Genomic DNA, 56,177 nt, shown 5'->3' with positions numbered 1-56,177 from the left:
TCAGTTGCAGGAACGACGCGGCGACACCGTGCAGTGACGAGGGGGAGAAGGCCAGGGTCACCACCCGCAGTGGCGGTTCGACGACACCGCTGGAGAGTCCGAAGGCGATCTGGATCGCGGCCAGGACGAAGAACAGTGTCCAGCCGTCCGAGAACGCGGTCGCTCCCGCGCTCGCCGCCAGACAGCCGGTGTGCACGACGAGACCGTAGGTGACCAGAGGCGGTCCGTGCGTCGCGAAGAGTCGCTGCCCCCAGCCCGACGCGACGATGCGCGCGAGGGCCGACGGGATGAGCGACAGCGCGATGGCGAGCGCGGGAATCTCGCACACCTGCATGAGATAGATGGTCTTGACGGTGTGGAAGGCCAGGCTGGACCCGAACCACAGCAGCGCCACCACATTGCCGGTGACGTAGCCGCGTGACCGCATCAGCGCCGGTGCGAACAACGGCAGGCGTCCGGTGCGAGCGTAGTGCCGTTCCCAGCACGCGAGCCCCACCGCCAGCCCGCCGCCGAGGACGCAGACGGCGACGATGGCGGCACCCGGCAGGCCGGGATCGATGATCGGCACCGTCACGAGGACCACGAGTAGTCCCAGCGCGGCGATACCGGGTAGATCGAGATCGGTCGCGCGACGCGCTCGGGGAACGCGCGGCAGTCCACGGACACCGAGCGCGATCGTCGCGAGGGTGAACGGGATCGGTAGCAGAAGCACCACGCGCCAGGCGAATTCGGCGGGGAGCAGCCACAGCGCGACACCGGCGAGCACCGGGCCCGCGATGGCCGCCGCCGCGCCCGCGGCGGAATACCGGGCCAAGGCGCGCAATCGGTCGGGTCCGGTGAAGACATCCTGGATGACCCCGAGTACCTGCGCGCTGATGACGCCCGCGCCGAAACCCTGGACGAGTCGTCCGAGGATCACCGACCAGGTGCCGACCGCTCCCGCCGACGCGACGCATCCGATCAGGAACAAGCCCAGCCCCGCGAGGAACAGCCCACGCCGTCCATAGGCGTCGCCGAGCCGTCCGGCGGGCGCGAGTCCGAGCCCGAACGTCAAGGAGAACGCGGAAAGGAACCACAGTGTCGCGGAATCGCCGAGGCCGAGCGACGACTGGACCGAGGGCGCGGTGAACGCGACGACGGCGCCGTCGAGCAAGGTCGCGAACCCCGCCCCGAGGCAGCACCACAAAGTGGCGCGCCGGTCGTAGACGACCGTCGCGGGCTGTCCCGTCGCGCGCGTTACGCCGAATGCCACGGGCCCACAACGCCGTTCGCGGCAGAATTCATGGGAGGATTCTGCGCGGCAAAGTCGGCGCGCACCAGATTTGCGCTCGCGGTGATCCCTCTCCAGTTTCAGTTAGACTGAAACTGGAGAGAGGTGGTGAATATCGTGACCGATGACCGGGGAGGAGTCCCGCCGCTGAGTCCGGCGTTCCTGCTCATCATGCTGGGGAGTCGGTTGCGCGGCGGTGTCGAAACCCGATTGGCGGCCGAGGGCATCGCGATCCGCCATCTCTCCGCGCTGGGGCATCTGTCCCGGGATCCGGGCCTGTCCTACAGCGAGTTGGCCCGCCGCGCCTCGGTGACCCCGCAGAGCATGCAGGCGACGCTGTCGAAACTCGAGGAATCGGGAGCGGTCGAGAAGGTGACCGGCGGCGGCCGCGGTCGCACGGCGAAGCTGGCGGTGACCGACGAGGGACGACGGCTGCTCGATGTCGGGAAACAGGCGTACGCCGACCTCGACGCTCTCCTGTCCGAGGCGATGGACCCGGTCGCGCTGCGCGAGATGCTGCCCGGCCTCTTTCGCGCCGTACAGGCTGCCGGTGACCGGCCCGGTCCGGAGCGACCGCGTGAATCCACCGGGCCGCACAGACATTCGCGAACGGGCAAGAACGACAGACCGACCACGTGAGGACCGACCCATGAGTATCCGCCACTACCTCCATCGCGCCCCCGCCGTTTCGGCGGCCGAGGCGATCGAAGCCGTCCGGGCGGGTGCCCTGATCATCGATGTGCGCCGCCGGTTCGAGTGGAACCGCACCCACATCCCCGGTGCGATCCACCTTCCGCTGGAACAGCTGACGACGGGATGCGAGGAATTGCCCGACGATCGACTCCTGATCACCTTCTGCACCGGCGGCCTGCGATCCTACGGCGCCGCCAACCTGCTCATCGACTACGGCTTCGACGCCAAGAACATGTCCGGTGGATTGATCGACTGGCGCGCCGCCGGTGGAGCGCTGGAGGTGGGGCCGCGCGGCGAAGGATGATCCGACAGGGCGCGAACCGCGTCGAGTGAGGCGCGTACACGAGCGGCACGGGGCATCACAGGTGGCCGCGCGGCGTTCAGCCGGGAGGTCGCAGGGCGAGGGTGAGCATCGTCGCCATGGCGAAATCCATCGTCGCGTGCGGGAATACCGCCGCGAACGTCGCCGGACGACTTCGGCCGAACCGCTCGGGCACGCGGAGCGCGGTCGCGACGAGAACCATCGCGTCGAGGACGAACAGTGCGACCAGTACCCACCCGATGGCCGGGATCGGCGGGCTCGACGCGTGCGCGGTGTGTCCGGCACGCGGACCGTGCGCGGTGAGCGTCGCGTAGACCATGGCCAGCGCGGCGATACCGTGATAGATCGCCGCGCCGGATTCCTCGCCGAACAGTTCCGAGTCGTTGCTCCCGCCGACGGATCGCCTGCTCGCGTCGCCCCGCCGGTCCGAGACGGCAGGTTCGCCCGAGCGTGTCGCGTCCGGTCGACCGGACGGTACGACATCGGCCTGCCCGACGGAATGGTCCACGCCGGGCGATGCACCGGGCGCCACGGCTCCGAACCGGCCACCTTTCCTCGCCGCACCGAACCTTCGACCTCCGACGACCAACCACACCGTCGATCCCACCGCTACCGCGCCGAAGACGATGCGCCAGAGGACGGTCGGGAGTTCCGCACCCGCTGCTGTCCACATCGCGGCCATGGCGACGAGCATGACGACGTGGACGAGTTCCCCACCGCGCCCGAACCGGCCGGGCTCGGGTCGGAACAGCCGTGCGCAGGCCACCGCCGCGGCGAGCAGGCACGCGACGAACAGCGCCCATGCCACCGCCGTGTTCGCGTGATCCACGCCGAGGTTCAGGCCGGGGTGAGGTGCACGTCGGTGCGCCCGCCGAGATCGACTTCGATGACGCATTCGCCGTTCGCGTCAGCGGTTGCCGTCGGCTCGGTCGCACCCGTGACGCGGTAACTCCGGTGCGGGACGAGGCGGTGCACGGCCAGCCGCACCCGTTGGGTGCCGCGCCCCGGGCGCAGCACCAGTTCGAGTCCGGCGCCGTCGGTCACCGCGCGCGCGACGAGCACGTCGGGGTAGGCGGCGTCGGCCAGAACGGGTCCGGCCCGCCACTGCGGCGGCACCGCGCCGAGCATCAGATCGCGCAGGCCGTCCGGCCGCAGGAATCGGGTCAGCGCGTGATGGGCGTTCGTGACGGTCGAGACGCCGGCGAAACGTCGTGCGCCGTCGCGTTCGACGAGGCGGTAGCTCTCGCCGAGGGAACGGGTCAGCGCGGCGGCGAGATCGGAGTCGCCCATCTCGGCCGCGGCGCTCGCCACGAAGACCTTGGTCATGCCCTCGCCGTTGACGACGTTGTAGTTGCCGAGGTCGACCCGGGCGCGCGCGCTGCCGCGCAGGCGCGCGTTCGTTCCGTCGTAGTCGACGAACCGATCGCGGATGGTGGTCCACGTGTCGCGCGCGAGGTCGGGCATCATCGCGTTCAGCCAGGCGACCATGCCCGCGTCGTAACCGAGTACCGGCTTGCTGATGGTGAGCGATGGGCCGAGCCTGCCCGGGATGAACCGCCCGTTGCGCCGTCGCCATCCGTCGTACAGGTAGCTGTGGCGTACCCGGTCGACCAGATCGCCGGTCAGTTCCGTGCCGTGCAGGCGATCGTGCATGACCAGCGTGTTGAACGCGAAGACATTGCAGATCGGGTAGATCAGATGCGGTTCGCACGCGTACTGCGGACAGTTCTCCCGCGCCAGCATGTTGCGGCGGATCGCGCGGGAGAGCCGGGCGAAATCGTAGTCGTGTGTCGTGCGCGGGCCCCAGGTCAGTTTCAACGATCCCGGACGGTCGAAAGTCGGGTCGGCGTTGAGGGATTCGTAGAGGCCGAGCATGACCCCGAAATAGCCGCTGTACATGACGTTCGCGTGCCGGATGGGATCGGTGTTGATTCTGGCGTAGCCGATCAGGCTTTCCACAGCCCAGTAACCCCACACGCGTTTGTCGCACATCTTGAGGATGGCGTTGCGCTGCGCCTCGGCGAGATAGCCGGTGAAGGCCGGAGTTCGGGTGTATTGCGCCATGGCGAGTGCGTAGCCGACGAAATTCAGCTGGTAGCGCAGCGCGCTGCCACCGATCTGTTCGATGCGGTCGAATCCGTCGAACCGATCGATCGGTTGCAGTGCCAGGTCGAGGACATAGCGCTGGAACGCGAGATCGTCGGGGTCGGATTCGGTGACCGAGGGCATGATTCGGGGGGCGGGCGTACTCATCAGGCGGCCTCGGTTCGCGCCGTGCGCGGGGCGGCGGCGGGGCCGGGACGGAGCGCGGTCGGCGCGAATTCCGCCGACGCGACCGTTCGGCCGCGCACGCGCCGCCAGAGTCGGTGCGCGCCGGCGGAGAGATATCCGGCAAGCAGGCAGCACGGCATCGGGTCTCGCTTCTCCAGGCCGCCACGTTGCGGCAATGACATGATTAGTTGCTAACTCTATCAAACTATCTTCCATGACGGGCGTTTTCGGCCGATAGTGGCCCGAATCATGTCCGGCGTGAATTATACAGTGCCGCAGTAGTTTTCGTGACCCAGCGGGTGGGTGTCGCCAGTTCGGCCGTGCGGTCGTGATTGAGATATTGATAAGTTCTGCGTCGCATCATCTCATCAATCATCTGAGCGGGAGAGAACATGAGCAGTGCACAGAACCGGCGGCGCACGATGACGGCGGTGGCGACCGGTGTCGTTCTCGGCACGGTGATGGCGGCCGGAGTGGCCGTCGCCGATCCGAATATCCAGATCCCCGGCACCGACGACGGCCTGCCGAACTGCGCGGTGCTGAACGTCAACGCGTTCGCGGGCTATATCGGCACCGGAGCGCCCACCCCCACCCGCGCGATGGACGAGAGTTTCGCCGCCGCGCCGGTCGGTGACTGGTGCAATACCAATGTCGGGTACTCGTCCACCGGTTACGGCGCCGACGGTGTCACCATGGTCAACCCCCGCACCGTCGACGGTCTGTTCCCCTACAACAACTCCGAGATCCTGGCCCGGCCCGTCTTCGAACCCGGGCAGACGATGACGATGGACATCGAGGGCGCGCCGGATATGACCGGCCACAACGGCACCGCCGGCTGGGGTGTGTCGAACCGGTCGATCGATCCGCTCGGCCTGGAGATCGCCTGGTTCATGTACAACGGCTCGCACGGTCTGGTCGGTGACGCGAGCGCTCTCACCCGCCCGATCTTCACCGTGCTCGGATCGGAACTACCGCGCGGCTTCTTCCTCATGGTCAAGCGCGGCGGCGAACTCGTTCCGCGGATCACCATGCTCGACCCCGGCCTGCTCGCGTCGGATCATGCCTACGCGGTCCGCCTCGACCACGAGCGAGTGGAATTCTTCATCGACGGCGGCTCGGTCGGCGCGTTCACGCACCCGCCGCACGGCGAGGGCGTGAACATCCTGGGTAAGCCGGTCCCGCTGCTCGGTCAGATGTGGCTCGACGGAAGTTACTGGTTCCCGCTGCCGATCCCCGAATACAACGCCGTCGAACAACGGCTGACGATGACGCGCTACCGCCAGGGGCCCAGCGCGACGACTCCGCTCACGTAACAACCTGGCCCGGCTCGCCGCGCGGCCGCGAAGAATTCGTGCTCGTGCCACCTGTGGTGGGTCTCGGCCGGTACTTCTACCACGGCGCGTTACCGGGCGCGGACGGACAGAAGGCCGGGTGATCGCCGCGCGCGCCGGGAGGCGACATCAGCGCGCGTGGTCCGCGCCGGGCGGATTCTGTTGTACCGCGGCGGGTTCGACGGATTTCCGCATTTCCCACCAGTAGCTCAACGTCACCGTCGTGTATGCCGCGAGCACCGCGACAGCCGGAAGTAGCGCGATCAGCACCACCACGGTCAGGGACATGACGCCCTCCCCTACGAATCGAACGTGTCACCAACAGCGCCGCGCGGCGCGTTCCTATTCCCACCGCGCGATATCCGCCGCGGCTCACGCCGGGCCGCGGGGGGCGAGCACATGATTGGGAACGCGTTCGGCGATGTAGCTCTGGACCCGGCGATAGTCGGGTTTGCCGCTGGGGGAGCGCGGCAGGGTCGGCGCCGACCAGATCAGACGGGGGACTTTCGACCAGGCGAGATGACGGCACAGATGTCGTTTGAGTGCCGCCGAGGACAAGGTCGTCCCGTCCGTCGAACAGACCAGCGCCGCGATCTGACTGCCCCGGCCGGGGTGGGGTAGGGCGATCGCCATCGCGTCGCCGATCGTGTCGAACGATTTGAGGACGTTCTCGATCTCTTCGACGAAAACCGTCACGCCCGCTATCTCGATCGAGGTGTCCCGACGGCCGATGAAAGTGATCGTGTTGTCCGATTCGACCCTGGCGACATCCTGGGAGATGGCCAGCGACTCCCGCGCGGTGGCCCGCAACAGGGAATCGGTACCGCGCTGGTCCTTGTAATAGCCGAGCGGCAGATTCCTGGTCGCCGCGAGATACCCTTCGGACCCGGTCTCGGTCGGCGCACCGTCGGCGTCGACGACGACGGTGCCCGGGGCGAGGTGGAAACGCGAGCGGCGGGCGAGATCGTCGTCCTTGCGGGCCACGCCCGCGCCGCGCAATCCGGTTTCCGACGATCCGATGGATTCGAAGACGTCGGTCCACGGGAATTGTTCGAGCAGTGCGTTCTTCACCGATTGTGACAGCGGGGCGGCGCAGGAGGCGATGGTCGTGAGCGAGGTGGCGTCGGTCGGACGTCGGCGATAGGCGTCGAGGAGCGGGCGTGCCATCGCGTCGCCCGCCGACACCAGGACCTGGGGACGTTTCTCCGCGACGATCCGCCAGATCTCGTCCGGATCGAATTGCGAGGTCAGCACCACCGTGTGACCGCACAGCAACGCGGTCAGCGTCGGCATGACGCCCGCGGCGTCGCCGAGCGGAACGAGGACGAGCCATTGGGGATGACCGGCGCCCCGGTGGGAGCCGCGTAATCTGCGCGCGCCGAGCCGGTCGAGGTGGAAATCCATACTGCCCGCGAGTACCCGCGCCAGATCCTGGTGTTGCCACATGATCGCTTTGGGCGGTCCCGTGGTGCCGAGTGTGTAGACGAGCATCAGATCCTCGCCGCCGCGTGCCGTGAGCGGGCGGAACGGCAGGCCGGCGCGAAGATCGGTTTCGGCGGACGCCGCGCTCGGCGCCTGCCTGCGCTCGGTGAACTCGTCGGCGACCGCGATGGTGTGGCGCAGATTCGGCAGGCTCTGGCGCGCCTCGGCGACCGCCGGTTGGTAGCGGCGGTGATGGACGAGGACTTCGAGATCGGCGTGATCGCACAGGTGCCGGATCTGGGCCCACCCGTGCCAGTAGCCGACGTTGACCAGGACCGCGCCGAGTTTGAAACAGGCGAGGATCGTCTCGACGGTCTCGATGCTGTTGTGCATCAGGTAACCGACGTGGGTGCCCACGCCCACCCCGCGCGCGGCGAGCGTGTGGGCTATTCGATTCGCGCGGACGTCGAGTTCGGCGAAGGTTGCGGTCCGGTCACCGTGGACCACCGCGGCACGGTGGGGTACGCGGTCGGCGGTCTGTTCGAAAAGGTCTGCGAAATTACTCGACATCACGATGCTCGATGGGTCGGGTGGTGGCGGCTGCGGATCCGGCACGGAGAATACTGAGACAGTACACTGGACAAGTGTCTGGAAGAATATCACGACGTGCTCCGCCCGGTCGAGACGAGCGGAGCCACCCGGCGACTCCGACGGTGTGATTCTGCTCGATTGAGCTCCCTCGTGTGGGGTATGCCGTGGGCGAGGCGACTCGAACGGTGAGGCGCTCGGCTCCAGAATGGGAGAACACGATGCTCGGTCTCGGAATCATCGGATGGATCATCATCGGCGGCCTGGCCGGATGGATCGCCAGCAAGATCATGAAAACCGATGCGCAACAGGGCATTCTGCTCAATATCGTGGTCGGTGTCATCGGCGGCCTGCTCGGCGGGTTCGTCCTGAAGCTCTTCGATGTCGACGTCGAGGGCGGCGGCCTGTGGTTCAGCTTCTTCACCTGCCTCGGCGGCGCGGTGATCCTGCTGTTCCTGGTCGGTCTGGTGACCGGGCGCAGTCGCTCGGTGCGCTGATCGCGCCGACCGAGAGCAGGTGCGGGAGCAATTGTTCCCGACACCTGCTCTGTCGGCGTGTCGAGCCCGTATGCCGAGGTCGGCATACGGGCTCACTCGCGTAACGGATCGGGTCGTTGCGACGTCGCGGCGTCGGCGGTCTGCTACGAATAGCGAGGTGGTGCACCGTCGACGCAGCCCGTTCGGCGATGTGCCCCTGCCGTTACGGCGGGCGTTCTCCGGGAGTGATCCTGCCTCGGACGTCGTCCCGCGTCCTGAGATACACACGCGTTCGTGGTCCGAACCGTCCTCGAGCGCGACAGGTGCGTTTCGAGTCGTGAGGAGACAGCGTGGCAGTGATCGTCGAGCGTCGTTCGAAGTGGTATTTCTCGGACTACGGTGTGTACGGCCCGGCGGTGACAACTCCGGTGACAGGTCGCGGTCGCGTGCCGTTGCGCACCCTGGTCTTCGAGGCGATGGCCCATTACCGGCCCGAGGTGTTCACCGATCCGGCGCGCGCGGGAATCCACTTCCACGGCGGGGGTCGTGAGGAACTGCTGCGGATCCGCGCCGATATCGAGGAGCCCGGTGACCTCTGCTACGCCCAGATGGACGATCGCGGCCTGACCATCGCGGGCACGCTCGGCCAAGCGGCCGCCATCGCCGCGCACCTACGCCGCCACATTCCCGCCGACACCCCGCTACGCATGGTCACCAGGGGCGCGGAATGCGATCTGATGCCCGGTGTCACCGTCGACACCATCACCGCGGCCCTCACGCCCGCCGACATCCTGGCCGACGCGGCCCGCTGAATTGCGCGACTCCCGTGCCCGCGCGAGGCGTGTCCCCGCGCGGGTGACGCGCGTCCGACCCCGGTTCTTGCGTGAGCGCGGGCGCGGATGAATCATGGACGGCGTTCGGCACACCATCTCGAGTTCGATCAAGTTCTCTGCTGTCCTCATCGGAGTGATCCTCGAAAGGTTCGTGAACATATGCAAACGAGTTCTTCTCAGATTCAACAGCTTCGGTTGGACGACGGCAGGATGATCGCCTGTACGAGTCCGGCCGAGGCGCGAATGCTGTGGGGCGAGATGTCGACGACCGGTTTCTACCGTCTGGCCGCCGCGGAATTGCGGCCCTCCGACGTCGCCATCGATATCGGGGCCAATATCGGCCTCAGCGCGATGATGTTCGCCGACACCTGCCCGGGGGTCAAGGTCGTCACCGCCGAACCGGCTCCGGCGACCTTCGACTGCCTGGAACGCAATGTGGCTTCCCATGTGCCCGGGGGCGTTCCGTTGCGCATCGCCGTCGGCGCGGAACGCGGAGTGCTGCCGTTCACCTGGTACCCGCGGGCCACGGCGAATTCGGGTTTCTACGCCGACCGCGCGGCCGACGACGAGGCGACCAAGGTCTATCTTCGCAACAGCGGCCTGCCCGACGAGGCGATCGACATGATCACCGCCGAACTCCACGAGGGCGAGCAGATCGATGTCGAGGTCACCACCGTGTCGGCGATCATCGACGAGCACGCGCCCGACAGCGAGATCGGCGTACTCAAGATCGATGTCGAGCGCGCCGAGATGGATGTCCTGCGCGGTGTCGCCGAGGGCGATTGGCCCCGCATCCGCGCCGTCGTCGCCGAGGTCCACGATATCGACGGCCGCCTCGCCGAGGTCTGCGATCTGCTGGGCAGACAGGGATTCACGGCGCGCACCAGACAGGACGCCGCGCTGATCGGCACCGAATTGCACGAGGTCTACGCGACCCGTCGTCGATGAGACCGCGGTGCGGGCGTGCCGGACACTGAGTGACGAACGGGCGTGCGGGCAGCCACCCGCGCGCCCGCTACTCGTACTGGCTTCGCAGGTATTCGGCCGACCGCGCCGCGACGGCGGCCACTTCGCGCACCTCAGGCGGCGCGGCGGGATCGCCCGCGAGGTGGTCGAGGACCTCGCGTAGTCGGCGTGCCAATCGCAGTGTCTGCGTGACACATTCGGTCAGGTCGGGGCCGATGGTGGTCAGCAGGGGATCGGAGAGTTGTTCGACGATCGCGTGTTGGTCGAGTCGATACTCGAGTCGACGATGGTCGCCGATGACCTCGATCAATTCGTAGCTGATGGCCTCGCATTCCTGTGCCACCGGCAGACATTCGTGCGGGCGGGGCACGTGATGCTCGTAGAGTGCCGTGCTGGACAGTCCCGCCGCGGCGAATCCGTGGAAGCATCGGGCGAGCATCACGATCGCGGGCTGTGGCGCGTACGGGACGTCGTCGAGCCGTCGAGCCGCCTCCGACAGCATCGCGACCAATCCGCCCGCGTCCGGTCGATATCCTGGCTGCTCCAGCGTTTCGGTCGCATCGAGTCCGCCGATCATGCCGGACAGAATAGGCGAATCCGGTCCGGCCGCCACCGCGCCACGCTCGCGTTTTCGGGTCGCCCGGTGGAACCGGTTCGCGGGCCGGGTGACTCGTGGTGCCGGGGTCGGTCCCGCGCGCGGCCTCCGGGAACCGACACGGTAGAACGGACGTCATCGGTCCCCGTCCAACGCTTGGGAGTTCGCAACGTGAGTGCGCCGGAAGTCGTCTACAACGTCGTGGTCGTGACACATCTGCTCGGTATGGCGGCGGTGGTCGGCGGATACGTCGCCGGGCAGCCGAAGGTCTCGGAACTGATGGTGTGGGGTGCGCGCGCCCAGATCATCACGGGACTGATCCTGGTCGGCATGGCCTCGGCGATCGATTCGATCGGCAAGGAACCCGACAACGCGAAAGTCGCGGTCAAGCTGGTAATCGCGATCCTCGTCGCGGCCTTCGCCGAGATGGGCCGCGCGGACGCGAAACGCGGCAACGACATCGCGTGGATGACCCATGCGGCGGGCGGACTCGCGATCGTGAACGTCCTCGTCGCGGTGCTCTGGACCTGATTCCGGCGCCGATATCGCGCACCGGGAGGCGGTGGCGCGCAGCCGGTTGCCTCCCTCCCTCGCGAGTGCTATAAATCAACCCTGCCAGTCATGCTAAGCACTCGTTCAGCATCAGGGAATTCGGAGTCCGGCGGAAGTTCGGCACAACCGGTACCTCGGGTTTTCCGAAGTCGACCGGACGAGCCGCCGTGCGACGGTGAGGTGAGCTATGGGGCCTTTCGAGGAAATCGAGGACTTCTTCGTCCTGCTCGACGCGGCGCAGCGGTACGCGCTGTGGCCGTGTTTCGCCGAGTCGCCGGGCGGGGCACAGGTCGTCTTCGGGCCGGCCTCGCGCAGCGCGTGTACCGAGTACCTGGCGATCGCGGCGGCCGGGACCGCCTCCTGATCGGCCGTCGGTCGCGGTCAGAGCACCACGGGTAACAGGTCGGGTCGTTTGGCGGACAGGCCGGTGCCGGAGGAGGTTCCGCGCATCCGCCTGCCGATCCACGGCAGCAGATGACGGATCGCCCACCCCGATTCCGCGGTGAGCGCGCTCGCGTGCGGAGCCGGCGGCAGCGGATCGCGCCAGGTGTCGTTGGCGCCGGGAAGCCTCAGGGCGTCGGCCACGGCGCGGGCGACGAGATCGTGCCCGAGCGGGCCGAGGTGGAGGCGATCGTCGCACCAGACCAGTGGATGCGTGGTCGCCTCGACGAGTTCGAAATCCAGGAGTACGACACCGTGTTCTTCGGCGAGTGTGCGCAGATCGTCGTTCAGCGCGTAGATGCGCGGTGAGAGCGGACGCGCCAGTGGGGCGATGCCGCCGATATCGGGATAGGTGAAGCCGACAACCGTCGCGCCGGTGTCGATGAGCGCGCCGAAGATGATGTCGAGATCGGTGAGCAGCGATTTGCGGTCGAAGCGCGGCCGGATCAGATCGTTCATACCCGCCATGACCGTGACGAGATCCGGATCGAGGGCGATCGCCTGCTCGAGTTGTTCGTCGCGGATCTGCCCGACCCGTCTGCCCCGGACCGCCAGATTCGCGTAATGCGCTCCCGGATACGCCGCGTCGAGCAATTCGGCGAACCTGTCGGCCCACCCGCGATAACCGCCCATCCCGTCGGGATCCCCGACGCCTTCGGTCTGGCTGTCTCCGATGGCGACATATCGGGAGTACGACATCCAGGATCCGGAGTACGGGTCCATATGCACCTCGCGGGTCGACGGCTACCTCGGCCCGGCGCGTGCTGCGTGCGGGGATCCGACTGCGCTCATCGACCGGCGTCGCGCGTTCCTCGCGACGCACGAACATCGTATGTGTCACCGCGCGTCGCGGCCATCGGTGGGCGGACGTCCGGTGGGGAAGTCGCGGGAGCGCGGTGCGGGGCGGTGGACCGAGGCCCACCGCCCCGACGACGGATCACGCGTTCGCGGCGGCCAATCCGGTGCGCAGATCGGCGAGGATGTCGTCGATTCCCTCGACGCCGACCGCGAGGCGGACCAGCCCCGGCGTGACGCCGGCGGCGAGCTGCTCCTCGGGGGTCAGCTGGGAATGCGTGGTCGAGGCCGGATGGATGACCAGCGACCGGACGTCACCGATATTGGCTACGTGACTGTGCAGGGTGAGCGCTTCGACGAAACGCTTGCCCGCGTCGACCCCGCCCGCGAGTTCGAATCCGATGATCGCGCCCGCGCCCTTCGGGGCCAGCGCCCGCGCGCGCTCGTACCACGGCGAGGACGGCAGCCCGGCGTAGGCGACCGAGGTGACGCCCTGCTGTTCGGTGAGGAATTCCGCGACGGCCTTCGCGTTGCTCACATGCCGTTCGATGCGCAGGCTCAGCGTTTCCAGGCCCTGGCTGATGAGGAAGGCGTTGAACGGCGACACCGCCGAACCGAGGTCGCGCAGCAACTGGACCCTGGCCTTGAGCGCGTACGCCGGAGCGCCGAGATCGGCGTAGACGACGCCGTGGTAGCTGGGGTCGGGTTCGGTGAAACCGGGGAAACGTCCACCGCGCCAGTCGAAACCGCCGCCGTCGACGATGACGCCCGCGATCGCGGTGCCGTGCCCGCCGAGATACTTGGTCGCCGAATGCACGACGATATCCGCGCCGTGCGCGAGCGGCTGGATCAGGTACGGAGTGGCCACCGTGTTGTCCACGATCAGTGGAACTCCCGCGGCGTGGGCGACTTCGGCGATACCGGGGATGTCGAGGATGTGGTTCTGCGGGTTGGAGATCGTCTCGCCGTAGACCGCCTTGGTATTCGGGCGGATCGCCGAACGCCACTGCTCCAGATCGTCGGGATCGTCGACGAAGGACACCTCGATACCGAGTTTCGGCAGCGTGTACCTGAACAGGTTGTAGGTGCCGCCGTACAGGCGCGGGCTCGACACGATATGGTCGCCCGCCCCGGCGATATTCAGGATCGCGAAGGTTTCGGCGGCCTGTCCCGAAGACAGCAGCAGCGCGGCCACGCCGCCCTCCAGCGCGGCGATGCGCTGCTCGACCGCGTCCTGGGTGGGATTCATGATCCGGGTGTAGATATTGCCCGGTTCGGCCAACCCGAACAGCGCCGCCGCGTGGTCGGTGTCGCGGAAGGTGTAGGAGGTGGTCTGGTAGATCGGCAGCGCGCGTGCGGAGGTGGTGCCGTCGGGAAGTTGTCCGACGTGGATCTGCTTGGTCTCGAAACTCCAGCTCGCGGTGGGATCCGCGGCCGTCGACGGGTCGGTCATGCGAGGGCTCCAGACGATGGGGGTGAGGTTCGGAACATCACGCGCGCGGCGGTCGCCGTGGCGTCGACGATCTCGATCGGCGGGTCGCGCGGATCCGTGGTCATGCCCCGAAAGGCTAGGAGCGCTCGGGGGTTTGCGCGACGTTTACATTCGGCTCGAGCGCAACGGTGGCCGAGGCGTGGGCACGTTGTCGCGCGGTGGCCGAGGCGGCGAACCCGCAGGTGCGCGGGCGTGATCGCGTGCGCGGCACCGGTAGGCGGAACGATTGCGGCGCGGGTTACCGGAGGGTGGCGCAGCGTCGCTCAGGCGGCGCCGCGCGCGTTGTAGACGGTGAATTCCCGGTCGGCCGCCATGCGTCCGTAGTCGGCGAAAACCTCGAGCGCGCGGTCGCGCTGGACGCCGATATCGACCCGGATGCCACGGCCGCGGAATTGTTCGGCCCAGTCCTCGCGCATCGGTCCTTCGTCGAATCCGGTCAGCTGCTCCAGTTCCGGTCCTTCGCCCGCGATGACCAGACGTTTCACCCCCGACCACAGCACCGCGCCGTAGCACTGGGCGCACGGCCGCCAATTGACGACGAGTTCGCGATCGGGCGCGTCCACCGCGCCGAGGTCCCAGTCGCCGACCCGCGTCTGCGCGAGCGACAGCGCGACCACCTCGGCGTGGGCGGACGAAAGCCCGCTGGCCAGTACCAGGTTCACCCCCGCCGCGACGATCGCGCCGGTGGCGCTGTCGATGACGAGTGCCGCGAACGGTCCGCCGGACCCTTCGCGCGGGTTGCGTGCCGCGAGCCGGTGGACCAGCGCCATGCGCTGGTCGTCGGAGTCGAGAACGGCGGGGGAGTGCTCGAGTTCGTCGAAGACCCAGTCGGGCATGGTCGCGCCGTAGGAGCGCGGCAGAGCGTCGGTGTTCACGGCGTGCCCTTCGTCGGGTGCGGTCATCGGTGTGGGCAAACGTAGAGCGCGGGCGTTGCGGAGTGATTTCCTGGGCGCGTCAGCGGGGTAAGGGTTGTACGATGCCGATATGAAGATATTGCTATCAACGCATGTGGTGGCCATTCGGTGGTGGCGCAGCGGGCGAAGGTGACGAACGAAATCGCAAGGAGGGCAGGAGGAGGCCTCGGTTTCGGCTGCTCGCGACGGTCGAATGCGGGCGATGGTTCGATTCGGCCGGTTCGGTGTGGGAAACGGGCATAGCCCAACCAACTGACCAGTACGCTCCGGAGGGCGTCGTATGTTTCGACGCCGTGGAGGAGGCGAGTATGGGAGCCGACGGTTCCGAACGAATCACGGTCACCGATCGGCCCGTGGTGGGTTCGGATATCTATGTCGACAACCAGCTGTTCCTCGGCCACGGCGAGGACGATATGCGCGGTGGTCTGGCCCGGGTGATCGCCGTGCACGAGGATCTCGACTATCCCGACGGCCCACTGATCGATGTCGCCGAACATCCCGACTGTAGCTACGACTGGACGCTGCTCAGCCGCGAACAGGAACGGTTACGCGCCGCGTTCGGCGAACGGCGCGCTTCCGCCGATCCTGATCTACGCCCCGAGTTCGATCTGTACTGACCGTCCCGGGTTCACGTATGCGATACGGGAATTCGCTGTGTCCACGCCATATGGACGGCGCTGCTGCCCACTCCGGCCAGGGCCAGATTCGCCGCGCCGAGCAGGACCAGTCCCGCCGCGGCGAGGAATCCCAGCGCGGTCGGCGATTGCGGGGGAAACAGCAGGACGAGAATGCCGACCAGCATGGTCGCGACGCCGGTCAGTTCGTGGCGCACGGGTTCGGCCAGCCGGTCGTCCCAGACCGAGACCGTGGCCTGACCGACACCGCTGATCGCCCAGCTCGCGCCGAGCCAGATCGACAGCAGCGGAATCGAGTTGCCGCCCACCACGTTGAACAGCGCCAGCGCCGCGGTCAGCATTCCGCACAGCGCCAGCACGGCGCGCAGCGGTGTCGCGAATCGGGCGGCGATCGCGAGGTAGATCTGTACTCCGGCGCTGAGGGCGATGCCCGCGCCGAGCAGCATTTCCAACGAGTGGACCGTCTTGTCGGGCCAGATCGCGACCAATAGTCCGAGTGCGGCCGAGCCGATCCCGAGGACGAGAACGGCCTCGTGGCCCCGGTGTACCCGAGGTGTGCTCGCCCGGACGCGTGACGCGCCGGACGCGGGACCGTCATGGGAACGCGAGAACAGCCGACCCGTCGTCGCGGGAAGTCGGGAGCGCAGTGTCACCATGGGGCAGCAATGCCCGCTTTCCGCGATCCGACACAGCTCGAACCGATAACTTCTGATGATCGGCGTCCATCCGTATCGACATCCGAGGAGTGCCACGTGCCGTATTACCGATCGGTGGGCTCGGTCCCCCCGAAGCGTCACACGCAGCACCGGAGCCCGGACGGCGCGTTGTACTACGAGGAGTTGATGGGGGAAGAGGGTTTCTCCTCGGATTCGTCGCTGCTCTATCACCGTCACATTCCCTCGGCGATCGTCGACGCCACCGAATGGGAGCTGCCGGATCAGACATCGGTGCCGAATCATCCGCTACGCCCGCGCCACCTGCGCCTGCGCACACTGTTCGACGACGACGTGATCGCCGGTGCCGACGTCGTCACCGGGCGACGGCTGATCCTCGGTAACGCCGATGTCCGTATCTCCTACGTGGTGGCGGGTGCGCCGTCTCCGCTGTACCGCAACGCGATCGGCGACGAGGTGGTCTACCTCGAATCGGGCGAGGCGTCGGTCGAAACCGTCTTCGGTGTGTTGAACGCGCGCCGGGGCGACTACGTCGTAATTCCCCGTGCGACGACGCACCGCTGGATTCCCCGCGGTGGCGAAGTGTTGCGGGCGTACGCGATCGAGGCGGGCAGCCATATCGTTCCGGCGAAGCGTTACCTGTCGCGCTTCGGTCAGTTGCTCGAATCCGCCCCGTACTGCGAGCGGGATCTGCACGGTCCGGGTGAACCCCTGCTCGCCACCGCCACGGGTGACGTCGAAGTACTGGTGAAACATCGGGGTTCCTCCGGTGTCGTTGGCACCAGGATGATGTATCCGACACACCCTTTCGATGTGGTCGGCTGGGACGGATGTCTCTACCCGTACACGTTCGACATCGCCGATTTCGAACCGTTGACCGGACGGGTGCACCAGCCCCCGCCCGCACACCAGGTGTTCGAGGGCGCGAATTTCGTCATCTGTAATTTCGTGCCGAGGAAGGTCGACTACCACCCGTTGGCGATCCCGGTTCCCTACTACCACTCCAACGTCGACTCCGACGAGGTCATGTTCTATTGCGGCGGTGACTACGAGGCGCGCAAGGGATCGGGGATCGGGGCGGGTTCGGTCTCGCTGCATCCGGGCGGTCACGCCCACGGGCCGCAGCCCGGTGCGTACGAGCGCAGCATCGGGGCCGAGTTCTTCGACGAACTGGCCGTCATGGTGGACACGTTCCGGCCGCTCGAACTCGGGGAAGGCGCTCTGGCCTGCGAGGATCCGGACTACGCGTGGACGTGGGCCGGTCGCGGTCCCGGTGACGCCCCCGGGGCAGTGGGTCCGGCGTGACGCGGCGGTGCGCGGTGCGCGCGGTGACGGACCGGTTCCCGTCGGCCGCGAGGCTGTCGGCGTGACCGGCGTGCTGATTCCCGACGATTCCGGGTTCGGGCCGGACAACCTCCCGTTCGGTATCTTCTCCACCCCGGAACTGACGCCGCGCGCGGGTGTGCGGATCGGTGACCACGTCCTCGATCTCCGGGCGGTGTTCGGCGACCCGGTCTTCGCGACGGGTTCGCTGAACGCGTTCATGTCGCGCGGCCCGTCGCACTGGGCGGCCGTACGTGAGCGGCTACAGGAGGTCGTCCGCGCGGGCGAGGTGCCCGACGGTGTCCTGCACGCCGTGACCGGGGTGCGGATGCACCTGCCGTTCGAGGTGGCCGACTACGTGGACTTCTACGCCTCCGAACACCACGCCGTCGCTCTCGGTCGTCTGTTCCGGCCGAATGCCGAACCGCTGCTGCCGAATTGGAAGCATCTCCCGGTGGGATACCACGGTCGAGCGGGCACCGTCGTCGTGTCGGGGACCGATATCGTGCGCCCCTCGGGACAGCGGAGAGCCCCCGGTGCCGACAACCCCGAATTCGGGCCGAGCACCCGCTTGGACATCGAGGCGGAACTCGGATTCGTCGTCGGCGTGCCGTCCACCGGACCGATCCGCGTCGATGATTTCGCCGAGCACGTGTTCGGGGCGGTGATCGTCAACGACTGGTCCGCCCGCGACATCCAGGTGTGGGAGTACGTTCCGCTCGGGCCCTTCCTCGGCAAGAGTTTCGCGACCTCGATCTCACCCTGGGTCGTCCCTCTCGCGGCGCTGAGCCACGCCCGCATCCATCCCCCGCCCCAGGACCCGTTGCCGCTGCCGTATCTGCGCGGGACACAACCGTGGGGGCTCGACGTCGATCTCGAGGTGCGCTGGAACGGTGAGCGCGTGAGCCGACCGCCCTACGGGCAGATGTACTGGACTCCCGCGCAGATGCTGGCCCATCTCACCGTCAACGGCGCGACGGCGCGGACCGGGGACCTGTTCGCCTCCGGAACGATCTCCGGCGCGGGGGAGGACCAACGCGGTTCGTTCATCGAATCGACCGGCGGCGGTGCGCGGCCGATCACCGTGCGGGGCGAGACCCGCACCTTCCTCGAGGACGGCGACGAGATCGTCATCTCGGCCGACGCGCCCGGCCCGGGTAACTCGCGCATCGGCTTCGGGGAGGTGCGCGGCAGGATCGTCACGCGAGCGTGAACAGCGCTCGGTGCCACCGGTCGGCTCAGCGGCGTCGTAGGGCCGATGCCAGGCCCGCTCCGAGGAGCAGAGCACCGATGAGGAGAAGTCCGCCGTCGGTCGCCCAGACACTCAGCGCGAGCCGGGTCTCGATCGGCAGCGCGGGTATGTCCCGGATCGCGCGCAGGGCGTTCCCGGGAAACAGCAGCGCGACAGCCCCCGGGATCAGTCCCAGACCCAGCCCGCCACCACCGTGCCGGTCGGCGCGTAGGCCGCCGGCGCGGCGACCAGGAGCAGCAGGATCGCGCCACCGACGATCTGGACATTCGGGCCGAGACGGTCCCCGCTGTCGGAGAACGTCTCCCAGCGGTCGGTGGAGCGACTCCCGTTGGCGAACAGTCCGATGCCGACGGGAGTGATCAGCAGGGCGACGATCATCGTGAGCGCCGTGCCGAGGACACCGGCGCCGCGCGCTCGCGGGGGCGGTGACCAGCGCGGCGGCTGGTCCTGCGGTGACCGATACGTCGACTGCGGCGGCGGGTACTGATACGACACGTTCATCTCCGATTCCCCGGTCCCCGAGCGCATTCGGACGCGCCCTCCCTCGCCTCGACGGTACCGCGTGCGCGCCCGGGGGTGCGGACGGTGCCGACCGGACTCCGACGGGCACGCGCCTGACCGAGAAACCTCGCCGACGTGCGGTGTCGACACCCGGCGCGGCGGCGCCGAGCGGTACCCCGGTCGCCTCGGTCGGTGCGCTCGGGCAGGCGTGATCAACCTGCCGTTACCCGTTATAGAAAGTTCTCCAGAATGCTCACCAGAATGAGCTACTGGAATACACTCGGTAGTCCACTCGTGCGAGTAACCGTCGTGCGTGAAGTCGAGACGAGGTAGTGCTATGACGAATCCGAGGTCGCGGTGGTGAACCATTCCTACGGTGGACGTTTCGCCGGTCGCACCGCACTGGTCACCGGCGGTGGATCCGGTATCGGGGCCGCGTTGACCGGAGCCCTGGCCGCCGCGGGCGCGGATGTGCGGTGCGCCGATATCGATGTCGCCGCCGCCGAACGTGTGGTCGGCGCGATCGACGGCCCGGGCAAGGCGGTGGCGGTCGCCCTCGATGTCACCGATGCCGAGGCGGTGCGGGCGGCCGTGGACGATATCGTCGCCGAATCGGGTTCGATCGACCTGATATTCAACAACGCGGGCATTTTCATCGGCGGCGAAACCCAATTGCTGACGCTGGAGCAGTGGAACCGCATCATCGATATCAACCTGCGCGGGGTCGTGCACGGTGTCCACGCCGCGTATCCGCATATGATCGCCGCTCGCGGCGGACATATCGTCAATACCGCCTCCGCGGCGGGTCTGATGGCCTCGGGGCTGCTCACCAGTTACTGCGCCACCAAATTCGCCGTCGTCGGGCTGTCCGACGCGTTGCGGTCGGAAGCCGTGGGGCACGGCATCGGGGTCACGGTCGTATGTCCGTCGGCCGTGGAGACGCCGATCCTGGACTCGGGCAAGGTCGGGTCGTTCCCCGGGCGAAGTTTCCTGCTCGGGGCGGAGAAGTCCACGCGCGCGTACCCGCCCGATCGCCTGGCCGCGGAGATACTGGCCGCCGTCGCCGCGAACCGGTCGCGGGTGGTCGTCCCGCGCCGCACTCGCATCGGCTGGTATCTCAACCGGATCGCGCCCCGGGTGATCGAACGTCGACTCAACGCCTATGTGCGCGAACAGGTTGCCGCAAGCCGGGTGAACGACTGATTCGGGTCCGTGTGTCCGCAGGAGCGCCGGACTCGCCGGTGCGCCGCGTCGTCCCGAGTCCGGTGAGCCCTGTGAGGCGCAGAGCAAGCCCGGTGTGCGCTGGGGCCGGAATCGCGCCGCTGTGCCGGGCTGTCGGATCCGTTCGCCGGTCACGTGCCCGGGAGTAGCCGTGGTCGCGTGTGCCCGCCGGGGCGATACCCGTCGTCGACGAGACCGCGCGGGCGTGCGATAGCGAGTTCATCGATCATCCGGGCGTTCCGGCCGGTCGACGCGGTGGTGTCCGCGGCTGCCCGCAGGGCCGTCGTCGGTTCGCCGAGAAGTGACCCGGGATATTCGGACGGATTCCCGCCATGCTGACTATTGTGCTTACGGTATCGGTTACCGTAGTGTTGCCCACGTCACATGGTCGACCCCAGCGATACCGGCTCCGGCCACGGCGGGCACGCCGCGGTCCGCGCAGCACTACCCGGCAACTGCCACGACCGCCCGACAGACGAGTAAGGCACGCGATGCGTTTTGTTCCATCGAATTCGGTGCGATCGCGGAATGCGATGATCGGAAGCCGACGAGACATCGGCCGTGGTCGCCGCGATATCCGCGGTGCGGCCGCCTGTCCGGCGGGATGTCGGGCATGAGTCAGCACATACAGTTCCTGCTTCTCGGCATCGGCAGCGGCGGTGTATTCGGCGCGCTCGCCATCGCCTTGGTGCTGACCTATCGGAGTTCGGGCGTACTCAACTTCGCCACCGGTGCCATCGCGCTCAATTGCGCCTATATCTACGCTTTTCTCCGTAAGGGTGAGTTCGTCATCCTGGTGCCGGGTTTGCCGAAATCCGTCGATATCGGCGGTGATCCGGGTTTCGCGGCGTCGGCGGGGATCGCGGTGGCGCTCTCGGCGTTGTTCGGGTTGCTCGTGTATGTGGTCGTGTTCCGGCCATTGCGCAAAGCGCCTCCGATCGCACGCGCCGTCGCCTCGATCGCGTTGATGATCGTGTTGGTGGCGATCGCGAGCAAACAGGTCGGCACCAATACCGTCGGCGTGAAAGCGATATTCCCGGTCGACATCTGGACCGTGGGAAGTATCCGGATTCCGCAGGACCGTGTGTATTTCGGGATCGCCATCTTCGGGCTCGCCCTCGTACTCGCCGCGCTGTACCGGTTCACTCGATTCGGCCTGCTGACGCGCGCCACCGCGGAAAGCGAGGAAGGCGCCTACGTCAGCGGATTGTCGCCGGATCGGGTCGCGGCCTACAACTGGATGATCGGCGCGGCGGTGGCGGGTTCGGCGGGCATTCTGATCTCGCCGATCGTGCCGCTCACCCCGACGGGATATTCGCTGTTCATCGTTCCGGCGCTGGCCGCCGCGATCATCGGACAGTTCTCCTCGGTCGTGGCCGCCGTCGCGGCGGGGCTGGTGATCGGCATGCTCCAGTCCGAGGCCACCTACCTCGCGCGGGTGCACGAGTGGCTGCCCTCCAGCGGCCTGGTCGAATTGGTTCCGCTGGTGGTGATCCTGGTCGTCCTGGTCATCCGGGCCAAACCGCTTCCGTCGCGCGGCGCGGTCATCGTTTCCGAATTGGGTAACGCGCCGTACCCGCGCAGGGTGTGGAGCGGCGCCGGAATCGGTGTGGTGATCGTCGGACTCGCGCTGATCCTGTCCGGAAACGATGTGCGGGTCGCGCTCATCACGACGCTGATACTCGGTGTCATCGGACTTTCGCAGGTGGTCGTCACCGGTTACGCGGGTCAGGTCTCCCTGGCCCAACTCGCCCTGGCGGGCGCGGCGGCGTTCATCCTCGGGCCGATCACCGCGAGTTGGGGTATCCCGTTCCCGTTCGCCCCACTGCTCGCGGCCCTCGTCGCCACGGTGCTCGGGGTGGTCGTGGGGTTGCCCGCCTTGCGCATTCGGGGACTCACCGTCGCGGTCGTCACCCTCGCCCTGGCCTACGCCATCGAAGCGCTGTGGTTCCGCAATCTGGATTTCGTTCCCTCCAGCGGTGTGGATATCCCGGATCCGAAGATCTTCGGCTACAGCCTCGGGATCGGTCGTGGCGAGAATTATCCGAGGCTGGAATTCGGACTGTTCTGCCTCGCGGTTCTCGCCGTGGTCGGAGTGGGAGTCGCGTGTCTGCGACGCAGCGGACTCGGCACCCGCATGCTCGCCGTTCGCGCGAACGAGCGTTCCGCCGCCGCCTCCGGTGTCGATGTGGTGCGAACGAAACTGGCGGCCTTCGCGATCGGCGCGTTCATCGCCGGAATCGGCGGCTGTCTGCTCGCCTATCAACAGACCAACGTCTCGTTCCAGTCCTTCACGGCGCTGGCCGGGCTCACCCTGTTCGCCATCGTGTATCTCGCCGGCATCACCTCGATCTCGGGCGGCATCCTCAGCGGTGTACTCGGCGCCGGCGGTGTCGCGTTCCTGCTGCTTGAGCACGTGGGCGAATCGGCGGGCACCTGGTATCAGGTGATCGTCGGCGTCGGGCTCATGGTGACCGTGCTGATGAATCCCGAGGGAATCGTCGGCCCGGCGCAGCGGGCGCTGGCACGAGCGGGAAGACGCCCGTCTCCGCGCACCGGCTCGATGGTCGCCGCCGGTTCGGCCGTCGACCGAACCGCTTCTCTCACGGGTTCGCCGTTCGACGATGTCGATCGGACACCTGAGCGGTCGGGAGACCCGCTGCTCGCGCTGGACAGGGTCACCGTCCGGTACGGCGGCGTGGTCGCCGTGGACGAGGTGAGTTTCGATGTTGCCGACGGCGCGATCGTCGGACTCATCGGTCCGAACGGGGCGGGAAAGACGACCTTGATCGACGCCATCAGCGGATCGGTGCGCGCCGAGGGCACCGTCGCCGTCGCGGGTGAAGCATTGGGCGACAAGAGCACGCACCGGCGAGTCCACGCCGGTCTCGGGCGGACATTCCAGGCGATCGAACTGTACGAGGATCTGACCGTTCGCGAGAACGTCCAGGTCGGGCTGTCGGGTCGGGGCAGAGCCGGGGGAGCCGACAGTGCCACCGAGCTGGACGAGATCTTCGATCTGCTCGGACTCGTCGAGGTCTGCGATACGCCCGCGGGTGAATTGTCCCAGGGGCAGAGGCAATTGGTGTCGATCGCCCGGGCGCTCGCGGGCAGGCCGAAAGTGCTGCTACTCGACGAGCCGGCCGGAGGTCTCGACACCACCGAAAGTCGTTGGCTGGGTGACCGATTGCTGGCGATCCGCGCCAGCGGTGTGACGATCCTGCTGGTCGAACACGATATGAGCCTGGTCCTGCGGATCTGCGACGTCATCCAGGTCTTGAACTTCGGCCGCACCCTCGCCTCGGGCACACCCGAGCAGATTCGCGGCGACCGCGCAGTCGCCGAGGCCTACCTCGGCGCCATGCACACCGAGGAGGTGCTCGGATGAGTCTGCGACTGACCGGATTGACCGCCGGATACGGCAAACTCCCCATCGTCCGCGACCTCGATCTCGAGGTACCCGGTGGCAGCGTCACCGCCATCCTCGGGCCGAACGGCTCGGGCAAGACGACGCTGATGCGGACACTGGCCGGTCTGCTGCCCGCACTCGGCGGTGAGGTGGCGGTGGGGCAACGGCGTCTGCCCAACGGCAGGCCCGCCACCGCGAACCGGGCGGGCATCGTGCTCGTGCCGGACAACCGGGCCCTTTTCACCAGCCTGACCGTCGCGGAGAATCTCCGGATCGCGCGACGGCGCGACGGTCGCCCGCTCGAGGAGATCCTCGAACTGCTGCCCGCACTGCGGCCGCGATGGAAGGTCGCGGCGGGCTCGCTCTCGGGCGGTGAACAGCAGATGCTCGCCGTCGGTCGCGCGCTGATCCAGAATCCGCAGGTGCTGCTCATCGACGAGATGAGCATGGGACTCGCCCCGGTGATCGTGGAGAGTCTGCTGCCCGCCGTGCGGCATATCGCCGACAACACCGGTGCGGCGGTCGTACTTGTCGAACAACATGTGCGGCTCGCACTCGAGGTGGCCGACGACGCCATCGTCCTCGTGCACGGCGACGTGACGCTGCGTGGTCGCGCCGAGGACCTGCGGGCGACACCCGAACGCCTCGAAGCCGCGTATCTCGGAGGTGAATCCATCACAGCCGCAGGGTGATTCCTCGAATCCAGAATCGCAGGGGGGCTACACCACAGTTACAGGAGATCGCAATGTCCCTTTCCATACGGAGACGGTGGGCCGCCCTGCCGTGCGCCGCGCTCGCGGTGGCGCTTCTCGCCTCCGGTTGTTCCGGTGACGACACCGAGTCGTCCGGACGCGTACCGGACAAATCCGTACTCGGCCCGGAGAACAAAGCCACCGGCGCGCCCGTCGAGATCGCCTTCATCACGACCGGTCCCAAGGCGCCGGTGTACACCGAGGAACTCGAGGTGGCCAAGGCGACGGTCTCGTACATCAACAACTACCTGGGCGGAATCAACGGCCGCCCGATCGCGCTCACCACCTGTGAGGACGAGATCCAGGTGAGCCTGGCGCGCAACTGCGCCAACAAATTCGTCCAGTCCGGCGCGGTCGCGGTGGTGAGCGGCGAGACCAGTAACGCCGACACCGTCGCGAGCATCACCTCGCCGCTGGCCATGCCGTACCTCACTGCGGCGGGCGGACAGCAATCGCTGCTGCTGCCGAACACCTATGTGCTGGGCAATTCGCTCGGCGCGCTCGCCGGAGTGCCCGCCGCCTACGCGAAACAGAAGGGCTACAAGAACGTCGCGATCCTGACCGTCGACTCACCCACCGCCGTCGAACCGCTGAAACGGCTGGGGCCCTTCGCGTTCGGCAACGCCGGAGCGCAGGTGGATGTGGTCGCCGTACCGCTCGGCACCGCGGATATGACTCCGCAGATCCAGGCCGCGCTCGAGAAGAAGCCCGATATGTTCCACCTGCTCGGCGACGTCTCGTTCTGCACGTCGGCGATCAAGGCGATGCGGACGCTGAACGCGACCCAACCGGTCATGTCGGTCACCCAGTGCATCGGTGACTCCGAGGCCGCTTCGCAGATTCCCGGTGGCTACTCCGACGTCATGGTCATCGTCAACGCCGCGCTCGACCCGGGCGCACCGGAGACGAAGATCTTCGACGCGGTCGTCGAGGGATCCGGTGCCAAGAAGCCGGACTCGGCCGCGTCCGCGTACCGGGCGCTTCTCGGACTCTGGTCGGCACTGAACGGTATGCCCGGTGACATCACCCGCGAGACGGTCGTCGCGCGCCTGAACGCGATGCCCGAGCCGAAACCGCTGCCCCTCGCCGCCGGTGACACCTTCCAGTGCGGAAGCAAACCCATCGCGGTCGTCCCGAACATCTGCACCGCTTCGGCGCTCCTCGGCAGGGCGGAGGAGGATGGGACACTGGTCGATGTGAAGGCCATCGACACCACCCCGATATTCAAGATGCCGGGTAGCTGACTGTCACGAACCCGACGCCCCGTCCCGCAACTCGGGACGGGGCGTCGTCATGTCCACGTGCCGACGATGCGAGCAGCACTCGCACGGGTTCGCCCTCCGCGCGAGCGCGGGCGGCGATGAGGGCATCGGCCTTCACAGAGGTTCGCCTCCCGGTTGCTGTGTCGACGTCCTATGCTCGATACACATACTTTCGAGTCTGCGACGATGCCCGACATCGGTCGCCCGGAATTCGGCCGGGCAGGAGGTCTCGCGGTCATGGATCGTCACGAGATTGCCGAGATGGCAGCGCTCTGGTGCGAAGCGGTGCTCGACGCCGGATTCGCGGTGCGGTCGCGCCGCGATGTCAGGGCGGCGATGGCGACATGGCTCGCAGACTTGGACGCGGCCATGGATGCCGAACCGTTCGATCCGGCGCCGGGAAGGCGGATCGGACGCGAGATGGCGCGCGCCGACCTGCACGGCTCCGCCGTGGTGCGGGCGTCCGCGACGGCGTGGGCCGGTCTGCTCGAGCACTCGCGCCGACCGGATCGAGCCCAGCGCTTCGGCGCGGTCATGGCCGACCTCGGGTGTGGCCTGTCGACCGGGTCGCCGTCCGCCGTGGCTCGCGAACAGGAGATCGCGGCCGAGCGGTTCCGGGCTGTCTTCGACAATGCCGCGATCGCGATCGCCCTGTACGACGTGAACGGCCTCACGATCGACGCGAATCGGGCGACGGCCCGCATGGTCGGCATTCCCGGTGACGAGCTACCGGGCACCGCGGGGCTGCGCCTCGTCCACCCCGATGATCGCGATCGGCTGCGTGATCTGGTGATCGACCTGCGCAGGCGGGGTTCGGGCACCCTGCGTTTCGAGGGGCGATTCCGGCGCGGAGACGGCACTGTCGGCTGGGGCACGTGGACGATGACGCTCATGCACGGCGAGGACGACGACGCCTACCTGCTCGCGGTGGGTGAGGACAACACCGAACGGCACACGATGCAGGCCGAGTTGCGCTGGCTGGCCGAGCACGACCCGTTGACCGGTCTGCCCAACCGCCGCTGCCTCGTCGATCAGCTGGAACGGATCGCGGCGGAAGCCGACCCCACGGATCTGGTCGGGTTGTGTCTGGTCGATCTCGACGGATTCAAACTGGTCAACGACCGACACGGGCACGCGGCGGGTGACCGGTTGCTGACCGAGATCGGGCGCAGGCTCAGTGACGCGCTGTGCTCCCCGTCGGTCGCTCTGGCCCGGATAGGCGGCGACGAATTCGTCGCCCTGCTGGAACCCCCGTGCGATGACAACCGCGTCGGCGCCGCCGCCGCGACCATCCTCGCCGCCCTGCGTGAGCCGATGCCCATCGGCGCGACGAGACCGCTGTCGATCACCGCGAGCATCGGCGCTGTCGTCGTCCCGGTGGCGGGCGCGGACCCGGAGAAACTGCTGCACGCGGCAGACGTCGGCCTGTACCGTGCCAAGGCCGGTGGCCGAGGAACCTGGGTACTCCAGCCGTAAGCGCACGGAATCTCCACAATCGGGGCGGGTGGTCTCCACACCGAATGGTTAGGGTTCCGACATGGAACAGAGTGGGGCGGGGAACGGTCGGGCACGGCGGATCCTGGTGGTCGACGACGAAGTGACCATCGCGGAATCGGTCGCGGCTCGATTGCGGGCGGAGGGATTCACTGTCGAAGTGGCGCACGACGGGCCGGGCGCGGTCGCCGCGGTGCGGGCGAACGAGCCGGATCTCGTGGTGCTCGACGTGATGCTGCCCGGGTTCGACGGGTTGGAGGTGTGCCGCAGGATCCAGGCGGGGCGTGCGATTCCGGTGCTGATGTTGACCGCGCGGATCGACGAGACCGATCAACTCGTCGGCTTGGGGGTCGGGGCGGACGACTATCTCACCAAACCGTTCTCGATGCGGGTGCTCGCCGCTCGGGTCCACGCGCTGCTGCGCCGGGTGGACCGGGCGGCCGACCGCGACGGGGCGAGCATCGTCGTCGGCGATCTGCGTATCGACGTCGACCAGCGCCGGGTCTGGCGCGCGGAGAACGAAGCTCAGCTCACGCCGCTGGAATTCGAATTGCTCGCCCGGCTCGCGCGCCGCCCCCGCGTCGTGCTCGCCAGGGAGCGTTTGCTCGAGGAGGTGTGGGACTGGGCCGATGCCGCGGGCACCCGTGCCGTGGACAGTCATGTCAAGGCGTTGCGCCGCAAGCTCGGTGCCGACCTGATCCGGACCGTGCACGGTGTCGGCTACGCGCTGGAGGCGCCGTGATCGAGCCGGTGACCGATTCCGCGCGCGACGGGGAGATCGGGAACGGCTCATTCAGGCAGCGGATCCGGGCGTGGACGGACCGCGTCGCGACGGTTCTGCCACGTCCGCTCGATCCGGTGCGCTCGATCAAACTCAAACTGGCGATTCTGATGGTGGTGTCCGGCGGTGTCGCGTTCGGGTTCTTCCGATTCCGGATCGGTTGGTTGCCGCCGAAGACGACCGTGGCGGCGTTGGTCATCGCGCTGGTGACCTCACAATTCCTCGCGCACGGCATCACCCGGCCGCTGCGGGAGATGACAGCGGCGGCCAAGCGGATGGCGCAGGGGGATTACACGCGCCGGGTGCGGGCGAGCTCCCGCGACGAGGTCGGCCAGCTCGCCGAGGCGTTCAACCAGATGGCCGCCGACCTGGCCGCCGCCGATCAGCAGCGTCGCGATCTCATCGCCAATGTGTCGCACGAATTGCGCACGCCGATCACGGCACTCAACGCGGTGCTGGAGAATCTGGTCGACGGGGTGTCCGAACCCGATTCGGGCACGCTGCGCACCGCCCTGGCCCAGACCGAACGTCTCGGGTTGCTCGTCTCCGAACTCCTGGATCTGTCGAGTATCGAAGCGGGCGCGATTCCGCTCGACCGTGAGGAAGTCGCCGTCGCACCGCTCTTGGCGCAGGTGGTCGACGAAGCCGAGGTGACGGCGGCGGTATTGGGCCGAGGCGTGCGTTTCGGCACGGACGTGTACCCCGGCGGTGTGTGCGTTCGCGCAGACCGCGCACGATTGCACCAAGTGCTGCTCAACCTGCTCGACAACGCCGCCCGTCACGGTCCCGCGGGTGGCGAGGTGCGGATAACGGCACGCGCCGCCGAGGGCGGGGTGGTCATCGATGTCGAGGACGACGGTCCCGGAATTCCGGTGGCGGAGCGAGCTGGGATCTTCGATCGTTTCACCCGGGGCGGTCGCTCCGACGGTGGCGGAACGGGATTGGGATTGGCGATCTCGCGGTGGATCGTGGAATTGCACGGCGGCACGATCGCCGTCGCCGATCCGGGCTCCAGGATTCGCGTCGTCCTGCCCGACCGCTGAATTCCCGGTGCCCGGCGTCGTCGGGCACCGCTCAGCGGGTCGTGCTCACCCCGCCGTCGACGGGGATGACAGCGCCGGTGATGTAGGAGCTGGCGCGGCTCGCGAGGAAGACGGCGATGCCCGCGATATCGTCCGGCCGGCCGATGCGTTCGAGCGGAAACTGCGCGGCGATGGCGTCGCCACCGGCCTTGAGGACCGCGGCCGACATCTTCGACTCGAACAGACCGGGCGCGATGGCGTTGACCAGGATCTCGGGGGCCAGTTCGGCGGCGAGGTGGCGGGTGAGCATGTGCACCGCGGCTTTGCTCGCGCTGTAGGAGAAGTTGTCGAAACCCGCGATCGGGACGCGGAGTCCGTCGATACTTCCGGTATTGATCACCCGCGCCGGATCCTCGTCGGTGGCCGCGTCGCGCAACATCGGCAGCAGTGCGCGGGTCAGCGTGAAGACGCTTTTGACATTGAGATCGAAGGTCTTGTCCCAGGCGGAGTCGGGGAATTCCTCGAGCGGCGCGCCCCAGGTCGCGCCCGCGTTGTTGAACAGGGCGTGGACCGAGTTCTCGCGTCGGCCGACGGTGTCGACGAGTTCGGTGATTCCCGCCTCGGTGCTCAGGTCGGCGGGGATGGCCTCGATGCGACCGAGCGGGGAGAGTTCCTCGACGGTCGCGTCGAGTTCGGCGGCCTTACGGCTGCTCACGTACACGGTGGCGCCCGCCCGCAACAGCCCGCGCGCGATCATCTTGCCGATGCCGCGTCCGCCGCCGGTGACGACCGCGACCCTGCCATCCAACGCGAACAGGTCGTAGGACATATCTCTCCTGGTCAGCCAGAGCGATTCGAACACGAATCGAGGTTGTGATCGACACGGGCGCCGATCACAACCTCGGGGATTCGAGCGGGTTCTACAGTCCGTTGACGATCACGAAATTGGCGTCCGCGGCTGCCTGTCGCAGCGGAATGGCCGCCTGGTATTCCTCGGAGTCGTACCAGGCCTTCGCCGCCTCGGGGGATTCGAATTCCAGCACCACCGTCTGGTTTCCGTGCCATTCGCCCTCGAGCACCTGGGTCTTGGTATCGACGGCAAGGACGGTAACTCCCTTGGCCATGGCCTTCGCGGCGGCTTTGCCGTACTCGGCCATCTTGCTCGGATCTTTGATCGCCTCGGTGACGATCACATAGCCTTTGGACACTCCGGATCACCCTTCACGCAGAAAAGTCGACGTCGACTCTTCAGCTGAAGGTACCAAAAGAGAACCGTGCGGGACCATGGTCATCGACCGGCGGCCTCGATCAACCGTTGACGCAGCCAGGTCAACGGGGTGGCGCCGCCCGGGTCGACGGCGTACGAGGGATAGGCCTGGTGAGCGCCGGACTTCAGGAAGTTGTCGACCTGCTGTTTGCGCTGCTCGTAGGCGGTGCCGTTGAGTTGGTCCGACAGTAGACCCAAACCGCCCGCGGCCAGGGCGTCGCCGATGAGTTCGCCCGCCTGGCTCTGGTAACTGCCGATCTTGGTGGGATCGGGATTCGACAGCTGGACGACGAAACCGGCGATCCGACCGGCGAAATCACCGTCGGGCATGGCGCAGTAGAGATCGCCTTCGACGCAGAACGTGTAGGTCTGCGGGGTGACCCAACCGAAACCGCCGACCCGGGGGCCGCCCGCTCCGGCGCCGCGCACGGGCGGACCGATCAAGGTGTCGGACGGTGAGCGGCGAGGATCGGAGATCAGCCCGACCAGCGCGACCCGGTGGGCAGGGACGACGCCGAGCCCGGTGCCGATCTCGGCCGCGAGATCGCCCGCCGCGTCCGCGCCCTGGCTGTAGCCGACCAGTGCGATACGGGTCGCCGCGCAGGACAGGCCCATCGCGGCGACGAATCCGCGCGCTTTGTCGATCGCCTCCTGTTTGGAGCGGCCGTATACCTCACCCTCCCAAGGGAATGCGGTGGCCGCGTAGGTGACGTAGTCGACCTGGACATCGCCGGGCAGATTGTCGACGCTCTGCGCGAGTATCCCCCTGCCCGGTTCGGAATTGGACGTCTCCCAAGTGCCGGGAACGGCCACGACATACAGGTCGGGGCAATGGGCCGGTGCGGCTCCCGCGACGGCGCCCCCGAACTGGAGGGTGGCGGTCAGCATCGTGGCCACACAGGCGGCGGCATGGATCTTCCATCGTGTCAGCATCGTGTACTCCGTTGTATTCACTGCCGAAAGTCACTCGGTCGAAGTGGTGCCCGGGACGGTTGCGCGATACAGGGCGGATCCCCTGTCGGCACAAGGTCTGGCGAGAGTGCCGCGACACGGAATTCATGGAGTACGGGGACCGCCCGGGAAGTGTAAGCCATGTAGCGCGTGCGGCGGGCGCGGTCGTCGTCCCGGTTCAGGGGGATGACGGCCGACACTGTCCAGCGTGGCCGGATTCGGCGTCGCCGCCCGAATCATCGGTCGGCGGCGGGCTGTCCCGGCTTCTTCGTCGAGTTGTCGTGCGCATGTCTTCCACCCGTTCGGTCCACCCGCGGAGGTCGGCCGACGGGTCGGCGCCGATACTCCGGGCTGTCATCCGGCCGGTGATCGCAGACGAGTGATGCGGGGGTGCGCGTCACTCCGAAACTTCACGAGCCGGAATCATTATTAACATACAGGAGGTTACGGCGGATCGTGGACGATTCGGTGCGAGGTTTCGAACGAACTTTCCGCACCGGGCGCGGTTCGTCGGAAGAGGCGTTTCATACCACGGTAGCCGGGTCGGACATGCTGATCATGTTCGTGTTTCGGCCGCTACGTCCGCGGAAGAAATCTCGTGACGCCAGTGCCCGTGCGCAGCGTGAGAACCTCGACCGTGTACGCGAACCGTCCCGTGCCAGACGGGGCGAAGGTTGTCGTTCTGCGAAGAAGTTGTGAACTGATGGATAACTTGTGGTTCACGGAAGTCGCGCTGCCCACCGGGCTGGCACCGCCGCTCTCCCCAATGTCATTGCGTCGGTGACGGACCCCGGTGTCGCCGTCGAGGCGGTGCCGTCGGCGCGGCGGTCGAGGTCGGTGGTCCGGGACGCGGGTGTCGCGCCGTCGGGCGGCGCGTTCGGGTGGGTTCGTCCCGGAAGGTGGTGGTCTGGAATGTCTTTCGTAGATCGGGCGCGGATTCCGTCGCTACCGTCCGATGGCGTCCCCGGCACTGGATCTCACGCGGGAAACTCGGGTGCAGGTCGGGCGTGTCGGCCATCGATCGAAAGTGGCCGCGCCCGAACCCGATGCCGGTGCACCGAGAGCGCCCCCGGATCGAGCCGGCCGACTCGATCCGGGGGCAATGCTCCGGCAACGCGGGAAGGTGAAACTATCGGTCGCCGAACCGATCTCGGTGGGGTCGGAACGACTCACTTGGTCTGGAAGGGGGCGTTGATGGTGGCGAAGTACTGGATCGCGGCGCCGATCGCGACCGGCGCGGTGACCAGGAGTTGTCCGGCGACGGTGCCGAGCGCGCCGACGGCGACGACGCCACCGAGGCAGCCGATGACGGCGGCGGGGATGAACGGTCCGAACAGGCCGATGATGGTGGCCGAGGCGACGGTCGCGCCCGCGATGCCGCCGAGGACGCAGCCGACGGCCGCGCCGCCGAGTCCGCCCGCGAGGGTGCCGATGGTGGCGCCCATGGCGATGGTGTCCTTCATGCGGTTGAACGCGGCCTGCTCGCGGTCGTATTCGCTCTTCCAGGGCGCTTTGTCCTCGAACGGCAGCGCGACCGGCTTGTAGGTCGCGTGCGCCATGTCGAGTCGCGGGGTCAGGGTCGCGGTGTGGTCGGCGATATCGGCGGTGATCGGGAATTCGAAATCGTCGACGCGGAAGGACAGCGGCGCGCCCGCGAGCACGGTGCCGTTGTCGGCCTTGATCTGGAAGACGCCGTTCTCGACGGTGAGGGATCCGGCGTCGGTCCGCACGACGGTCGAGGAGCCCACGGTGTCGGCGGTGAAGCCGATGGGGGTTTCGGTCGGTGCCGGGGCGGCGTCGGCGGCGCCCGCGGTGACGCCGAGCGCGGCGATCATGAGTGCCGACGTGGCGGCGAATTTCCTCATCAGCATTTCTCGGATACCTCGTTCGAATCGTTTCACAAGTGGGACGATTCGATAACAATCGATTCCAGCGAACGGCCGGTTAACCAATTGTGTCCGTCTTTTGAAACTCTGTTCTCCGCGAGGTGTCGAGCGCGGTGAGAAGTATGAGAACTACAGCTCAGAGCTTATTTAATGCCTCGATCGAGCCGACGTCGAGACGAGCGTCACATATTGGGCGGGGTGCCTGTAATCGGATATTAGGCCGTATTGACCGAATTCGGCAATTTGTTGTGCGTGATACTTACGTGATCGAACGGTGTGCCGCGGACGAAGTCGCCGCGGCACACCGGGGATCAGTTTCCGCCGATTCTGGCCTTCATCGTGGCCAGTCTGGCCGCGAACTCCGGTGATTCGATCGAGGCGACCTGCGGCACGATCTCGGCGTCCACCGCGTCGGCGTGCGCGTCCAGCGTCGCGGTGTGGCGCATGGTGCGCTTGGTGGTCTTCAGCAACTCGCGCGGAGCTTCGGCCGCGCCGTTCGCGAATTCGACGGTCGCCGCCAGCAGTGCGTCGTGGTCGCCGTCGACGACCCGGTGCGCCAAACCGGCTTCGCGGGCAGCTTCGGCGTCGAGGATCTCCCCGAACAGTGTCATCGCGGTCGCTCGCTGGGTGCCGATCGCCCGTTGCAGCATCCACGTCATCCCGCCGCCGGGGTGGATGCCCAGGCGCAGGAATCGCGCGTCGAAACGCGCGCGCGGCCCGGCGATCCTGACGTCGGCCGCCAGTGCCAGATTGAGTCCGGCCCCCACCGCCGCGCCGCCGACCGCGGCGATGGTCGGCAGCGAGCATCGCGCCACGGCGAGGAATCCGTGATAGATCGCGCGCAAACCCTGCTCGCGCGCTTCACCGAGTGCCGTCAGGTCGGCGCCCGCGCAGAACGCGGGCGGTGTTCCGGTGACGATCACCGCGTGCACGGCATCGTCGCGCTCGGCGTCGTCCACCGCCGCCGCCAACTGTTCGGACAGCTCCAGTGTCAACGCGTTCCGTCGGTCGGGGTCGTGCACGGTGATCACCGCTGCCTTGCCCCGCCGTTCACTCCTGATCTCGGCCATGGCCGGATCGTAGGCAATGCGGTCGAGCGGGCGGGCAGTGGTGGGGTGGAACGCCGAGCCGAAGGGATTCAGACGGTGCGCTCGGGCCGCCGTGTCCTCGGCGCTCGTCCGGTGCGTGGCGCGCCTTCCTGGATGCGGCGCGCGACCTCGCCGAGGCCGTCTGCCAGCGCGGTGAGTTGCGTCGGCGTCAACACGTCGATGAGCAGTTCGCGGACCTGGGCGACGTGACCGGGCGCGGCTTTGTCCAGGGTGTGACGACCTCTGTCGGTGAGGACCGCGCTGACGCCGCGGACATCGGTCGGGCAGGCCTCGCGGCGCACCAGCCCGGCCGCTTCCAGTCGGCTCACCTGATAGGTCAGCCCGCTCTTGGAGTTCACCAGCGAATCGGCCAGTTCGGTCATCCTGATCCGGCCCTCCGGTGCGGCGGCCAGTCGCACCAGCACCTCGTACTGGGTGTGGGACAGTCCGGAATCGTTCTTGAGTTGGTGCTCGATCTCCCGATCGAGCAGCGCCCATCCGGACAGCAGTGCCTGCCAGGCGCGCATCTCCTCGCTGTTCAGCCACGTCGTTTCGTCCACGCTGTTCAGCCTACCGGTGTTGTTCGAATTCGAACTAACAGGTAGTCTCCGGGAAGGTTGTTCAAATTTGAATGACATGAGGGACATGGGAGGTCTCATGACAGCGACGCAGTCCGCGCGGATGCCCGTGCTGTACCTGTCACACGGCGCGCCGCCGCTGGCCGACGACCCGATCTGGCCGGGGCAGCTCGCGTCGTGGTCGGCGCAGCTGCCGAAGCCGGCCGCCGTGCTGATGATCTCCGCGCACTGGGAGGACGCCCCCATCGCGCTCGGCGCCACCGAATCCGTGCCGCTGGTCTACGACTTCGGCGGATTCCCCCGGCACTACTACCGGGTGCGCTACCCGGCGCCCGGCGCTCCCGAACTGGCCGCCCAGGTGCGCGCGCTGCTGAGCGGCCGGGGGACAGCGGTGCGGGACGTGCCGGAGCGCGGACTCGACCACGGCGCGTACGTGCCACTGGTCGAGATGTATCCGAACGCGGATGTGCCGGTCCTACAGATGTCGCTGCCCACCCTGGATCCGCGCGGACTGTTCGAGATCGGGCGCTCGCTGGCCCCGCTGCGCGACGCGGGGGTGTTGATCGTCGGCAGCGGCTTCTTCACCCACAATCTGCGCGCGCTCTCCGACGACGGCTCGGTGCACCCGGTGATGGCCGAATTCGACGACTGGGGCAGCCGCGCGCTGGCCTCCGGCGATATCGACGCGCTCCTGGATTTCGAGCACAAGGCGCCCGCGGCGCAGCTGGCGCATCCGCGCTCCGAGCATTTCGCCCCGCTGTTCGTCACCTTGGGCGCGGGCGAAACCGATATGGCGACCCAGCGCACGGTCATCGATGATTTCTGGCACGGTTTATCCAAACGCTCCGTCCAGTTCGGCTGACCCGATCACCCCACCGGTAAGGAGATATCCATGGCAACGATTCCCTCGAACAGGCCCGTGCTCACCGCACCCGTCGCCGATCAATCCGCGCTCGACCTCGGGTTGCTCGTCATCCGACTGGTCGTCGGCGTGACCATGGCGGCGCACGGCACCCAGAAATTGTTCGGCTGGTTCGACGGCGGCGGGATCTCCGGCACCGGCGGGTTCTTCGAATCCAGCGGCTACCCGCAGGGCGAGACCATGGCCTGGATCGCCGGGCTGAGCGAGACCCTCGGCGGTATCGGCCTGATCGCGGGGCTGTTCACCCCGCTGGCCGCCGCCGCGATCCTCGGCGTGATGATCAACGCCATCGCGGTGAAGGGCACCGGCGAATTCTTCGCGCCGAAGGGGATCGAATACGACCTGGTCCTGGCCTGCACGGCGGCGGGACTCGCGTTGACCGGGCCGGGACGCGTCGCCTTCGACCACTACCTACCCGGTCTGCGCTACCACCGCCTCGCCTACGGCATCGCCGCCATCGCGCTCGCGGCCGTGACCGCGGCCGTCGTGCTGGTCATTCGCGGCTGACGCGGTCGCCGGGCCGGTCGGCGAACCAGGTCCGGTAGAACACGATCGCCAGCGCTGTCAGCGCACCGAGGATCGCGATGCCGAACGGCGCGGGATAGGTCGCCATCGGTATCGCGAGGTAGCGCGTGCACACCAGGACCCCGGCGAAGACCGCGACACCGAGTGATATCACCGTCACCCGCGCGCGGTCCCAGCCGCGTTCCGGATCGCGCAGCGCCGACTCGACCGTCAGGCACAGCGCCGCGCCCGCAACCAGATCCAGCCCGTAGTGCGCCCCGAGTCCGAGGGTCGCCACGAGAGTGCACACCAACCAGAACGCGCCGCCCCAGCGCAACCACAACGGCCCGCGGCGGGAGTGGATGAACAGCGACAGCGCCCACGCCGTGTGCAGTGACGGCATGCAATTGCGCGGGGTGATGCCGTCGAACGGCATGGAATCCACCGAAGCGGGCAGGGCGGGTACGAGATCGGGCCACACATCGGCCAGTTCCAGCCCGTTGCCCTGCGGTCCGAAGGCGAGAACGGGTCCGACGACCGGGAACAGCACGTAGCAGATCGGCCCGACCAGACCGAGTACCAGGAAGGTCCGCACCAGGTGATGGCTCGGCCACACCCCGGTGGTCACCCGGCGCAGTTGCCAGGCCGCGACGACGATGGCGGCCACGGGCAGTTCGAAATACACCCAGCGCACGATGCCCAGCGGCACCGGCCCCGCGATATCGAGCGCGTGCCCGACCACCCACGCGGGACTGCCGAGGGCCCGATCTGCCACTTCCACATAGGAATCCAGGACCTGCGGGCAGGCCCACGCCGTGATGTCGAGCCAGATCTCGCCCACCTTGGTCGCCAGGATGAGCAGCGCGCCCAGGGCGATGGTGCGCAACGCGGTCGAGCGTCGGATGCCGGACCAGCGCAGCGCGGCGACGAGCGCCAGGGCGGTCAGCACGATGGTCGGACCGTTGCCGACGGTGAACGGCCTGCCGTCGACGGTCCGGATCGCGACGAAGATCAGGTCGATGACCACGGCGGCGGCCAGGGCGTTCACCCGGGCTCGCGCCGTGATGCCGATCAGCGCGAGCAGGAAACCGGCCCACGGCGTCGTCGCGGATTTCGGAACCCCAGCGTAGTCACGAAAAAGGCTGGTCAGCGGGCCGAGCGCGTGGATGTGAACGGACATGAGCTGACCCGCGACGAGGACCACGATCGCGGCGCCGATCCCACCCCAGACCACCGCGGGTCGAAAGTGACGCTCCCGAAGTCCTTCCGCACCGGGTGGATCCGGTGGTGAGGTCGAACTGCCGTGCGCGTCGTGAATAAGCATTCGGTCATCGTAAACACGATGTGAACACGGCGAGTCGCAGGATTGAACGCGCGACGATACCGGGGGATGGCCGGACCTCGAATGAAGGTGGCGGCACCGGTCCCGGGCCGGTCAGCGGCGCAGGAGATCGCGCAGGGCCGCGGTGATCTCGGTAGGCGCCTCCTCGGCCATGAAATGGCCCGAGGTGACGGTGCGATGGTCCAGGTCGGCGGCCCAGCCGGACCACAGCGCGGCCGCGTCGTAGCCGAGTGCGGCGCCCCAATCCTGTTGCAGGACGGTCACCGGCATGGACAGCCGGGTGTCGGCGGCGCGGTCGGCGCGGTCGTGATCGAGATCGATGGTCGCCGAAGCGCGGTAGTCGGCGACGATGGAGGGGACCGCGGCGCGGCAGGCGTCGAGATAGGCCGCGCGGATCTGCGCCGGGATCGCGGCGGGATCATTGGTCCACTGGTCGAGGAAATGGGCGAAGAACGCGTCGGCCGACGCGGTGATCATCCGTTCGGGGAGTCCGGGCGGCTGGGCCATGAGATACAGGTGGAAGCCGACGGCCGCGTCCGCTCCGCGCATGACCTCCCACATGTCCAGCGTGGGCAGCACGTCGAGGCAGGCCAGGTGGGTGATCGTCGCGGGGTGGTCGAGACCGGCGCGGAACGCCACGAGCGCCCCGCGGTCGTGTCCGGCCACCGCGAAGCGGTCGTGGCCGAGTGCCGCCGCGGCGGTGACGATATCGGCGGCCATCGTGCGTTTGGCGTAGGTGTCCGGTCCGGCTTCGGCCGGTTTGTCGCTGTCGCCGTAGCCGCGCAGATCCGGGCACAGGACGGTGTGATGGGCCGCCAGTTCGGTGGCGACGTGACGCCACATGAGATGGGTCTGCGGGAAGCCGTGCAGGAGCACGATCGGGGTTCCCGCGCCCGCGACGGCGATATTCAGCGTGACATCGTCGGCGACACGGACGCGTCGGTAGTCGAAACCGGCAAGGGTGACATTCATCCTGGGTGACTCCTCGTATCGGGGTTGCGCGCCCTCGGGCGCCTCGGTTCCCACCCTGCGGCGAGCCGATGAGCAACCGATGAACGCGCACTACAGTGGACCGATGCGCTTCCAGGTGCTCGGCCCGGTGATCGTGCGGGACGAGACGGGTGAACCGGTCGCCTTGCGCGCGCGACACCGCGAGGTCATGGCGCGACTGATCCTCGCCCGCCGCCGCGTCGTCCCGGTCGGTCGCCTCGTCGACGACCTGTGGGACGAACCGCCCGCCGACCCGGTGGGGGCGATCCGTACCTTCGTCGCCGGGTTGCGGCGCGCGCTCGAACCCGATCGGCCGCCGCGCACTCCCGCCCGGTTGCTGGTGACCGAAGGCCCGGGTTATGTCCTGCGCGCCGAACCGGACGCGGTCGACGCGTGGCGATTCGACGACGCGGTCCGGACGGCGGCCGAACTTCCCGCCGCGCAAGCGCTTTCCCGGTTGACCGAGGCGCTGGGCTGGTGGCACGGCTTCGCCTACGCCGATTTCGCCGACAGCGAATGGACGCGCGCCGAGCGTGCGCGGCTCAGCGAGCAACGACTACTCGCCGTGGAACGCCGCGCGGCGGCGCAACTCGCGACGGGCGCGGCCGCGGCGGCGATACCCGATCTCGATGTCCACGTCGCCGAACATCCCTGGCGCGAGGACGCCTGGCAGCTGCTGGCCACCGCGCTCTACGCGTGCGGGCGTCAGGCCGACGCGCTCGCGGTCGTAGGCCGGGCTCGCGCGATGCTCGCCGAACAGTTCGGTATCGATCCGGGACCGCGACTGCGGAGGCTGGAACAGGATCTGCTGCTCCAGGCCGAACACCTCGATCCGGGTGTCAGCGATCCGGTCGAGCGGGTGTGGGAACAGGCGCGCGCCGCCTACGACAGCGCGGTGGCGTCCCGGACCAGAACCAGGCTGGAGTCGACGGCGGGACTCATGCGCGATCTCGCGGTGACTGGTGGCGGCGGACTCGAAGCCGCCCGCAGACACCGGATCGCGGCGGTCGCCGCCGCCGACCAGACGGGCGACGCGAGACTGACCGCGCGGGTCATCGGCATCTACGACGTGCCCGCCATCTGGACCCGCTCGGACGATCCCGCCTCGGACCGCTGGTTGGTCACCGTCGCCGAGAAGACGATTCGACGCCTGCCCGCGCATGACGACGCCGATCGGGCCCGACTGCTCGCGACGATCGCGGTCGAATCGCGCGGCGCGCTGCCCACCGAACATCGCGCCGACGACGGTCTGCGGCCGCTGCGCGCGGCCCGTGCCGCAGAGGAGATCGCACGGCAGCTGCGCGATCCGTCGCTGCTGGCCTTCGCGCTCAACGGCGTGTTCATGCAGAGTTTCGAACGGGCGGGAATGGCACGACAGCGGGACGCGCTCGGCGCCGAGGTGCTGTCGGTGGCCACGGGCAACAATCTGTTCACCTACGAGGTGCTCGGTCATCTCGTGCGGATGCAGAGCCACTGCGCGCTGGCCGATCTCGAAGGAGCGCGGCGACACGCCGCGGCCGCCGACGCCGTCGCGCGACGCTACGACCTGCCGTTGGTCACGGTGTTCACCGACTGGTTCCGGGCGCTGCGCACGGCGGAGACCTCCGACATCCGGGCCGCCGAAGCGGCGTACGAGGCGGCGGCCGTTGCGCTCGACGGGGCCGGAATGCCCGGACTGCGTCACGGCCTGCTGCCGTTGGCGCTGCTGAGTCTCGCACTGCGCCATCGCGATACGGAACGGATCGCCTCGTTCGACACCGGCCGGGACTGGGGACCGTACGCACCGTGGGTCCGTCCCGCCGTGCTCGCCGCGCGAGGCGAGATCGACGCTGCCCGAACGGCTCTGCGCGATATCGCGTCACCGCCGCGGGATCTGCTGTTCGAGGCGCTGTGGGCCGTGATCGCCTACGCGGCGACCGCCGTCGGCGACGCGCCGGTCATGGCGCGCGCCGTCGCCCAGCTCTCGCCCGCCGCGGCCGAGACCACCGCGCAGAGCGGTCTGCTCGGTGTCGGACCGGTGCGTGGCTATCTCGACGAACTGTCGACCTGGGCGCGGATCGCGGTTCCCATCCACCGCCGCAGATAGCGGCGCAGCTCCGCCTCCCCGCGCGGCGGATTTCCGGGGGACAGGAAGAACGACTGCATCGTCCGAAGGGCGTATTCGACGAGTTCGTGCAGGGATTGGTCGTCGTAGCCGCAGTGGCGCCAGTCGACGTCGAAGCGCTCGATCATCGTCATGCCGAAGGTGTGCGCTTCCTCGGAGGTGAGACTTTCGGGGTCGGCCTCGGAATAGGTGCTCGACAGCAGGATGCCCAGATGCGGGGTCCGCGGCACATCGGTCAGCGTGAAGACCACGGCCTCGGTCATGGCGTCGGCCGGATCGGTGATGCCGCGGACGTGCCGGGCCAGCCGGTCGAGGAAATTGTCGACCGAGGCGAACGCCGCGGCGCGCATCAGCGCGTCCGAACTGGGGAAGTAGCGGTAGACGGTCTGGCGGATGACGCCGAGGGATTCCGCGACGTCGGCGATGCTGATCTCGGCGCCGGTCCGTCCGATCAGTTCGACCGCGGCGGCGACGATTCGACGAGACGCTTCGTCGTCGTCCTTCGGCGGACTGCCGCCCCACCCGCGCCTGCCTGCCACTGCCCGCTTCCTCGACCGAATTCGTTGCTGCGAATCAAGGAATCGAACCTACCACAGCGCTTCCGGTCGACTGTTTGCCCAGCTCGAGGCAATATTTCGATTCATATCATACACAGCGATCGTGATATGTATGATCACAATGGTCAGGCTCGGGCATACCCGAGCGGGCATATCCGAGCGGCTCGACAGCCCGGACCGCTCCCGAGAACGAGGTGGAGACCGGTGACCGACCTACAGGTCCGGAAGATGCGATTCGCATTCGCGGACTACGACGTGCCCTTCCTGTGGAACGAGCAGAATCCGGCCTTCTCCGCGATGGCCAACGCCGTGTCCTTCCTGGCGATCGGCTTCGAGAAGATGATCGTCAACATGATCCGCGAGGCCATGCCCCGGATCACCGATCCGGCCGTCGCGCAGGAGGCCGACGCGTTCGTGCGTCAGGAGGGCCAGCATTCGACCGCGCACCGCCAACACGCCAACGCTCTGATCAGGCGCTATCCGGGACTTCAGGAAACGCTCAACCAGGTGATCGGGGAATTCGACCGCCTCACCGTCGACACGTCCCTGGACTACCGGCTCGCCTATACCGCGGACCTGGAGGCGACGTTCACGCCGGTCTTCAAACTGATGCTCGACAACGACTCCTCCCTGTTCCAGCCGGGAGACGATCGTGTCGCCTCACTGTTCATCTGGCATTTCGTCGAAGAGGTCGAGCACAGGAGTTCGGCGCTGATCATCTTCGACTCGGTCGTCGGCAGCGACATCTACCGGATGCGCATGGCGCCCTCGATCTTCCGGCACGTGATGAAGGTGATCCGGATCGCCAGCGCGGGTTTCAACGAACACGTTCCGCTGGAGGATCGCAAAGTCGACGCGATGGCGATGTTCGCGACCTACCGCTACCAGCAACGCCTGGCCGGATTGTTCCGCCGTTCGAGTGCCGGGAACAACGGCCCGATGTCGCGCGCGTTCGACCATCTCCAGCTCGGTCCGCAACTCGTCGCGCTGGTCGGCATCATCCGTAGCCAGATGCCCAGACACAATCCCGATCACGAGAAATTGCCCGAACTCGCCGGAGTGTGGTTCGAGCGCTACGACGCGGGCTACGACGTCTCCCAGTGGTACACCGCGAACGCGGTCACCTCGCCGCGGGCGGACCGATGACCGATCATTGCGCCCCCACCTTCGAGAAACTCGCCGGGGAACTCGGCTTCTCCTGCGAGGAGGCGGGCGGACTCTTCGAAGTGCGCAACCCCTTCGCACTGGAGAACTGGACGCTGCCCGTCCTCGAACTCACCATCGTGCTCGGCGCGATCCTCGCCCTGATCTACGCGATCGTCCGGCTGCGCCGTCACGGTGATCCCACCAACCTCGTCGTCTGGTTCGGCGCGACGGCCTATCTGTTCATCATCGAGCCGCCGCTGTATTTCCCCGCGGCGTTCGGCATCGACGAACATGTCGACACGATGTTCGCGCACAACGTCTTCACGGTGGAATTCCTCTGGGGCCGACTGCCGCTGTACATCGTCGCGATCTATCCGCTGATGGCGACGCTGGCCTTCGAAACGGTCCGGTCGCTCGGGGTGTTCCGCCGCTACGGCGTGCTCGTCGGCGCGGTCTGCGTCGGTTTCGTCCACCACGCCTTCTACGAGATCTTCGACCACATCGGCCCGCAGCTGCGCTGGTGGGAGTGGTCGATCGACAATCCGATCAACCAGCCCATGTTCGACTCGGTCCCCATTCCCAGCGTGGTCGTCTTCGCCGCGCTGTGGCCGATGTCGCTGGCGTTCTTCGTCCAGTTGCTCGTCGGTCGCCAAGTCGACGCCGGCCGGGATTTCTCGGGTGTGGAAATCGCGTGGCGCACCGTCGTCATCGGCGTACTCGGATCGCTCGGCACCGGGATACTGCCCATTCCCGCGACGGTTCTCGGCGCGGGAAGTGACACGGTCAGAGGTTTTCTCTACGTGGCGGAACTGGTGATCGTCTCGGTCGTCGCGGTGGTGGCGTTGAGCCGCCGGTGGCTCGCGCTGCGCCGGGGCGAGTCGGATATCCCGCGCTACTCGAATCGTTTCGTCCGGATATACAGCATGGTGTATCTGGGCGTGATGGCGCTGCTGTGGGTGACCGCGCTGCCCGACTACTTCGACGCCGTGGACGGCTCGACCGCGAACGGCGATCCCATCGGCAATATCTGGTACGCCGCGGCGTGCTTCGTCATCGCGATCCTGTGCGTGCTCGCCACGTACACGGTGCCGCGCTCGGACTCCGGCGGCGACGACCGGATCGGGCCCGCACGCGAACCCGAGGTGAGTCACTCGGCGTAGTCGCGCCGCCGTGGGTGCTTCGTGGGCGTGGCGTCGCCGAAGCACCCACGGGTGTCAGTCGAGGTCGGCTTCGATATCGGCCCGGATCTGTTCCGGTGTCGCGGTGGATTCGTATCGCCGGATGACCGCGCCGTCGCGGCCGACCAGGAACTTCGAGAAGTTCCATTTCACCTCGTCGGTGCCGAGTGCTTCGGGGCGTGAATTCTTGATGTGCTCGTAGAGGGGGCCCGCGTCGGGGCCGAAATCGCCCGGCGCCTGGGCGCGCAGGTAGGTGAAGAGGGGGTCGGCGTCGGGTCCGTTGACGTCCACCTTGGCGAAGATCGGGAAGGTCACCCCGTATTCGGTCGAGCAGAATTCCTGGATCTCGGCGTCGGTGCCGGGTTCCTGGTTGCCGAACTGATTGCAGGGGAACCCGAGGATGTCCAACCCGCGGTCCTCGGTCGCGCGATGCAAGGCCTCCAGCCCCGCGTACTGCGGGGTGAAGCCGCATTTGCTGGCGACATTGACGATCAGTACGAGGCGGCCGTGATAGTCGCTCAGGGGTTTGGCGGTTCCCTCGGCGGTGGTGACGCTGAATCCGTGAATGCTCATGCTCCCGACGATAGCGGAGCACCGCTCTCCGTTTAGTTCCGATCGGCGGGTGACGACGGGCAATCGAAAAGCAAACTTTTTGCTATCGGCCTCCGGTCGCGTCGAACGTGTTCTATCCCTCCCCGTGTGGCACCCGTCTCGAGGTTGACTCCGTGGTTCCCGCATGGAAATCTATCTTCGGGAATTGAGAATCGAATTCTCGCAGGAGGATAGTGGGATGCGCACTCGCGGTCGCCGATGGGTCGATCGGACTGTGTCATCACCTTCTCTGGCCTGAAAACCATTGAGCTACAGCACATTCGAATACGAAAACCAGCTCGCAAGAGGAATCGACAGAGGAGGACAGTAGATGGCGAAGGCACTGGCGCCGGATGTCTCGACGTGGCCCGAGGAAAATCCGCAGCTGATCGGCAGCCGCTGCAACGACTGCGCGGCCACCACCTGGCCGCGTCAGCAGCGGTGCCCGAGGTGCAGTGGCGCGGATCTGTCCGACCTGCTGCTCGAGCGTTCCGGCAAGCTGGTCGCGTGGACGACCCAGGGCTTCGTTCCCAAGCTGCCGTACGCGGGCAAGGAGAACGCCGACAACTTCGAGCCGTTCGGCATCGGCCTGGTGCAGCTCGGCGATGACGTGCGCGTCGAGACCCGGTTGACCGAGGGCGACCCGGCCGTGCTGCGCACCGGCATGGACGTCGAACTCACCTTCGTTCCCCTCTATGTCGACGACGCGGGCGAAGAGGTCGTGACGGTCGCGTTCAAGCCGGTCTGACACCGACCCTCACCGAAGAAATCAAGGAGCTTCACATGAACGACGTCGCCATCATCGGCGTGGGTCTGCACCCGTTCGGCCGCTTCGCCAAAACGGCCATCGAGATGGGCGCGGAAGCGATCCAGCTCGCCCTGTCCGACGCCGGAGTCCAATGGAAGGACATCCAGTTCGGATTCGGCGGTAGCTACGAGGTGAGCAACCCCGACGCCGTGACGCGGCTGGTGGGCCTGACCGGTATCCCGTTCACCAACGTGTTCAACGCCTGCGCCACCGCCGCCAGCTCGATCGAGCAGACCGCCGAGGCGATCCGTTCGGGTCGCTACGACATCGGCATCGCGGTCGGCATGGACAAGCACCCCCGTGGCGCGTTCACCGACGACCCGTCCAAACTGGGTCTGCCCGGGTGGTACGCCGAGAACGGTCAGTTCGTGACCACCAAGTTCTTCGGCATCAAGACCAATCGCTACATCGAAGAGCACGGGATCTCCCAGCGCACGCTGGCCAAGGTCGCGAACAAGAACTTCCGCAACGGCGCGCTCAACCCGAACGCGTTCCGGCGCAACCCGATCTCCGAAGACGACATCCTCAACTCGACGATGCTCAACTACCCGCTGACCCAGTACATGTTCTGCTCGCCCGACGAGGGCGCGGCGGCCGTGATCATGTGCCGAGGCGATCTCGCGGCGCGCTACACCACCAAGCCGATCTACCTGCGGTCCAGTGCCATCCGCACCCGCCGCTACGGCGCCTACGAGGTGCACAGCACCTGGGCCGCCGTCGACGAGGACGTCTCGCCCACGGTGTACGCCTCGCGCGCCGCCTACGAGACCGCGGGCATCGACCCGTCCGACGTCGACGTGATCCAGCTCCAGGACACCGACGCGGGTTCGGAGGTCATCCACATGGCCGAGAACGGTTTCTGCAAGGACGGCGAGCAGGAGAAGCTCATCGCCGAGGGCGCGACCGAGATCGGCGGCAGGCTGCCGGTCAACACCGACGGCGGACTGATCGCCAACGGCGAGCCGATCGGCGCCTCCGGTATCCGGCAGGTCTACGAACTCGTCCAGCAGTTGCGTGGAAACGCCGGCGACCGTCAGGTTCCCGGTAACCCGAAGGTCGGTTACGCGCAGGTCTACGGTGCGCCCGGAACGGCGGCGGCGTCGATCCTGACCACCTGATCCACCCGGAATCACCCATCGGCCCCCGCCGTCACGGCGGGGGCCGATGTGCTGTCTCCGGGGCGGGTGCGCACCCGGCGACGTAGCGTGACGGTATGAGTGAGCGACTGGTGGTCGTCGGTGGCGACGCGGCGGGGTTGGCGGCGGCATCACAGGCTCGAAGGATGCGCGGCGCCGACGAACTCGAGATCGTCGCGTTCGAGCGGGGCAGCTTCGCCTCGTATTCGGCGTGCGGGATTCCGTACTGGGTCGGCGGGGATGTGGCCGAACGCGACGATCTCATCGCCAGGACTCCCGAGGAGCACCGGGCCCGCGATATCGATCTGCGCATGCGCACCGAGGTGCTCGAACTCGATATCGAGGGCCGCGCCGTGCGGGCGAAGGATCTCGAGTCGGGCGCTGAATCCCGGTTGTCCTACGACAAACTCGTGATCGCCACCGGCGCGCGACCGATCCGCCCCGACCTGCCCGGCATCGACGCGCGCGGGGTGCACGGTGTGCAGACCCTCGACGACGGGCAGGAATTGCTCGACACACTCGACCGGATCGAGGGCAAGCGGGCGGTGGTGGTCGGCGCCGGATATATCGGTGTCGAGATGGCCGAAGCGCTGATCAACCGCGGGTACGAGGTGACGGTGGTGCATCGCGGGTCCGCGCCCATGTCGACCCTCGATCCGGATATGGGCGCGCTCGTGGCCACCGCCATGTTCGGGATGGGGATCGAGATCGTCTGCGAGGCCGAGGTCGTGGCGATCCGCGCCGACGACGCCGGGCGGGTGCGCTCGGTCGTCACCGCGTCGGCGGAATACCCGGCCGATGTGGTCGTGCTCGGGATCGGTGTCACTCCCGAGACGACGCTCGCGCGCGCGGCCGGACTCCCGCTGGGCGAATACGGCGGACTGCTCACCGATCTCGCGATGCGGGTGCGTGGTCACGACGACATCTGGGCGGGCGGCGACTGCGTCGAGGTCCTCGATCTGGTGTCGGGACGTGAGCGCCACATCGCCCTCGGCACGCACGCGAACAAACACGGGCAGGTCATCGGCACCGGGATCGGCGGCGGGTACGCGACATTCCCCGGTGTGGTCGGCACGGCGGTGAGCAAGGTCTGCGAACTCGAGGTCGCGCGAACCGGGCTGGGGGAGCGGGCCGCCGCCGACGCCGGGCTGCAATTCGTCGCCGTCACCATCGAATCGACCAGCAGGGCGGGGTATTACCCCGGCGCGGACCCGATGACGGTGAAGATGCTCGCCGAACGGCGGACCGGCCGCCTGCTCGGTGTGCAGATCGTCGGCCGCGAGGGCGCGGCCAAACGGGTCGACATCGCCGCCGTCGCGTTGACGGCCGGGATGACCGTCGACCAGATGACCGCGCTCGATCTCGGCTACGCGCCGCCCTTCTCACCGGTCTGGGATCCGGTGCTGGTCGCGGCGCGCAAGGCAGCGGGCGCGGTGCGCGCCCGCGGGTGACGGTCGCGCTCCAATCCCCGCCGCCGCGAGTGCCGCGTGCGAGACTGGCGGCGTGAGCGGGCCGACAGAGGAAACCAGCGGAGCAGAGAAGAACGGCACATCGTGGCGTGATCGCGGTGATGTGATCGGGAGCGGGATCCTGTGGCTCGCCAAATGGTCGCTGGCCATCGTGGCCATCGCGGCGGGGGCCTGGGTACTCGGATTCCTGACCGCCCGGCTGTGGGTGGTGATCCTCCCGGTCGCGCTGGCGATCGTGGTCGCGACGATCCTATGGCCGCCGACGCGGTGGCTGACCACGCACGGATTCCGCCCCGCCGCCGCGGCCTCGGTCACCGTGCTCGGATTCCTCGCACTGCTGGCGGGGGTGATCGCGCTGATCGTGCCGTCGGTGGCCGATCAATCACCCGAACTCGCCGACAAGGCCACCGCGGGCGTCAATCAGGTGCGGGAATGGTTGCAGGGCCCGCCGTTACGGGTGCGCGACGAACAGTTGGATTCCGCGGTCGACGCGATCGTGCAGCGCCTCCAGTCCAGTTCCGAGCAGATCGCCTCCGGCGTCTTCACCGGCGTCAGCACCGCGACCTCCGCGCTCATCACGCTGTTCCTCGTGCTGGTGCTGGCCTTCTTCTTCGTCAAGGACGGGCCGCGCTTCCTGCCCTGGATGCACCAGGTGTTCGGCAACCGCAGCGGACGCCACGTCGAGGCGGTGCTGGAACGGGTCTGGGCGACTCTCGGCGGATTCATCCGCACCCAGGCGCTGGTCAGCCTCATCGACGCGGTCTTCATCGGCGCGGGTCTGTTCATCCTCGGGGTGCCGCTGGCGATGGTGCTGTCGGTGATCACCTTCATCGGCGGATTCATCCCGATGGTCGGCGCTTTCGTGGCCGGTGCGCTGGCGGTACTCGTCGCGCTCGTCGGCAACGGGCTCACCACCGCGCTGATCGTGCTCGGCATCATCATCGCGGTGCAGCAGCTGGAAGGCAATGTGCTGCAACCGGTCCTCCAGAGCCGCAGCATGAAACTGCACGCCGTGATCGTGCTGCTCGCGGTGACCGCGGGCGGCTCGCTCTACGGGATCACCGGCGCCTTCCTCGCGGTGCCGGTGGTCGCGATCATCGCGGTGGTGATCCGCTACATCGGCGAGCAGATCGACGCGGTCAGCGGCCCGCCACCGGAGTCGGACGAACTCGACGTGTCCGACGAGCCGTCGCCCGAATCCGGTGGCGATCTCGCGCCGTCGGCCGAATAAGCCCTCAGGCGCGGCGCGTGAGCGGGTCGCGCAAGCCCAGGTGCTCGCGCAGGGTGGTGCCGGTGTACTCGGTCCGGTAGACGCCGCGTTCCTGGAGTTCGGGAACCAGCCACTCGACGATCTCGTCCAATCCGGTCGGCACCAGATACGGCGAGATATTGAATCCGTCGGTGGCGCCGTGGCGGACCCAGCGGGCCAGCTCGTCGGCCACCCCGGCGGGAGTGCCCGCGAAACCGGAACGGGCCGTGGTCGCGATGACGACCTGGCGCAGCGACAGATTCTCGGCCTCGGCACGGGCCCGCCACTCGCGGGCGATCTCCAGCGGATCCTGGCCGCCGCGCGGTGCGCCCCTGGTCTCGGAGATGGGACGCGGCAGCGGATCCTCCGCCGGCAGCGGACCGTCGGGATCGCGGTCGGACAGATCCTTGCCCCACACCTGACCGGCCAGCGACAGCGCGGTCTGGCCGGTGTACTGGCCTTCGCGGACCCAGCGGACCTTCTCCTCGACCTCGGATTCCTTCTCCGCCAGCACGATCTGGGTTCCCGGCAGGATCTTGATGTCGTCCTCGGGCCTGCCCGCGGCGATCAGCCGGGTCCGCACATCCCGCGCGAAGGCGAGGGCGTCGTCGAAATGGGTTCCGTGCCTGGAGAAGATGACGTCGGCGTTGGCGGCGGCGAAATCGCGGCCCGCCGGGGAATCCCCGGCCTGGAAGATCACCGGATGTCCCTGCGGGCTGCGCGGCAGGGTCGGGCGGATGGTGGCGCGGATATGCGCGCCCGCGCGTTCCACCGGACGGATCGCGTCGGGCTCGACCCAGCTCGCACCGTGCTGGGAGGTCGCGATCGCGTGATCGCGCCAGGAATCCCAGATCTCGCGGACCGTGGAGACGAATTCGGCGGCCCGGTCGTAGCGGTGCGCGTGGTCGAGATAGCCGCCGCGCCGGAAGTTCTCGCCGGTCCACGCGTTGTCGGTGGTCACGGCGTTCCATCCGGCGCGCCCGCCGGAGATCACGTCCAGTCCGCTCAGCCGTCTGGCCAGATCGGCGGGTTCGTTGTAGGTGGTGTTCTGTGTCGCGACCAGGCCGATGCGCTCGGTGATCCCGGCCAGGGCGGCCAATTGGGCGATGGCGTCGGGGCGGCCCGCGATATCGAGTTCGAGGATTCTGCCGTCCTGTTCGCGCAGGCGCAGGCCCTCGCCGAGGAAGAACGCGTCGAACAGGCCGCGTTCGGCGGTGGTGGCGACGCGGCGGAAGGTCTCGAAATCGATCTGCGATCCGCTGCTGGGATCGGACCAGATCGTGGTGTGGTTCACGCCCTGGAAGAAGATCCCGAAGTGGACCTGCGCGTCGGGGCGCGCAACGTCGGCGGTCATGGTGATGTCTCTCCTCGGATCAGTGGGTGACCGCGTAGCGGTTCGCCGGACGGGACAGCCCGAGTTCGGCCCGCAGGGTCGATCCGGGAACCGGTCGGTGCGCGATGCCTGCGCGGATCAGGGCGGGCAGGACCAGCCGGGCCAGCACGGGAAGGTCCTCGTCGATGACCGCGGGACGCAGGCGCACGCCGTCGAGGTGGGAAGCCAGGCCGGTGAGCAGCGCGACGAGTTCGGCGGCCGAACCCGCGAACGACAATCCTGCGGTCGAGCGCGCCGGGGTGTGGCGATCGAGATCGGCGAGCCGGTCCGCGGCGGTCGCGGTGGGGGTGTCGAGGGCCACCGAGATCTCACCGAAGGTGCGCGGCGCGTCGGATCCGGCCGCCGCCGCGACGAGTTCGTCGACGGTGGTCCCGGTGACGAGCCGGACGTCGACCGCACCTTCGACGCCGAACACCACGGGCTGCCCCTGCGGCGGGCGCGGCACGATCGCCGGACCCTTGACCGAGAATGTCTCGCCCTCGAAGTCGATGTAGTGCAGGCGATCCCGGTCGAGGAAGCGTCCGCTCGCGTAGTCGCGCACGACCGCGTCGTCTTCCCACGAATCCCACAGCCGCCGTGCCACCTCGATCGAGTCGCGCTGTTCGGCGGCGAGATCGGAATCCGCCGACACCACGGGACGACCCCAGGTCGCGGCGGCGCGTTCGTCGTCGACGCGCTGCGCGATCCAGCCCGCGCGACCGCGCGAGGAGTAGTCCAGCGTCGCGATCTGCGAGGCGGTGTGGAACGGCTCGGCATAGGTGGTGGCCACGGTGGGGACCAGGCCGATGGTGCTCGTCGTCGCCGCCACGAACGACGCCCGCGTCACCGCGTCGATACGCCCGGGCACCGCGTCGTCGGGCAGGATCGAATCCGCGAACGTGGCCAGGGTGAATCCGGCGTTCTCGGCGGCGGCGACCCGTTGCCGGACCGTGTCGCCGGAGAGCAGTCGGTCCGGTGTGCGGCCCGAGCGCCGCCACGCGGCCGGGTGATACCCGTCGCCGTCGAGTTCTATGCCGACACCGAACGCACCCATACGCCACCTGCTTCCGCCCGAGAGAACACTGCTCGAACCTCAAGGATTCGACGCGGTCGCCGCCACCGCGACCGTTTTCCTCGTCCTGATCCGAACCGGTCATCCGGGAATAATCTCCAGGTCGTCCGGCCGCGTCGCGCGGACTCCGGATTCGGCGTCGCGTCGTGAGCGCAGCGACCAGACTGTCTCCGGTGACCGCATTCCCCCTGTCGCCTCGGCGACGTGACGAACTGGCCGCACTTCTCGCCGACGAGCACCGGCTGCGCGCCGAACATCCCGCCGTCGCCGACTATCTCGACACCGCCCCGCGTCTCGCGGGCACCGGCGACGAGAGCGCCGACGGCGCTTTCGATCTCGGCCTGCTGCACTATCTGACCGGCGGTGTGGCCGACAATCCGTACTGGGAGATCGTCCGCCCCACCGTCACGCCCGGCCCGGACAGCCGTGGCCGCAGACGCGAGGCCAACGGCGGCAACCCTCGCGGCAGTGCCAGGCTCGCGTTCGCGCAGACCGTCCTGCAATCCGCCTACGCCTACGCCGTTCCCGCGCCGGAGACGCTGGAGTGGATCGTGGCCCGCTGCCACGACCGCCGCATCGTCGAACTCGGTGCCGGACGCGGGTACTGGGCCGCCCAACTGGCCCGTCGAGGTGCGGAGGTCCTCGCCTTCGATGTCGAACCGCCGGGGGCGCGTTCGAACCTGTCGTTCCCGGCGACCTCGGGAATTCCCGAGACCTGGCATCCGGTCGGCGATCTCGCCGCGTTCGCCCGCACCGACACCACCGACGCCGTCCTGCTGCTGTGCTGGCCGCCGGGATGGGACGACCCGATGTCGTCGGAGGCGTTGAACCACTATCGCGAGGCCGGGGGCGACCGGCTCGTCTACATCGGTGAACCGCGCGGCGGCCGGACCGCGAACGAGTCGTTCTTCGCCACGCTCGACGCCGAGTGGGTGCTCGTCGAACAGGACCCCGATTTCGTCTCCTGGTGGAATCTGGCCGACGCGGCGCAGATCTGGCGCCCGCGCGATCGACACTCGGATCCACGGTAGAGTGTTACTCTAGAGTGGGGCTCTAGGACGAAGGAGTTGTGGTGCCTGATCTCGTCGGATACACACGCGAAGGCGCTGTCGCCACCATCGCGATGGATGACGGCAAAGCGAATGTGATGTCGGAGAACATGATTCGCGAACTGACGGCGGCGCTGGCGCAAGCCGAGGCCGACCGGGCCGTGGTCGTGCTGACCGGGCGGCCGCGGCTGTTCTCCGCCGGATACGACCTCGCCATGTTCGGTCGCGATCCGGAGGAAGTCGTTCGGACCCTGCGGGCGGGCGGCGAGCTCGTCCACCGGCTGCTTGGTTTTCCGTATCCGGTCATCGCGGCCTGCGCCGGACACGCGATCGCACAGGGCGCGTTCGTGCTGCTCGCGACCGATGTGCGCTTCGGCGTGGCCGGTGACTTCAAGATCGGACTGAACGAAGTGGCGATCGGGCTCACCATCCCGCACTACGGCGTCGAGACGGCCAGGCATCGGCTCACCGCGCCCGGATTCGATCGGGCGGCGGGAACCGGGGCGTTGTTCGCGCCGGGTCAGGCGCGCGAACTGGGTTTCCTCGACGTCGTCGTCGAGGACGAGGACGCGTTGCGCACCGGCGTGTACGCCGAGGCCGAACGGCTCGCGGGCCTGGACATGGCCGCGCATCTCGGCACGAAGACGCGGGTGCGCGCGGCGGTGCTCGAGGCCGTGCGATCCGGTATCGATACCGAGTTCGGGGTCTAGGTGGCGGGGGACACCCGCGACCGGATCCTGGCCGAGGCGAGGACGCATCTGCTCGCGAAGGGGTATCCGGCGTTCACCGTGGCCGCGGTGCGCGATCGGCTCGGATTGTCCAGCGGCAGTATGTTCCACGCCTTCGGCTCCAAGGCCGGGCTCGCGGCGGCGGTCTACGTCGAAGCGATGCTGGACTACCAGCGCGCCGTGCTCGATCGCCTCGGTTCCGGCGACGGCGAGCGCGATGTACTCGCGTTCATCGACGCGCATCTGGGGTGGGTCGAAGATCACCGCGAGCTGGCGCGCTTCCTGTTCGCCACCCTGCCCGACGAGGTCGGGGCCATCGCGAAACCCGCGCTGGCGCAGCATAATCAGGAATTCTTCGACACTCTCCGACGCTGCTACGCGGAGCTGCCCGGCGTCGGAGCCGACGACGGTTCCGGTTTCTCGCTGGCGCACGCGCTCTGCGTCGGACCGGCCCAGGAGTACTGCCGCCAGTGGGTCCGAGGCGGCATCGACACACCGCCGCGAACCCACACGCGAACCTTCCAGCGGGCGGCGCTGGCCGCCCTCGCGACGCTATCCGCGCGCTGACGCCGAGGCGCGGCTGTCGACGAAGCTGCCCACCAGCCACGCCACCGCGACGGCGGCGAGGAACGACAGCAGCGACGCGCTCATCCACGGCTGCTTGGTGAAATGCAGCCATTCCTGCACCCGCACCCAGACGTCGGTCCACACGCCCGCGTCACCGGGATTGATCAGCTGGTACACCGAGAGGCCGACCAGCCAGGCCAGGATCATGCCCCACCGCGACGGCGCGTCGGCCGAGGTGTTCCACTCGCCGCCCGACCGCAGGAAGAAATCGGCGACCAGAACGCCGAGCAGCGGCACGAACACCGAACCGATCAGGCCGAGGAAGCCGAAGTAGTCGTCCATGTCCAGCCACAGCGCCAGCACGGTGATCAGCGCGCCGAGCCCGATCGAGAGCGCCCTGCGATCGACGCGCGGCGCGAGGTTCTGGATCGAGACCGCGGTGGAGTACACGTTGGCGAAGGACTGGTCGGCTTCGCGCAGCACCAGGATGAAGAAGAACGCCGCGCCGAGGGTGACGCTGAGGAACGGCCCGTAGGTGCCGTCGCCGGTGGACAGCGCGAGTGCGAACAGACCGAGGACGTAGGCGAGGATCTGGGTGAGTCCGTACGCGCCGCTCGCCGCCCCGAACGCCGCCTTGGTGCTGCGCGCGTGACGGGTGTAGTCGGCCGCGACCGGCATCCAGGAGATCGATACCGCCAGTGCGGCATCGGTGGCGATCCAGAACAGCGACCAGTCCGCGCCGAACGGGCCGTTGCCCTCGGGCCCGGGATCGGCGGTCAGATCGGGCAGGCCCTCGCGGAAGAACTGGATGTAGAACCAGAGCAGCGCGACGCCGACGCCCACCGTCACGAAGCGGCGCAGCAGACGCACCGACCCCAGTGGCCAGATCGTGAGCACCGTGGTGATGACACCCGCGACGACGACGTAGAGCCAGCGCGGACCGCCGCCGAACATCTCCTCGGCGGCATTGCCGATGACGATCAACTCGAAGGTGCCCCACCCGATGAGCTGGGCGATATTGAGCACCGTCGGCACATAACTCAGTTTCGCGCCGAACAGACCCCGCAGCAGCATCATCGCCGGTTTACCGGTTTTCGCGCCGGGGACGGCGGCGAGCCCGAGCATCAGTCCGCCGACGACGGTGCCGATGATCATCGCGACGATGCCCGCCGCGATCGAGATCTGCGCCGCGCCCTCGGTATTCGGCGCGAGGACGGTGTAGGCCCCGGAGAACGCGAAAAGACTGACGCCCAGATTCGCCCAGAACGCGCTCTGATCCCAGAACGACAGCACTCTCGGCGCGGGCTGATCCAACGTGAGCGGGGCCTCCTGGCCCGTCGTGTCGGCGGTCGATGAGGCCATCGGGCAACTCGCTTCCCTACGCCGGCATTACCCGGACAGGTTCATGCGGTCGGCGGCGCTTCGGGTCCGCCCTCTCAGCCCGGCCATCTCCGAGCTCCCGCGGGTGTATATCCGGGCAAATAGTACACACGTACCGGCACGGGCACCGGGGCGAGTTCGCGACCGGCGGGCGTGGAGTGTCGTGATCTCATTCGGTCGCGGAGATATAGCATTTCCGCATCAGCGGTGCCGGGGATTCGACGGCGGCCGCGTATCGGAACTTCTCTCGCTCGAGTCGACGGTGCCGTAGCGGGGCGGTCGGCGCACTCGTCGAAAGGTTTAGGCGATGACCCTCATGTCCTCGGCCGCGCGGTGTCTCGGGTTGGTCGTCCTGCTGCTCGGACTGACCACACCGGCGGCGGCGACGCCCGCGGCGTCGGATCTGGTGCAGGCGGGGCGCTGGCTCATCGACGGCCAGGGCCGGGTGATCACCGTGCACGGTGTGAATATGGTCTACAAGTACCCGCCGTACTTCCCCGCGGCGGGCGGTTTCGGCGAGGAAGACGCCCGGTACCTGGCCGAGCACGGTGTCAACGCGGTCCGGCTGGGGTTCGCCTGGAGGGCCGCCGAGCCGCAGCCTGGCGTCTACGACGACGACTACATCGCCCGGATCGCGCAGACCCAGGGGTTGCTGGCGGAGTACGGCATCTACAGTCTCATCGATTCCCATCAGGACGCGTTCAACGAATCGGTCGGCGCGAGCTGGAGCGGGTTCCCGGACTGGGCGACGTTCACCGACGGGTTCCCGTTGCAGCCCGACCCCGGCTTTCCGTTGGTCTACTTCGTCAGCCCCGCGCAGAACCAGACGTGGGCGAATTTCTATCGCAACCGCGCCGCGGCCGACGGCGTCGGAGTGCGGGATCATTACGCGGCAATGTGGGAGCATGTCGCGCGACGCTTCGCCGACGAGCCGTACGTGCTCGGCTACGACCTGA

Annotated in this window: 56 protein-coding genes and 1 riboswitch (2 of these 57 cut by a window edge); of the genes, 31 read left to right on the top strand and 25 right to left on the bottom strand. The window is 67.9% G+C overall.

Annotated elements, in window-relative coordinates; genetic code table 11:
• Positions 1–1,252 carry the 5' portion of an MFS transporter gene (locus DAT37_RS42005; RefSeq protein WP_157978975.1) on the bottom strand. It extends 224 nt beyond the left edge of the window, so the window shows 1,252 of its 1,476 coding nt (coding positions 1–1,252); its start codon is at positions 1,250–1,252; its stop codon lies beyond the left edge, outside the window.
• 135 nt (positions 1,253–1,387) lie between these two features.
• On the opposite strand from DAT37_RS42005, the gene DAT37_RS42000 reads away from it, so the two are divergent.
• Together DAT37_RS42000 and DAT37_RS41995 are read left to right on the top strand one after the other, a co-directional pair.
• Positions 1,388–1,909, top strand: a complete 522-nt coding sequence (locus tag DAT37_RS42000) for a MarR family winged helix-turn-helix transcriptional regulator (protein ID WP_232840320.1) — start codon at positions 1,388–1,390, stop codon at positions 1,907–1,909.
• Between the two features lie 10 nt (positions 1,910–1,919).
• A complete protein-coding gene (locus tag DAT37_RS41995) occupies positions 1,920–2,267 on the top strand; it encodes a rhodanese-like domain-containing protein (RefSeq protein WP_109530528.1) in 348 nt (115 codons plus the stop codon).
• Between the two features lie 76 nt (positions 2,268–2,343).
• Here DAT37_RS41995 and DAT37_RS41990 read toward each other — a convergent pair whose 3' ends face one another.
• Genes DAT37_RS41990 through DAT37_RS44655 form a run of 3 tightly spaced genes read right to left on the bottom strand, consistent with a single transcriptional unit; the run spans position 2,344 to position 4,738 of the window.
• Positions 2,344–3,114 carry a DUF5134 domain-containing protein gene (locus DAT37_RS41990; RefSeq protein WP_157978974.1) on the bottom strand — a complete coding sequence of 257 codons (771 nt, stop codon included), beginning with the start codon at positions 3,112–3,114 and terminating at the stop codon, positions 2,344–2,346.
• A gap of 8 nt (positions 3,115–3,122) precedes the next feature.
• Positions 3,123–4,538 carry a linalool dehydratase/isomerase domain-containing protein gene (locus tag DAT37_RS41985; RefSeq protein WP_109530526.1) on the bottom strand — a complete coding sequence of 472 codons (1,416 nt, stop codon included), beginning with the start codon at positions 4,536–4,538 and terminating at the stop codon, positions 3,123–3,125.
• Positions 4,538–4,738 (bottom strand): hypothetical protein, encoded by a 201-nt coding sequence (locus DAT37_RS44655; RefSeq protein ID WP_157978973.1) that lies wholly within the window; start codon positions 4,736–4,738, stop codon positions 4,538–4,540. The genes DAT37_RS41985 and DAT37_RS44655 overlap by 1 nt, the downstream gene beginning before the upstream one ends.
• A gap of 210 nt (positions 4,739–4,948) precedes the next feature.
• On the opposite strand from DAT37_RS44655, the gene DAT37_RS41980 reads away from it, so the two are divergent.
• On the top strand, positions 4,949–5,869 hold the full coding sequence (locus tag DAT37_RS41980) for a hypothetical protein (protein WP_109530525.1): 921 nt from the start codon (positions 4,949–4,951) through the stop codon (positions 5,867–5,869).
• Positions 5,870–6,016: 147 nt separating this feature from the next.
• Here DAT37_RS41980 and DAT37_RS44650 read toward each other — a convergent pair whose 3' ends face one another.
• On the bottom strand, positions 6,017–6,175 hold the full coding sequence (locus DAT37_RS44650; RefSeq protein ID WP_157978972.1) for a hypothetical protein: 159 nt from the start codon (positions 6,173–6,175) through the stop codon (positions 6,017–6,019).
• An 84-nt stretch (positions 6,176–6,259) separates the two neighbouring features.
• The gene (locus tag DAT37_RS41975; RefSeq protein ID WP_109530524.1) at positions 6,260–7,879 is read right to left on the bottom strand and encodes an AMP-binding protein; all 1,620 of its coding nucleotides are present in this window, start codon (positions 7,877–7,879) and stop codon (positions 6,260–6,262) included.
• 239 nt (positions 7,880–8,118) lie between these two features.
• Here DAT37_RS41975 and DAT37_RS41970 point away from each other — a divergent pair, with 239 nt between their 5' ends.
• The 3 genes from DAT37_RS41970 (at position 8,119) to DAT37_RS41960 (ending at position 10,154) form a co-directional block, all read left to right on the top strand.
• Positions 8,119–8,394, top strand: a complete 276-nt coding sequence (locus DAT37_RS41970) for a GlsB/YeaQ/YmgE family stress response membrane protein (protein WP_109530523.1) — start codon at positions 8,119–8,121, stop codon at positions 8,392–8,394.
• Between the two features lie 329 nt (positions 8,395–8,723).
• Complete coding sequence (locus DAT37_RS41965; protein ID WP_157978970.1) at positions 8,724–9,185, top strand: hypothetical protein; 462 nt, start codon at positions 8,724–8,726, stop codon at positions 9,183–9,185.
• Positions 9,186–9,416: 231 nt separating this feature from the next.
• Positions 9,417–10,154, top strand: a complete 738-nt coding sequence (locus tag DAT37_RS41960) for an FkbM family methyltransferase (RefSeq protein ID WP_198654711.1) — start codon at positions 9,417–9,419, stop codon at positions 10,152–10,154.
• Between the two features lie 67 nt (positions 10,155–10,221).
• Here DAT37_RS41960 and DAT37_RS41955 read toward each other — a convergent pair whose 3' ends face one another.
• On the bottom strand, positions 10,222–10,749 hold the full coding sequence (locus tag DAT37_RS41955) for a hypothetical protein (protein WP_157978969.1): 528 nt from the start codon (positions 10,747–10,749) through the stop codon (positions 10,222–10,224).
• A 243-nt stretch (positions 10,750–10,992) separates the two neighbouring features.
• Here DAT37_RS41955 and DAT37_RS41950 point away from each other — a divergent pair, with 243 nt between their 5' ends.
• Together DAT37_RS41950 and DAT37_RS41945 are read left to right on the top strand one after the other, a co-directional pair.
• Positions 10,993–11,298: a hypothetical protein gene (locus tag DAT37_RS41950; protein WP_109530640.1), complete on the top strand. Its 306-nt coding sequence runs from the start codon at positions 10,993–10,995 to the stop codon at positions 11,296–11,298.
• A 208-nt stretch (positions 11,299–11,506) separates the two neighbouring features.
• Positions 11,507–11,683 carry an MbtH family NRPS accessory protein gene (locus DAT37_RS41945; protein WP_109530519.1) on the top strand — a complete coding sequence of 59 codons (177 nt, stop codon included), beginning with the start codon at positions 11,507–11,509 and terminating at the stop codon, positions 11,681–11,683.
• Positions 11,684–11,700: 17 nt separating this feature from the next.
• Here the strand turns inward: DAT37_RS41945 and DAT37_RS41940 are convergent, their stop codons facing one another.
• The 3 genes from DAT37_RS41940 to DAT37_RS41930 all read right to left on the bottom strand — a co-directional run bounded on the left by DAT37_RS41940 (position 11,701) and on the right by DAT37_RS41930 (position 14,949).
• Complete coding sequence (locus DAT37_RS41940) at positions 11,701–12,459, bottom strand: SGNH/GDSL hydrolase family protein (RefSeq protein WP_109530639.1); 759 nt, start codon at positions 12,457–12,459, stop codon at positions 11,701–11,703.
• Between the two features lie 238 nt (positions 12,460–12,697).
• Complete coding sequence (locus DAT37_RS41935) at positions 12,698–14,008, bottom strand: bifunctional o-acetylhomoserine/o-acetylserine sulfhydrylase (protein ID WP_109530518.1); 1,311 nt, start codon at positions 14,006–14,008, stop codon at positions 12,698–12,700.
• Positions 14,009–14,310: 302 nt separating this feature from the next.
• On the bottom strand, positions 14,311–14,949 hold the full coding sequence (locus DAT37_RS41930) for a nucleoside deaminase (RefSeq protein WP_232840319.1): 639 nt from the start codon (positions 14,947–14,949) through the stop codon (positions 14,311–14,313).
• 320 nt (positions 14,950–15,269) lie between these two features.
• On the opposite strand from DAT37_RS41930, the gene DAT37_RS41925 reads away from it, so the two are divergent.
• A complete protein-coding gene (locus DAT37_RS41925) occupies positions 15,270–15,578 on the top strand; it encodes a hypothetical protein (RefSeq protein WP_109530517.1) in 309 nt (102 codons plus the stop codon).
• 11 nt (positions 15,579–15,589) lie between these two features.
• On the opposite strand, the gene DAT37_RS41920 is transcribed toward DAT37_RS41925, so the two are convergent.
• On the bottom strand, positions 15,590–16,252 hold the full coding sequence (locus DAT37_RS41920; protein WP_109530516.1) for a DUF308 domain-containing protein: 663 nt from the start codon (positions 16,250–16,252) through the stop codon (positions 15,590–15,592).
• 96 nt (positions 16,253–16,348) lie between these two features.
• On the opposite strand from DAT37_RS41920, the gene DAT37_RS41915 reads away from it, so the two are divergent.
• Together DAT37_RS41915 and fahA are read left to right on the top strand one after the other, a co-directional pair.
• A complete protein-coding gene (locus DAT37_RS41915; protein ID WP_109530515.1) occupies positions 16,349–17,575 on the top strand; it encodes a homogentisate 1,2-dioxygenase in 1,227 nt (408 codons plus the stop codon).
• 61 nt (positions 17,576–17,636) lie between these two features.
• A complete protein-coding gene (fahA, locus tag DAT37_RS41910; protein WP_109530637.1) occupies positions 17,637–18,806 on the top strand; it encodes a fumarylacetoacetase in 1,170 nt (389 codons plus the stop codon).
• A gap of 204 nt (positions 18,807–19,010) precedes the next feature.
• Here fahA and DAT37_RS41905 read toward each other — a convergent pair whose 3' ends face one another.
• Positions 19,011–19,346 carry a hypothetical protein gene (locus tag DAT37_RS41905; protein ID WP_157978968.1) on the bottom strand — a complete coding sequence of 112 codons (336 nt, stop codon included), beginning with the start codon at positions 19,344–19,346 and terminating at the stop codon, positions 19,011–19,013.
• Between the two features lie 360 nt (positions 19,347–19,706).
• Between DAT37_RS41905 and DAT37_RS41900 the strand changes: the two genes are divergently transcribed.
• The 7 genes from DAT37_RS41900 to DAT37_RS41870 all read left to right on the top strand — a co-directional run bounded on the left by DAT37_RS41900 (position 19,707) and on the right by DAT37_RS41870 (position 29,308).
• Positions 19,707–20,549, top strand: a complete 843-nt coding sequence (locus DAT37_RS41900; RefSeq protein WP_109530636.1) for an SDR family NAD(P)-dependent oxidoreductase — start codon at positions 19,707–19,709, stop codon at positions 20,547–20,549.
• A 631-nt stretch (positions 20,550–21,180) separates the two neighbouring features.
• Positions 21,181–23,955, top strand: coding sequence for a branched-chain amino acid ABC transporter permease/ATP-binding protein (locus DAT37_RS41895; RefSeq protein ID WP_109530635.1), 2,775 nt, complete (start codon positions 21,181–21,183; stop codon positions 23,953–23,955).
• Positions 23,952–24,668, top strand: coding sequence for an ABC transporter ATP-binding protein (locus DAT37_RS41890; RefSeq protein WP_109530513.1), 717 nt, complete (start codon positions 23,952–23,954; stop codon positions 24,666–24,668). The genes DAT37_RS41895 and DAT37_RS41890 overlap by 4 nt, the downstream gene beginning before the upstream one ends.
• A 53-nt stretch (positions 24,669–24,721) precedes the next feature.
• Entirely contained in the window at positions 24,722–25,972 is a 1,251-nt protein-coding gene (locus DAT37_RS41885) for an ABC transporter substrate-binding protein (protein WP_109530512.1), read from the top strand.
• A 204-nt stretch (positions 25,973–26,176) separates the two neighbouring features.
• Positions 26,177–27,466, top strand: coding sequence for a sensor domain-containing diguanylate cyclase (locus tag DAT37_RS41880; protein WP_157978967.1), 1,290 nt, complete (start codon positions 26,177–26,179; stop codon positions 27,464–27,466).
• Positions 27,467–27,527: 61 nt separating this feature from the next.
• Positions 27,528–28,226 carry a response regulator transcription factor gene (locus DAT37_RS41875; protein ID WP_109530510.1) on the top strand — a complete coding sequence of 233 codons (699 nt, stop codon included), beginning with the start codon at positions 27,528–27,530 and terminating at the stop codon, positions 28,224–28,226.
• 149 nt (positions 28,227–28,375) lie between these two features.
• Positions 28,376–29,308, top strand: a complete 933-nt coding sequence (locus DAT37_RS41870; protein WP_109530634.1) for a HAMP domain-containing sensor histidine kinase — start codon at positions 28,376–28,378, stop codon at positions 29,306–29,308.
• A 31-nt stretch (positions 29,309–29,339) separates the two neighbouring features.
• Here the strand turns inward: DAT37_RS41870 and DAT37_RS41865 are convergent, their stop codons facing one another.
• The 6 genes from DAT37_RS41865 to DAT37_RS41840 form a co-directional block, all read right to left on the bottom strand.
• Complete coding sequence (locus DAT37_RS41865; protein WP_109530633.1) at positions 29,340–30,116, bottom strand: SDR family oxidoreductase; 777 nt, start codon at positions 30,114–30,116, stop codon at positions 29,340–29,342.
• 91 nt (positions 30,117–30,207) lie between these two features.
• Positions 30,208–30,495, bottom strand: coding sequence for a DUF1330 domain-containing protein (locus DAT37_RS41860; RefSeq protein WP_109530509.1), 288 nt, complete (start codon positions 30,493–30,495; stop codon positions 30,208–30,210).
• Between the two features lie 80 nt (positions 30,496–30,575).
• Positions 30,576–31,487 (bottom strand): cutinase family protein, encoded by a 912-nt coding sequence (locus tag DAT37_RS41855; RefSeq protein ID WP_109530508.1) that lies wholly within the window; start codon positions 31,485–31,487, stop codon positions 30,576–30,578.
• Positions 31,488–32,674: 1,187 nt separating this feature from the next.
• The gene (locus DAT37_RS41850) at positions 32,675–33,376 is read right to left on the bottom strand and encodes a hypothetical protein (RefSeq protein WP_109530632.1); all 702 of its coding nucleotides are present in this window, start codon (positions 33,374–33,376) and stop codon (positions 32,675–32,677) included.
• A 326-nt stretch (positions 33,377–33,702) separates the two neighbouring features.
• Positions 33,703–34,461: an enoyl-CoA hydratase gene (locus tag DAT37_RS41845; RefSeq protein WP_109530507.1), complete on the bottom strand. Its 759-nt coding sequence runs from the start codon at positions 34,459–34,461 to the stop codon at positions 33,703–33,705.
• Positions 34,462–34,529: 68 nt separating this feature from the next.
• Positions 34,530–35,039, bottom strand: a complete 510-nt coding sequence (locus DAT37_RS41840; protein ID WP_198654709.1) for a MarR family winged helix-turn-helix transcriptional regulator — start codon at positions 35,037–35,039, stop codon at positions 34,530–34,532.
• A gap of 97 nt (positions 35,040–35,136) precedes the next feature.
• Between DAT37_RS41840 and DAT37_RS41835 the strand changes: the two genes are divergently transcribed.
• Both DAT37_RS41835 and DAT37_RS41830 read left to right on the top strand, forming a co-directional pair.
• A complete protein-coding gene (locus DAT37_RS41835) occupies positions 35,137–35,919 on the top strand; it encodes a dioxygenase family protein (RefSeq protein ID WP_109530506.1) in 783 nt (260 codons plus the stop codon).
• A 30-nt stretch (positions 35,920–35,949) separates the two neighbouring features.
• Positions 35,950–36,486, top strand: coding sequence for a DoxX family protein (locus tag DAT37_RS41830; protein ID WP_109530505.1), 537 nt, complete (start codon positions 35,950–35,952; stop codon positions 36,484–36,486).
• On the opposite strand, the gene DAT37_RS41825 is transcribed toward DAT37_RS41830, so the two are convergent.
• Both DAT37_RS41825 and DAT37_RS41820 read right to left on the bottom strand, forming a co-directional pair.
• Positions 36,473–37,807 (bottom strand): phosphatase PAP2 family protein, encoded by a 1,335-nt coding sequence (locus tag DAT37_RS41825; RefSeq protein ID WP_109530504.1) that lies wholly within the window; start codon positions 37,805–37,807, stop codon positions 36,473–36,475. The genes DAT37_RS41830 and DAT37_RS41825 overlap by 14 nt on opposite strands.
• 111 nt (positions 37,808–37,918) lie before the next feature.
• Positions 37,919–38,797 carry an alpha/beta fold hydrolase gene (locus tag DAT37_RS41820; protein WP_109530629.1) on the bottom strand — a complete coding sequence of 293 codons (879 nt, stop codon included), beginning with the start codon at positions 38,795–38,797 and terminating at the stop codon, positions 37,919–37,921.
• A 79-nt stretch (positions 38,798–38,876) separates the two neighbouring features.
• Between DAT37_RS41820 and DAT37_RS41815 the strand changes: the two genes are divergently transcribed.
• Entirely contained in the window at positions 38,877–40,901 is a 2,025-nt protein-coding gene (locus DAT37_RS41815) for a BTAD domain-containing putative transcriptional regulator (RefSeq protein WP_232840317.1), read from the top strand.
• Here the strand turns inward: DAT37_RS41815 and DAT37_RS41810 are convergent.
• Positions 40,841–41,458, bottom strand: coding sequence for a TetR/AcrR family transcriptional regulator (locus DAT37_RS41810; protein WP_109530503.1), 618 nt, complete (start codon positions 41,456–41,458; stop codon positions 40,841–40,843). The two genes, DAT37_RS41815 and DAT37_RS41810, sit on opposite strands and share 61 nt — an antisense overlap.
• Before the next feature lie 222 nt (positions 41,459–41,680).
• Between DAT37_RS41810 and DAT37_RS41805 the strand changes: the two genes are divergently transcribed.
• Positions 41,681–42,622: a metal-dependent hydrolase gene (locus DAT37_RS41805; protein WP_109530502.1), complete on the top strand. Its 942-nt coding sequence runs from the start codon at positions 41,681–41,683 to the stop codon at positions 42,620–42,622.
• Positions 42,619–43,782, top strand: coding sequence for a hypothetical protein (locus DAT37_RS41800; protein ID WP_109530628.1), 1,164 nt, complete (start codon positions 42,619–42,621; stop codon positions 43,780–43,782). The genes DAT37_RS41805 and DAT37_RS41800 overlap by 4 nt, the downstream gene beginning before the upstream one ends.
• A 54-nt stretch (positions 43,783–43,836) precedes the next feature.
• Here DAT37_RS41800 and DAT37_RS41795 read toward each other — a convergent pair whose 3' ends face one another.
• Positions 43,837–44,373, bottom strand: a complete 537-nt coding sequence (locus tag DAT37_RS41795) for a glutathione peroxidase (protein ID WP_109530501.1) — start codon at positions 44,371–44,373, stop codon at positions 43,837–43,839.
• A 349-nt stretch (positions 44,374–44,722) separates the two neighbouring features.
• Here DAT37_RS41795 and DAT37_RS41790 point away from each other — a divergent pair, with 349 nt between their 5' ends.
• From DAT37_RS41790 to DAT37_RS41775, 4 genes are all read left to right on the top strand, one after another.
• Positions 44,723–45,139: a Zn-ribbon domain-containing OB-fold protein gene (locus DAT37_RS41790; protein WP_109530500.1), complete on the top strand. Its 417-nt coding sequence runs from the start codon at positions 44,723–44,725 to the stop codon at positions 45,137–45,139.
• Between the two features lie 35 nt (positions 45,140–45,174).
• Complete coding sequence (locus tag DAT37_RS41785; protein WP_109530499.1) at positions 45,175–46,317, top strand: thiolase family protein; 1,143 nt, start codon at positions 45,175–45,177, stop codon at positions 46,315–46,317.
• Positions 46,318–46,412: 95 nt separating this feature from the next.
• Positions 46,413–47,786, top strand: a complete 1,374-nt coding sequence (locus DAT37_RS41780; protein ID WP_109530498.1) for an FAD-dependent oxidoreductase — start codon at positions 46,413–46,415, stop codon at positions 47,784–47,786.
• Between the two features lie 52 nt (positions 47,787–47,838).
• On the top strand, positions 47,839–49,035 hold the full coding sequence (locus DAT37_RS41775) for an AI-2E family transporter (protein ID WP_109530497.1): 1,197 nt from the start codon (positions 47,839–47,841) through the stop codon (positions 49,033–49,035).
• Positions 49,036–49,039: 4 nt separating this feature from the next.
• Here the strand turns inward: DAT37_RS41775 and DAT37_RS41770 are convergent, their stop codons facing one another.
• Positions 49,040–50,407, bottom strand: a complete 1,368-nt coding sequence (locus DAT37_RS41770; protein ID WP_109530496.1) for an NtaA/DmoA family FMN-dependent monooxygenase — start codon at positions 50,405–50,407, stop codon at positions 49,040–49,042.
• 19 nt (positions 50,408–50,426) lie between these two features.
• Positions 50,427–51,479: an LLM class flavin-dependent oxidoreductase gene (locus DAT37_RS41765; RefSeq protein ID WP_109530495.1), complete on the bottom strand. Its 1,053-nt coding sequence runs from the start codon at positions 51,477–51,479 to the stop codon at positions 50,427–50,429.
• A 191-nt stretch (positions 51,480–51,670) separates the two neighbouring features.
• Between DAT37_RS41765 and DAT37_RS41760 the strand changes: the two genes are divergently transcribed.
• Genes DAT37_RS41760 through DAT37_RS41750 form a run of 3 tightly spaced genes read left to right on the top strand, consistent with a single transcriptional unit; the run spans position 51,671 to position 53,841 of the window.
• A complete protein-coding gene (locus tag DAT37_RS41760; protein WP_109530494.1) occupies positions 51,671–52,528 on the top strand; it encodes a methyltransferase domain-containing protein in 858 nt (285 codons plus the stop codon).
• A gap of 41 nt (positions 52,529–52,569) precedes the next feature.
• Entirely contained in the window at positions 52,570–53,256 is a 687-nt protein-coding gene (locus tag DAT37_RS41755) for a crotonase/enoyl-CoA hydratase family protein (RefSeq protein ID WP_198654708.1), read from the top strand.
• The gene (locus DAT37_RS41750) at positions 53,257–53,841 is read left to right on the top strand and encodes a TetR/AcrR family transcriptional regulator (protein ID WP_109530493.1); all 585 of its coding nucleotides are present in this window, start codon (positions 53,257–53,259) and stop codon (positions 53,839–53,841) included.
• On the opposite strand, the gene DAT37_RS41745 is transcribed toward DAT37_RS41750, so the two are convergent.
• Entirely contained in the window at positions 53,827–55,203 is a 1,377-nt protein-coding gene (locus tag DAT37_RS41745; protein WP_109530492.1) for a purine-cytosine permease family protein, read from the bottom strand. The two genes, DAT37_RS41750 and DAT37_RS41745, sit on opposite strands and share 15 nt — an antisense overlap.
• Positions 55,199–55,314, bottom strand: a riboswitch (TPP riboswitch). (Overlaps the previous gene by 5 nt.)
• 214 nt (positions 55,315–55,528) lie before the next feature.
• Here DAT37_RS41745 and DAT37_RS41740 point away from each other — a divergent pair.
• A protein-coding gene (locus DAT37_RS41740; protein WP_109530491.1) for a cellulase family glycosylhydrolase crosses the window boundary here: on the top strand, positions 55,529–56,177 show its 5' portion. It continues 755 nt past the right edge of the window; only the first 649 of its 1,404 coding nucleotides appear in the window; its start codon is at positions 55,529–55,531; its stop codon lies beyond the right edge, outside the window.

The organism is Nocardia aurea, from assembly GCF_003123685.1.
GTDB lineage: Bacteria > Actinomycetota > Actinomycetes > Mycobacteriales > Mycobacteriaceae > Nocardia > Nocardia aurea.
Note: the sequence above shows the minus strand (reverse complement) of the source record. Positions and strands in the feature narration are given on the sequence as shown.

Bases quoted from the DNA above. Each gene is read 5' to 3' on its own strand.
- DAT37_RS41880 (WP_157978967.1), top strand. From the start codon at position 26,177: ATGCCCGACATCGGTCGCCCGGAATTCGGCCGGGCAGGAGGTCTCGCG.
- DAT37_RS41905 (WP_157978968.1), bottom strand. From the start codon at position 19,346: ATGAACGTGTCGTATCAGTACCCGCCGCCGCAGTCGACGTATCGGTCA.
- DAT37_RS41885 (WP_109530512.1), top strand. From the start codon at position 24,722: ATGTCCCTTTCCATACGGAGACGGTGGGCCGCCCTGCCGTGCGCCGCG.
- DAT37_RS41820 (WP_109530629.1), bottom strand. From the start codon at position 38,797: ATGAATGTCACCCTTGCCGGTTTCGACTACCGACGCGTCCGTGTCGCC.
- DAT37_RS41945 (WP_109530519.1), top strand. From the start codon at position 11,507: ATGGGGCCTTTCGAGGAAATCGAGGACTTCTTCGTCCTGCTCGACGCG.
- DAT37_RS41785 (WP_109530499.1), top strand. From the start codon at position 45,175: ATGAACGACGTCGCCATCATCGGCGTGGGTCTGCACCCGTTCGGCCGC.
- DAT37_RS41870 (WP_109530634.1), top strand. From the start codon at position 28,376: ATGGTGGTGTCCGGCGGTGTCGCGTTCGGGTTCTTCCGATTCCGGATC.
- DAT37_RS41845 (WP_109530507.1), bottom strand. From the start codon at position 34,461: ATGGCCGAGATCAGGAGTGAACGGCGGGGCAAGGCAGCGGTGATCACC.
- DAT37_RS41960 (WP_198654711.1), top strand. From the start codon at position 9,417: ATGATCGCCTGTACGAGTCCGGCCGAGGCGCGAATGCTGTGGGGCGAG.
- DAT37_RS41855 (WP_109530508.1), bottom strand. From the start codon at position 31,487: ATGCTGACACGATGGAAGATCCATGCCGCCGCCTGTGTGGCCACGATG.
- DAT37_RS41815 (WP_232840317.1), top strand. From the start codon at position 38,877: ATGAACGCGCACTACAGTGGACCGATGCGCTTCCAGGTGCTCGGCCCG.
- DAT37_RS41850 (WP_109530632.1), bottom strand. From the start codon at position 33,376: ATGCTGATGAGGAAATTCGCCGCCACGTCGGCACTCATGATCGCCGCG.
- DAT37_RS41745 (WP_109530492.1), bottom strand. From the start codon at position 55,203: ATGGCCTCATCGACCGCCGACACGACGGGCCAGGAGGCCCCGCTCACG.
- DAT37_RS41980 (WP_109530525.1), top strand. From the start codon at position 4,949: ATGAGCAGTGCACAGAACCGGCGGCGCACGATGACGGCGGTGGCGACC.
- DAT37_RS41940 (WP_109530639.1), bottom strand. From the start codon at position 12,459: ATGTCGTACTCCCGATATGTCGCCATCGGAGACAGCCAGACCGAAGGC.
- DAT37_RS41865 (WP_109530633.1), bottom strand. From the start codon at position 30,116: ATGTCCTACGACCTGTTCGCGTTGGATGGCAGGGTCGCGGTCGTCACC.
- DAT37_RS41985 (WP_109530526.1), bottom strand. From the start codon at position 4,538: ATGAGTACGCCCGCCCCCCGAATCATGCCCTCGGTCACCGAATCCGAC.
- DAT37_RS41920 (WP_109530516.1), bottom strand. From the start codon at position 16,252: ATGGTGACACTGCGCTCCCGACTTCCCGCGACGACGGGTCGGCTGTTC.
- DAT37_RS41835 (WP_109530506.1), top strand. From the start codon at position 35,137: ATGACAGCGACGCAGTCCGCGCGGATGCCCGTGCTGTACCTGTCACAC.
- DAT37_RS41970 (WP_109530523.1), top strand. From the start codon at position 8,119: ATGCTCGGTCTCGGAATCATCGGATGGATCATCATCGGCGGCCTGGCC.
- DAT37_RS41930 (WP_232840319.1), bottom strand. From the start codon at position 14,949: ATGACCGCACCCGACGAAGGGCACGCCGTGAACACCGACGCTCTGCCG.
- DAT37_RS44655 (WP_157978973.1), bottom strand. From the start codon at position 4,738: ATGTCATTGCCGCAACGTGGCGGCCTGGAGAAGCGAGACCCGATGCCG.
- DAT37_RS44650 (WP_157978972.1), bottom strand. From the start codon at position 6,175: ATGTCCCTGACCGTGGTGGTGCTGATCGCGCTACTTCCGGCTGTCGCG.
- DAT37_RS41950 (WP_109530640.1), top strand. From the start codon at position 10,993: ATGGCGGCGGTGGTCGGCGGATACGTCGCCGGGCAGCCGAAGGTCTCG.
- DAT37_RS41875 (WP_109530510.1), top strand. From the start codon at position 27,528: ATGGAACAGAGTGGGGCGGGGAACGGTCGGGCACGGCGGATCCTGGTG.
- DAT37_RS41830 (WP_109530505.1), top strand. From the start codon at position 35,950: ATGGCAACGATTCCCTCGAACAGGCCCGTGCTCACCGCACCCGTCGCC.
- DAT37_RS41825 (WP_109530504.1), bottom strand. From the start codon at position 37,807: ATGCTTATTCACGACGCGCACGGCAGTTCGACCTCACCACCGGATCCA.
- DAT37_RS41765 (WP_109530495.1), bottom strand. From the start codon at position 51,479: ATGGGTGCGTTCGGTGTCGGCATAGAACTCGACGGCGACGGGTATCAC.
- DAT37_RS41795 (WP_109530501.1), bottom strand. From the start codon at position 44,373: ATGAGCATTCACGGATTCAGCGTCACCACCGCCGAGGGAACCGCCAAA.
- DAT37_RS41925 (WP_109530517.1), top strand. From the start codon at position 15,270: ATGGGAGCCGACGGTTCCGAACGAATCACGGTCACCGATCGGCCCGTG.
- DAT37_RS41790 (WP_109530500.1), top strand. From the start codon at position 44,723: ATGGCGAAGGCACTGGCGCCGGATGTCTCGACGTGGCCCGAGGAAAAT.
- DAT37_RS41975 (WP_109530524.1), bottom strand. From the start codon at position 7,879: ATGTCGAGTAATTTCGCAGACCTTTTCGAACAGACCGCCGACCGCGTA.
- DAT37_RS41935 (WP_109530518.1), bottom strand. From the start codon at position 14,008: ATGACCGACCCGTCGACGGCCGCGGATCCCACCGCGAGCTGGAGTTTC.
- DAT37_RS41955 (WP_157978969.1), bottom strand. From the start codon at position 10,749: ATGATCGGCGGACTCGATGCGACCGAAACGCTGGAGCAGCCAGGATAT.
- DAT37_RS41800 (WP_109530628.1), top strand. From the start codon at position 42,619: ATGACCGATCATTGCGCCCCCACCTTCGAGAAACTCGCCGGGGAACTC.
- DAT37_RS41890 (WP_109530513.1), top strand. From the start codon at position 23,952: ATGAGTCTGCGACTGACCGGATTGACCGCCGGATACGGCAAACTCCCC.
- DAT37_RS41780 (WP_109530498.1), top strand. From the start codon at position 46,413: ATGAGTGAGCGACTGGTGGTCGTCGGTGGCGACGCGGCGGGGTTGGCG.
- DAT37_RS41770 (WP_109530496.1), bottom strand. From the start codon at position 50,407: ATGACCGCCGACGTTGCGCGCCCCGACGCGCAGGTCCACTTCGGGATC.
- DAT37_RS41895 (WP_109530635.1), top strand. From the start codon at position 21,181: ATGAGTCAGCACATACAGTTCCTGCTTCTCGGCATCGGCAGCGGCGGT.
- DAT37_RS41995 (WP_109530528.1), top strand. From the start codon at position 1,920: ATGAGTATCCGCCACTACCTCCATCGCGCCCCCGCCGTTTCGGCGGCC.